The sequence below is a fragment of the Mycolicibacterium gilvum genome (assembly GCF_900454025.1).
Classification (GTDB): Bacteria; Actinomycetota; Actinomycetes; order Mycobacteriales; family Mycobacteriaceae; genus Mycobacterium; species Mycobacterium gilvum.
Window position 1 is genome coordinate 1 of the sequence record NZ_UGQM01000005.1, and the last position, 57,671, is coordinate 57,671.

The following is a 57,671-nucleotide window of genomic DNA, read 5'->3' on the forward strand; positions in this document are numbered from 1 at the left end:
AGTCCGGCCAGGACGCCGCCGACAAGTACCGGGCTGTGGCGCAGCGCTATCTCGACGCGTTGGGCCAGTTCGTGACCCCGGGCCATCTCGGCGACCTCACCGATGTATAGACCCTAGTTTCCGAGGCCGCGCAGCAGCACCATCAGCTTGTCGACGCCGTCGGCGCCGAGGTAGGTACGCAGCGCGTGGGCGAGTTGGTCGGGCTCGGTGTCGAAGTCGGCGAGCGCGGAGGCGATGACGCGGGACCGGCTGGGCGGACGCTGACGGTTTTCCGTCCCGCCGTCGTTGTTGCGGTCGAGGGTGGCTTGCCACCGCGCCACTTGTTCGGCCAGCGGTACCCGCGCGAGTTGTCGTGCGTCGCGGATGGCCAGTTCACCGCGCCGCAAGGCGGTTTGCAGTTCGGGTGCCAGCTTCAACAGTGCCCGCCGCTGCGAGACCCATGCTTCGGTTTTGTGCAGCCGGTTGGCGGCATCGACGGCACGGCCGCACTCGGCGATGAGCGCTTCGACTGCTCGGGCTTCCTCGATGACGTCGAAGTCTTGGCGGTCGACGTTCTCGGCGATGCACGCGGAGATCAGGGTGATGCGATCGCGTGCGACGCCGTCGTTGACGACGATGGCAAGATCACTGCGCCCGTATTTGTGGGCCGCGGCCAAGCGACGGCATCCGTTGATGACGACGTAGCGGGTGGTGATCGGATCGTCTGGATAGAGCTTGAGATAGGCGGCCTTGCTGACCACCAGGGCCGGCTGGAGCTGGATGTCGGTGATCGAGGCGAGGTCGGCGAGGTCGCCGACGTCGTCGCGGGGGTTGCGCGGGTTGGCGGTGAGGTCGGTCAGTGGCACGCTGCGGCCTGCCTCGTCGGGTTTTGGGTGGCTGGTGTCGACCGGCGACTTGTCCCCGACGGCGCCGGCGAGATCGGCGAGGTTGGTGCGTTGCCCCCGGGCCATTAGCGCGCTCCCCCGACGTTGAGTTCCAGGGCGAATTTGTAGAAGTCTTCGCGGGCTTGTAGGGCCACTCGGTTGAGTGGGTATTCGGTGACGACCTGGCCTTCGGCGCTGGCTCGGGCGTGGAGCTTGTAGTGTCGAATCACGGTGTTGGCCAGCGGCCAGCCGTTGGCTTTGACGAAGTTCCTGGTCTGGTTGAGGTCGTAGGTGCCGTCGCGGGGGTCCCAGTTGTTGATGACCACGAGGTAGCGCAGCCCGCGTGGTTCGAGGACCTTGGTGATGGTTCGCGCGGTCGGGTCGAAGCTCAGAGGTTCTGTCTCGATCGGCACAATGACTTGGTCGGCCATGTCCAGTACTGCGCGCAGCACATCGGCGGCGGGCCCGCTGCCCAGCGGGTCGGCGCCGTCGCCGTTGGTGTTCAGGTCGATCCAGCCGGGAGTGTCGACGTAGACATGCTCGATTCCCGGCAGGTTCTTCAGTGCGGCCAGCCCCGCCAGGTCGTCGTGGGCTTGGGCGATGTGAAACGGCAGAGCGTTGATGCGCGACGCCCACCACACTGCCGATCCCTGGGGGTCGACCGACAGCGCGAGGACGGGTGAACTGGCCTCGGGGTCGTCGCCGCGGTTGAGGACATCGGCGGTGACGGCGGCGAGGTTGACCGCGATGGTGCTTTTACCGACGCCGCCCTTTTGATTGAGCACGACATGAATCGCCATGGAATGGCCTTCCGTATGCTTCCCCGGCTGTGCGGAGTACTTCGGATCGGACCCGCCCACCTTACGGCCGCTGGGGTGGCGCCGCCGTCCCGACACGCGGCACCGTGGCGGCACTGACACCGAATCGGCTGGGCGACGGACTCGCAGATGCCACTCCGGGTGGCTGGCGGTCGAGCCCGGCGTGGGGCCCCGGTCCACGGTGCGGCCGGATACGTGGAGTTAACCGCGGTTAAGCTTCCGGCTGTGCGCCCGGCGGCGTCTATCCGGGCGGATGGGTGGCGTGTCCCCGTCGGCATGTCACATCACGCGAACAGACTTAACCGCGGTTAAGTCGGCCGCGGTGTGGCTCCGAGGGCGCCCCTCCCCAACGCCGGGTTGCCGTTCTCGCGGCGCAGTGGCGGCGCGCTCAGCGTGTCAACGGTGGTGCTCGTTCGTCAGTGCTGATGAACCTGGGTGGCGCAGCATGGCCGCGTCGGACTTGATCGGTCGGGCGGCTCGGCCGATCCGAAGCGCGGTTCAGCCCCATCGGGCGGCACCGACCGATTTCGTCACGTGATGGTTCACGACGCTGACGGTGAGCGTCGTTCGGCACTGCCTCGGGGATGATCGCCCACCATTCAAGCGTGCACCGCCGACCGGTACCGGGTGGCTACGGCGTCTCTGCTCGGCGGTGTCGCGCAGCGTCTGTCGGCGTGTCCCCTGGGTATGAAAGGCGCCGCGGGTATCTGTCAGTGAAATACTGACACCATGGCCGCCCGCCCCATGGTCCACCGCGTCGAGGTGGTGCGGGCGATCACCACGATCGCGAAGCGGCGAACGAAAGTCGACGATCGCCATCGTGATCGGTTGCCGGATTCCGAGGACTCCGATCCGCGTGAGGTGCTCGATTACCTGCGCAAATACAGCGCTCCGCCCATTCCGCTGTGGGTGCTACAGGCCGATGTATGTGACGCTCTGACGCTGAACAACTGGCTGTGGTGGGAAGACCGCCGCCGCGAACTGCACTTCCTCAAAGCTGGGCGTGAGCGCGGTCTGTTCCTGTCTCAGCTCGGAGCTCAGGTCGGCGTCGGCAAGCAGGGCGTGATCGACCGCATCGACCGGCTGGAAGCCCTGTTGCGTTATGACCGCCCTGACGAGAAGCTCTCCCGCGCGGCGCGCCAGGCAGCCCGGATGGCCCAGGAGCGTCGGCCGGCTCAGATCCGGTGGATCGAGGAGCATCGCTGCACGCTGATGGGGCTGGCCGCGGCGATCGTGGCGCAGGCCGAGCACTACCAGCTGCCCGACGAGGGCCGGGAATGGATCGATGAGCTGGCTGTCGACGCTGGCGACGCGGCGTGGACGCCGGCGACGATGGCGGTGCTGAGCCTGGCCGCGGCTGAATTGCGCACCGCACCCGCCATCGTTGGTCTCGACAGCCGTCGACCGCACGATGTGCACGTGCTACTCCAGAGGATCGACGAGCTTCGGAGCCGCTTCGCCGCGCTGGGCAACGGCAGCTAGCCCGGACGTTTCCCCGATTTGGCGGTCCCAGCTCCTGGATTCGGCACGTCGCTGCCAGCGTGCCGGGATCCTCCGGTCTGCTCGGGTAGCGCGCGCCGGTTCCGACGTCGCTCCCCCACCTTCGCTGACCGAACCCATCGTCAGCGAGCCCGCGACCGGCCACCCCGCGCCGGCGGCCGCGGGCTCGCCGCGTCTCCGGCGGTCAAGCTGCAGAGCGGTGCGCTGACGCTCGACGCCTCCTCTCGCTGAACCCCGCCGGCTCATGCCTGAACTTGGGTCCAGGTCCGTGCGTCACAGCCGCCGTAGTGTCGGGGTCCTTTAAGGTTGCCGCCGCGGTATCCACCACGGCGGCTTGTCGGTCTTTGACCACGTGAAACGAACCCCCACCCGTGGCCGTGCACCCCGGTGGCCCCACAGCGGACCCGGACAACGGTAACCGGATTCGCGTCGATGGCTGCGGCGACGGCTCGCCATTCGTCACTCCCCCCGTCGGAAAAAAATACGCAGTGACCTGCGATATCCGGGCAACTGACGGATGACCGCACGGCTGGCGGCACGTGCATCTGCCGGCAGTTACTCGGTCGACCTACGGATGACGGACGGGCAGTTACCGCCTGATCGAACGGGCCTGCACCCTGGTGATCGCCGTCCAGACCACGGGTCTTCCCCTGGGACAACAACCGGCTCTCGAACGCACCATCACACGTGGAACGATCCGTCAGTGGGCACCTCCGTGTGCCCGGATGATCTCCCGGGCTCGCATTCGGCTGATTCCTCGCCGGACCGAACGCAGCGCTGCTCGCACGTGAAGTCGATCCGTGCCACGTCCCGGTGTGTGCACCGGCATTGGGGCAGACGATCGGCGGGACTGCCGGAGGTGGCCACGGCCGTGCTGCCGGGCGGTCACCGACACAGGCGCACGTACGTACGCACAACGTCACATTCGTCCCAACAGTCACGCAGGTAACAGTTCGGACTCTTTGGCGTGTGGCGCGTCGGGGGACTGCGCGCACACCCTTACGTTGCACGTATGACGATGAGTGGGGTGGCCCGGGCGATCCTGGTGGCCAATCAAAAGGGTGGGGTGGGAAAGTCGACGACTGTCGCCGCGGTCGCCGAGATGATCGCTGCCGCAGGCAAGCGGGGCCGCCGGGTGCTGGTGGTCGACGGCGACCCGCAAGCCAATGTCACGGTCGAAGACCTCGGCATCGAGGGCGACCGCGGCCAGTCGCTGGCTCAGACGCTGCAGTTCGGTTCTGCGTTGGTGCCGGTGCGCAACGTTCGTCCGAATCTGGACGTGATCGCCGGCGGCCCCCAGTTGGCAGTGGTGGGCGCGGGCGCGCATCTGATGGCCGAGAACGGCATCGACATGGCCGTCAATCTCGAATCGGCGTTGACCGCCCTGTGTGAGGCGCAGGGATACGACCTGGTGCTGATTGATTCGGGACCGGGCGACGTTCCGCTTCTCGACACCTATCTTGCGGTGGCCAACTATCTGCTCATTCCCACCCGTGACGATCAGGCCAGCCTTGGCGGTGTCGAACGGCTGGCGCGGCGATTCGGGCGGGCGCGCAAACTAGGGGCATCCATCCAGCTGCTGGGCGTGTTGCTCTTCGACGTGAACACTCGCGCTGTCAAGCGTAACGAGGAAGTGTTCGCCCAGGTCAGCGAGATGCTTGAGGGGAGCGGCACGACACCGTTTGACATCACGATCCGCTCGGCGCCGGCCGCCGCGGTCGACATGCGCACGCTGCACAGAACGGCCGGCGAGCTGGTGGCGCTGGCCAACGACGACCGCAGGGTGCGGCTGGCGAGTTTGCGGGACAAGCAGAGTCCGACGCGGGCGATGTGGACCAGTGACCCTAGCGGTCTGGCTGCCGATTACCAGGAGCTGGTCCGCCAGATCGTGGCCCGGCTTCGCCGCTACGAGTCCTCGCCGGTAGGGGAGCGAGTCGGATGAGTTCGTCGCGGCAGAAGGCCAAGCCGGTGTTTGACCCCCACGCTCTCGATCAGGATCTCGAGGAACTGTGGCCGCTGCCGCAGTCGCGCACGCCACCACCGGTCGCGGGAACCGACGCGGTGACCGAACCAGCGGCGCCCCCGCCAGCGGATTCGGCGCCGCCGATTGAGCATGCCCCCGCGCGGTCGGCGACCGCGCCGACCGCGTCGCCGACGCCGTCCACCAGCGGTGGACAGGTTGATCGTCGGCGACGCCTGGCGTCGGTGAGCGCCTCATCGAGCCCGGCCCGGAAACGGTTCCGTCCACCTGAGGTGCTGTTGTCGGCCGAGGTCTATGACGAGCTGTACCGGGTGCAGATCGCCGAGAAGAAGGTGCGTCGCGGATTGGCCAGGACCATGGGTGCCATCGTGCTTGACGCGATCGAGGCGCACGCGACCCGGTTGGCGACCACCTGGGCCGACCAGCGGTTCGCCGTGGGGGAGGGGCAGCTCTTTGAGCGCCCGTCGTCCAATGCGGTGCCGCGCCGCCGGCGGCATGCGACTGCCCCGCGCACCGTGGTGCTCTCCGGTGTCAGTGCCGCCAACGGCAAGCGGCTCGACGATTTGGTGCAGGCGTGGAATGCGGGAACGCGAAGCGCGCTTGTCGAGCAGGCGCTGCGTTACGAGTTCGCCGTGCTGCCAGAACATTGACGTGGGCACCCTGTCGTGGCCACTTAACCGCGGTTAAGTGGCCACCGCATGCGGTTCCTGATCCGGGCGGGCGGTGTCGTGGAGTGCGCCGTCAGCGCTGAGCACCATCCGATATCTCTGGCGCCAGAAGAAGGGCGTCACCTCGGTGTCCGCGGGGTTGTCGACCCGATAGCCGAGCCGCCGGGCGATGTGGGGGTCCAGGTCCTGCAGCGTGTCGGCGCAGGGGGCGCACACCGCGAACAACGCGGAGGTGTTCTGTTCTTCGTCGCGATCCGGAATTCGCGAAGAAACAGTGCTGGCAGCCAATCGGCACCCTGTGGACATGATCTCGCAATGCCCGCTGGCACGCGCCCATACCAGCGCAGCGGGCGCTATCGGATCACTCGGCGCGCCGGGCACTCCGCGCGGAATCCCCAGATTTCGTTGCCGAGCAGGCGCTGCCGGTGCAGGTCGGGCGGCGGCGTTAGGCGGGTGGGGGAGTGCGGTGTCAGCGGCGACCGCATCGAAAAAATGCTTGACTGCATCGAATCTGCCCGGGATCCAGATCCCGGCCCACATCCCCCAGCGGGGTTGATATTTCAGTGCACGCTGTGCGCACCACCGCCGGTGCGGGCAGGCGAGGCACTCGGCAAGTGCTGCGGTGCGGGCACCGGAGTCGAACCACTGGTCGGGATCGGTGTGGCAGGCCAGTGGCACCTCGCCGCCGGGCGCCGCTACCGTGTGTGCCGCGGCGCTCACGGCCGACCACCTCCGCGCTGGCGCCGCCGACGGGTGATCTCGTCGAGCACCTCTCGCGCGGCGCGCCGCCCAGGACCCTCGAGCGCGGCACGCCCGGCATCGCGTGCGCGCCGATTGACGTCACGTTCGGCGAGCTGCTCGGCGACGCGTTGGCGGGCGGCGGCCAGCTCGGCCTGTTCACGTGCTTCGTCAAGGGCCGCGGGCCGTTCGGCGGGGTTGCCGTGGGCGGCCAGAATGGCCCCTAGCAGACCGACGGGTCTGTGTGGGGTCTCCGGCACCCAGTGACCGGTACCGACCCAGTCGGTGATCAGTTGATTGATGTCACGAGGTGTCCATCCGTAGTGAGCAACCTGCCCCAACACCCTGGCCCAGGGCGTGGCGGTGCGGTAGCGGCGTGCCCAGGGCGGGCTTTGCTGGTCGTGCATCCAACGGTTTGCCAGGACGAGGGCTCTTGTGTCCGGGCCTGTGCGGCGCGCAGCGCCGCTGCGACCGGCGTTTCGCCGGGTTGGGGTAGTAACAACTGATTTAGGTGAGTTTTTAAGTATTAAGTGAGACCCTTCGGGATGGGGTGACAGTGACTGGATCCGACTGTCGTGCAGTGCCCATACCGATGCCCAGCCGCGGCCGCGGTCTCCGACGCGCCAACTCGCGAAGCGCTCGTCGCGGGTGCGTTGGCGTCCGCGCATCACCTCGGTGGCGACGCCTAACAGTCGCAGGGCGGTGGAGGCACGCTGCACCGTGCGGACCGACAGCTTCGTCATTGCGGCCAGCGTTTCGTTGGTGGGCCGGCAGTCGCGGCCGGTCCGGTGATCTGCGAACGAGGCACGCGCCGCGGCTACCGCGACCACAGATTTGAGGCTGACCGGGTTGCCCGGCATGGCCGGGCGCACATGGGTGTCGTATCGCTGGTGGTAGGCGGTAGGGACGGTGGTCTCTATCCAGCGGGCCGCTCGCCCGCTCCAGCAGGGGATCGCGCCCCAGCTGACCTCGACGTCCAGGGCGATGCGGGGCTGGCGATCAAAGCAGTGCCCGCCCGCGCGGCGTATCCACACCGGGGCGGTGTGGGCGGTGCCGCGTCGGCGGGCACGCGGGCTGGACCCGTGGTAGGGGCGGCTCAGGACGGTGGCGGTATCACGGTGCGCCGCCGGTAGACCGTAAGGCAGGCGTGCGCTACCGTGGAAAGCGTCTTTCATGACGATTCCCTTCAGCAAGGGGGAGAAGCGAGAAAGCAAGCGGGTTCGAGGTGCAACTCGACCCCGACGACCCTCGGCCCTAGGGGCCGGGGGTTTCGCCGTTGGTGCTGCTTCTGAAATGGTTATGTAGTTGTGTCACTTGCGATACGGCAAGCAGTGGTCGGGAGCGGCTATCTCCTCTCGGTCCTCGTCACCTATCCGGTTCGCGGCCTGTGGCGTTCGCCGCGGCTACCGGCCCTGCGTGTGAAGCGACGGATATCCGTCGCTTCAGTCGTCGCCTAGCCTGGGCCCGCGCGACCTAGGGCGTTCGCGACGGGTACCGGATACTGCTATGCGAAGCGACGGATATCCGTCGCCGGGTTTGAGCATGCCCCATGACACAGTTCTACTGGGGATGACACGCCGCACCATCTTTCACAGGAGCCACAGCGGTTCGCGACCAGCATCTATGGCCATGTCGAGAAAGTGGGGTGGCACGTCGGCAGCCCGACGGATGACGTCACCGCGCATCTCGCGTGCGAGAGGGATGTGCAATCCGGCTCACCTCGATGCAGGCAAGGAGCGGTCGGTCCACTCCCTGCACGCGTGACATCAGGTAGTTCAGCTTGCTCTTGTTCCTGCAGAGGCCCGACAGTCCGTTGTCGGCGTACTCTCTCAATCATCGGCCTCGGCGCCGACGTTGAGGCCACCATTGGCGGCTAGTGATCGCAGTTGGCGAAGCGCGAACTTTCGGCCGCGGCCTTCTTTGGGGATGTGCACCCCTGACCACATGCCTTCGGCGCCGGGGGTGTCGAGGGCATCCTTGGCGCACTGCCAGCGCCGCGGGCAACCACGGCACAGTGCCTTCAGCTCCGGATCTTGACCGCCGGCGGCCCACCGATCCGGATCGGAAATGCACGGCTGGGTGCTGTTGCGCACCACTGGTCGTTCGAGTGTCACTGTCACCGTCGCTCCTCCCACTGCGCCATCGAATCACTTGAACTTTAGCACTTGCCTTTAGCGGCGCAATACTTAGGGATGAATTCCGGCGCTGAAGTTTTGCGCGATTGTCTGTTGAGCGCAGCCGATCAGTGTTAGCGCGTACTTCACTGGCATCGGGCCAGGATGTGCCTCGTGATGTTCCGAAACGGTGATAACCGCTGGTTACACTGGCGCGGTGGAGGTCGGTGGTGTAGACGACGGGATTGCCCGTGCGGGTGCCGCTGTCGCAGCTCGCCGACGTGAATTAGGGATTTCCCAGCGTGAGCTGGCACGCCAGAAGATCATCACAGCCCCGGCGCTGATCCACTTTGAGAAAGGCCGGTCCTGGCCCAGGGAGCGCACCAGACACACCCTGGAGGAACTTTTGCAGTGGCCGGCGGGAACGATAGCGCGCATTCGAGCCGGGGGCACGGCTGATGAAGTGGCCGCCCCGCCACCGGATGGGTCCGAGAGCGCTGTGCTGGTGGTGGATGCGCTCAAGTTGGCCCTGGCCCGCTTCGACACTGCGATCGACGATCTGCCTCCGGCTTCGTCGCCGGACTTCACAAAACGCGCGTCGACGATCCTGGCCGACCTGCGCAAGTTAGAGGCTCTTGCCGCGCGGGCGATGCGCCACAGCCAAGGCTCGCCGGCTGAGGTGGTCAAGTCGCTGGGGCTGATTCGGGGCCGCTATGACGACCTCATGCTCAAGACCGCAGCCCATCCGGACGCCTCGTTAGGCCAGCGGCTCTACGCAGCACGACGCCGAGCGAACTTGAGCGCCGGTGAGGCGGCCGCGGTGGGCGGGCTCTCAGCGGAGCTAGTGGAATCTGCCGAAGGGGGAAAGCTGCTGGATCCGGGGAGCGCCGCACGGGTGGAAGCGTTGATCGCCGAACTCGTCGGTTCGTGACGCCACCCAGTTCGAAATTCGTGCAGTTGGGTTTCGGCGTGGGCATGAAAATGGGTGCATAAGAACGCGTTTGGAGACTGCGTTGACGATGGCTGCAGCTGTGGCGGTGCCGCCTGCTTCGGTGTGCGCTGCTCCGGTTGAGGCCGCACCAGCTACGGCGACGGTGCGGCGGGTCATCGACAGTGACACCGTGGACGCCGTCGACGATGTGCGCGGCCGACTGCGAGTGCGTGTTTTGGGCATCGACACCTCGGAGACGAAGCGACCCGGGTTACGCCGAGGCGTGCTGGGGTGGCCAGGCCACCGCGTTCGCCACGACGACCCTGATTAACCATCGGGTCGCAGTGATCGCTGATGCCAGCCAGGATGCGCACGATCGCTACGGCCGCAACGCTGGCCTACATCCAGACTGCGAAGGGAGGTTTCTCGGTGTTGGGCGCGGCCGCGGGTGCCGGGCGCAGCCACATCTTCGACTCATCCGACCCGCGGCGAGCACGCGAGGTCGCCGTTCGCGGAGGACTCAGCCCGCGGGGCCGGTCGCGGCTTGTGGGGTCCACCCTGCTTCGGGGAACAAAGGCGCCCAGCCGCGCTAGCGAGAGTGCAGAATTCGGGTGTTCTCGGGCTGCTCCGGGCCGTGCAGTCCGAGAGCGCCTGTTCGCGCGCCGTCGCGGCAACCGACGCGGAGCCGGCCTGCCGCCAGCAGATTTTGTGTCTGGGTGGTGGGTCTGGGTCGCTGATACTGGTTTCGTGTCGGTTGGCGCGGTGGTGGCTCAGGTCGGTGAGGTGCTGGGCCGCGCGTATTCGCTGTTCGGTGATCCACCGGCCTCCGGGCAAGGCCCGGCTGCGGGCTCGGTCATCAAGCTCTCCGGCGCCAGGGAACTGGTGGGCACGTCGCAGGCGCAGATGGCGCCGTTGTCGGGGCAGCTGGCCACCAACTACTCCACCTTCGCCGGCGGCGCGGGCCCGGCCTTGGACACCCTGGCCGGCAACGACCGGGCACTGAGCACCCAGCTCGACGACGCCGCCCGCTCCGATCGCACCGGCCGCACCAGCTCCGGCGGCGTGGTCAACGGCGCCGCCGCAGACACCAACGGTCTCGCCCCGTTCACCAACACCCCCGCCGGCCAGAAAGCACTACTGGTCGCCCTGCGCCAGCGCGTCGCCCAACAACAACAAGTCGTCCAGGCATACAAAACCCGCGACGCGCGCATGGCGGCCATTCTGCGATCGATGCGGTACGCCGGTGGCGCGGCTGTAGGCGGGGGCTCACCATTTGGCGCCGGCGGAGCCGGGATCGGTACGCCGATGGGCTCCTCGCGAGGCGGTGGCTTTCCGAGCTTCAACCTTCCGCAGCTGGCCAGGGCCGCCAATCTGACCGGGCAGCTTCACTCGGGGCGGCGCCCGCTGGGCGACCGCCATGCCGGGATGCGGCTGCGCCGCAGCGACATTGCCTCGTCGCCAGTTGCGAGCGGGATTGATGCCGCGATTAGCAGAGCGCTCGACATAAAAGGCATTACCGACCCGCGGGCTCGCCGCAATTGGGCAACCGGCATGAAAGTCGTGACAACCCGGGAGTCCGGAAACGACATCAACGCCGTAAATAACTGGGATTCCAACGCTGTTAAGGGAACTCCGTCCCAGGGCGCCTTCCAGTTTATCGAGCCGACCTTTCGGGCCTACCACGAGCCAGGCACCTCGCCGTTCTTGCGTGACCCGGTGGCTCAGGGCGCAGCGTTCGTCAACTACGCAATGGGCCGGTACAACGTCTCGGCCGACGGATCGGATCTCGCGCAGAAAATTCAACAGGCCGACCCAACAAGGCCGCCGAGGGGATACTGAGCGGCTGCCGAAATCAGGGCGGCGGCGGCGCGCGCGGCGTTGCCGAACACGGACTCGTCCCTTCGTGACGACGAAACGGGTTCGGCGGCCGCCGGCGCGAGAGAGTTGCTTAACGCAAAGCCGGAACACACGGAGATTCGACGGTACCATCGGCGAAAACGCCCGTACGGCAACGAATCACCCATCGCAGGGCTAGAGACAGCCCGGCGCCGGCGTCATCCGGGCGGAACCGAGGACAGTCCCGCCGCATCCGTCGATCATGAAACCCCTTCGGCTGTGCCGCCTGATCCGCGAAATCCGCATACTTGCGGTCTTCGATGTGTCAGCTTGTCGGGATTTGTGCGTCGGCGTGTGGATGTTTTTTCACGTATTCGATTTCAATCCGTCGGACGCGGCGTCGTTCTCGACGGAGCCACCCTAGTCCGCCAATGAGAAGTGCCGCGGAGATGGCTGCTGCGGCGATTCCTGTGGTCGGGTAGCCGGTGGCGAAGGCGTAAAGAGAGGTGAAGATTGTGGCTGCTGCCATGCCGATCGCGATGAGGGCGGGCAGCGCCCGGGTGTTTTTCCAGTTTTGGCCCGCATGCTTTCGCGTGGTTCGGGCGTGGTCAACCGGATCGTTGGCTCTATCTCCCATGTTGCCGTTTACCCCTTTCGTAGTAAAACAATTCGTCGGCGCGTCGCTGCCTTGCGGTAGGACGGCTACTCACCTGGTGAGTGGTTAAGTGATTGTGAGGGTGATCCGGGCTCAGGACTTGTTCGTATAACCCTTCGAATTCCACATGGCTGCAGCGGTTTCGGGGAGTGGGCAGCGGTGTCCTTGAACGCTCGAAAGGTCAGGGCTCCAGGGGTATCCGCTGTCGGTGGAGTTGGCGTCACTTCAGGCCACCGTGCCGGGCGTTCCGTCGTCGCGGACGAGTGGGTGGCCGGCTTGGGCCCAGGCCTTCATCCCGCCGTCGAGGTTGACCGCATCAACTCCGGCCTCGACCAAGGTGGCCGCGGCCTTGCTGGATCGGTTCCCTGACCGGCATGTCACGACGACGGTGCCGGCATCGGTGAAGGCGCGCGGATCCAGCTGGCTCAATTGCATATGTTCAGCGGCGGGGGCATGTCCGGCTGCCCATTCGTCGTCCTCGCGGACGTCAAGCAACCTGACGTTCTCGCGGCCCAACATGTCGACCGCGCGGGTGACGTCGACGTTCGGAGCGGCAGTGCTCATGTGGCTTCCTCTCTCAAGATGTCCGGCTCGTGCGCCTCAGCATTCAGCGCAGGTCTTCAAATGTACGTACATCCGGATAGGCGGGCAAGGAGTTCTCGACATTTGCCGATCTACGTAGTAGATACGTAGACATGGATAGTTTGTTCGCTGCCCCTGCGACCGCTCGCCGCTGCGGAAGACGGTCGCTCGGCGGTGTGGGTCGATGGACCCGCGGGGTGGCCCTCGGCTTGCTCACGATGATCGTGATGGCGGTTCCGACCGACGTCATCGATACGCCGTGGTTCAGTCGTGAAGTGCCGGTGCGCTGGTGGGAGTATCCGACGCTCATCGCAATCGGCGCCTTGACGGCCCTGTGTTTCGTGCTCCCGGCTCCCCAGCGCGGCGCGGGAACCGCAGTTGGTGGCGTTACCTTGGCGACGTTCGCGATCGGCTGTCCGGTGTGTAACAAGCTGGTGCTGGCCGCTGTCGGAACGACAGGGGCGCTGGGTCTGTGGGCGCCGGTGCAGCCGTTGTTGGCGGCACTCTCGGTCGCGCTGATGATGGGCTTGGTGCTGTGGCGGTGGCGCAATCGGCCGTGTCGTTCAGAGAGCTGTGAGCCGCTGACGAGCGCCGGAAAATGAGCAACTGCTCACCCTGGCAACGGGAACCGGCGCGCGACCTCTAACTGCAGAGGAGGAGGGCAATCATCGGGCCCGCGCACGTCGCAGCGGCGGCGCTCAGGTAACTGTATGCGCGCCAGGTGGGAGCGGGGATGGGCTGAGTCAGGCGCAGGACTCGCTCGACCACGGCGCTCCCTGCGGCCGCGAGGGACCCCTGAGGGAGGCGGTGACCGGTGCTGAGAAGAACCAAGCTCGCGACCAGTGGTGTGCGGCCGTGGTCACGAATGGCGGCGTCGTCGGCGCACATTTCCAGCAGGGGCGGGACGCACTGCGCGGCGGCGCGCATCAGGGGGAGCCGCGGCAGCGCCGCGGCCAGCGCACTTAGCGCCCCGACGATGAGATGGTGTCGGCCGCGCAGGTGGGCCCGTTCGTGGGCCAGTACTGCGTCCAAGCCGTCGTGGTCGAGTAGTCGTAAGGCCGCCGTGGTCGCGACGATGGCACGTGTACCGCCGCCGGAGACGCAGTACACGGCCGCCTTGTCGGCCTCGATCGACAGCACTCCATGGTGCTGTGTGCGGCGGCCGACCATGTGTACGGCTTCGGCGTGGCGCTGATTGCTCTGCTGGGTGCGCAGCGTGGCACTCACGACACGTCGTGCGGTGTGCGCCGCAACCACGATCGTCAGACTGAGCAACGCGATGGTTAACGTGGTGGCCACCGAGGTCGGCAGGTGGATGGCATCGGTGATGCCGAGGGTTTCGACGCAGAACGTCAACGCCGTACTGGTGATCAACGCATGACCGGCGCCGATTGTCAGTATCACGATGGCCCCGACCCAGGCGCAGATTGCCGTGCCGACGGCAGCCAGCCAGCCGCCTACGGCGAGGCGAGGAGGCACGACAGGCGCTGCGGCCGCGGTCAGGACGGCGGGGGCAAGCCAGCTCAGTGTGACCGCATAGAGCATCAGGAAGGTCACTGCGTTCATGGCGAGCCACCGGCGGTAAGGCGGGCGATGACTTTGCGTAGTTCTGCCGATTCGGTGTTGTCGATCTGTTCGAGAAAAAAGTTGAGGATCAGCGCGCTGTCGCCGCCGGATTCGAAGACGGTGCGCATCAGGTTGGCGGAGTGCTCTTCGCGACTCATCATGGGGCGGTAGTGGTAGGCCAAGCCGACTTTGTCGCGCAGCAGCCAGCCTTTGCGAAATAGGTTGTCCATCGTTGACATCGCGGTGGTGTAGGCGATCTGTCGTGTCGAGATCAGTTCATCGTGCACGCTGCGCACTGTCGCCGGTTCGTCGCGTGACCACAGCACGTCCATGATGACGGCTTCGAGCTCGCCGAACTGCCGGAGCGGTCTGGCCGCAGGCCCGGGGGGCGAATCTTGGCTCTTGTCGGCCACGGCTTTTAACCCTTCCTAGTCCCTGCGGCGGTGACGCCTACGTAGAGCGATAGTAGCTCGATTCACGAGATGCGCTGTGCGTCGGTGCTCTGCGGATTCGCGCGCCGGCTGTCTCCACCGTGGTCGGTCCGGGTTCGCCGCCAAAGGCGATGACCACGCCAGGCCAGCAGCGCCAGCGCGACGGCCAGGGCAATTGCGGGTGCGCTCATTGCGGACGCGAAGCGTTCCAGCCAGATTTGCACGTCGTACGCCGCGCCGACCCCGAAGATCCCGCCCAGGTTGGCGGTGCCGTCGGTGAGCAGGAACAACACGCCGATCGCGATCATGATCATCCCGGACAGCAGCGCCGAGGTGTGCGTGTGCAGGGGTCCCAGGCGCACCGGGCGGCCCCGTAGCCATCCTCGGTGTGCAAGGTCGAAGCGCTCCCAGCAGATGGCGAGGACAAACAGCGGTGCTGCCATGCCGAGGGCGAAGATCGACATCAGCAGTGCCCCATAGAGCGGATTGGCGCCCATCGCGGAGGTGGTGAGTACGGCACCGAGCAGGGGGCCCGCGCAGAATCCGGCCAGTCCGTACACCGCGCCCAGGGCAATCACCGAGAGGGTGCTTGAGATGTTGATGCGCGCTGTCAGCCGTTGTGCGCCAGGGACGCCGAAGCCCTTGCCGAGCAGCGTCATTACGCCGAAGGCAATGATCACCGCCCCGCCAATCATGGTGACTTCGCTGCGATACCGGGTGATGGCGCTGCCCACTGCCCCGACCCCCGCGCCCAACGGCACCAAGACCAGGCACAGTCCCAGCCAGAATGCGACGGTGCGACCGACCAACCGGTGAAGGCGGTCGAATGCGTAGGCGAAGAACGACGGCAGCAGCAGCGCTGAGCACGGACTCAGCAGCGACGCCACGCCGGCCAGGAAGGCGCCGACGAATCCGACGCTGGTCACGACTGCTCGGCCGCAGCTTCGATGGCGCGCTCGAAGTCTTCGGTGGGCTGAGCGCCGAGGATCGGATCGCCGTTGACGATGAACGCCGGTGTGCTCGGGACGCCGAGACTGGTGGCCTGGGTCAGATCGGCGTTGATGGCAGCGTCAAAGGTGGGTCCTCGCATACCGGCGGTGAACTTGTCGAGATCGGGCACTCCGGCCTGCTCGGCGAAACCGATCAGCGCGTCCTCGGTGAGGTCTGCGTGGCCGCGGTCCGGGGCGACAGCGAAGACGGCGTGGTTGAAGTCCCAGAATTTCCCTTGCTCGGCGGCTGCTCGGCCTGCGCGGGCCGCCAGCATCGATTGGTCCCCGAAGATGGGGAAGTCACGCCACTCTAGGCGCAATGTTCCATTGCTGACAAAGCGTTCGACCAGTTGCGGTTCGGTGTCGCGGCTGAACTTCGCGCAGAAAGGGCATCGATAATCGGCGAACATGACCATGACAACCGGCGCATCCACCTCGCCCAGTGCGAGTGGATCGTTGATGGCGCGCCGCTCTACAGACAGCAATGTTGTGTCGCTCGGCGTCGAAGGCGTCAGTTGCGTTGATATTGATGGTGATTCGGCAGTCGGTGCGCCATTGTCGGGGGAGTCCATGATCAGGTACACGATCAGCGCCACGGCGATGACCAGAAGCCCGCCGATGAACGCGACATCTTTGCCGACATTGTTGCGCTGACTCGCCATGAAAAAGCCTCCACCCTGAGATCTACGTATCTGCGTAGTAGGTACGTAGACATGTGTATCACAGCTGGGGAGGCCCTCGCGATAGGCGATCCCGGAGTGAGCGACTCGCGTGGCGGGCGGAGACGTGCCTCCGGCGCATCGCTACGCAGTGCCTCCACGACAGGGTACGGTTCGATCGAAGTTTCCCTTTGTCGAGACCGCGCCGAGTCTCTCGCCGGTTCGCTGTCAGCACCTTCATTTCGTGTTCAGCAAGATCGTTCGGCGAGCTGGGATAGTCGAATCCGGAGAGACAGCGCTGCACAACTCCGCGAAAAGTTAGACGCGCGATTCGTCCAATTAAGTGCCGAGGCCTCCCCAGTTTGGCCTCAAAGGTCTGCCCCCCAAAACATTTCTCCTGGTCTACGGTGGTCAGCCGGGTGGCCGCCGACCGGCATCCGACCAGACTGCTGGCAATGCGCTTACTCTGTCGCTTCAGTCGGCATGGCTAACGTCACCCAGTCGTGCAGTCCTCCCCGATAATAAGCCAATGCTGATGCGGGATAACCACTTTCCAGAAGCTGCCGAATCGCGTCGGCCGATTGTCGGCATTGCGGACCGTTGCAGAACACGATGGTCAATCGATCTGAGTCGAACTCATTGCGATGTTCTTCGATCGCGTCGTGCGGGATGTTAACAGCACCTGGGATGGTAACCCCGTTCCTTGAATCGGGTACCCGAGTGTCGACGAGTGCGGCGCCACCGCGCACCTTCTCGAGTAGTTCGAGCTCACCCACGGTAACGACATTCGGGGCACAGTGCAGTGGCTGCAGTTTTCCCACGTCGTATCGACCGCAACCAGATCGGGCTGTCCATCCACCGGACAAGGCACACCGACGGGATCCTGGGATCGCGTTCTAGTCCGACGCGTCATGGCTTTTGAAAGTTCTGGTGTCACTCCACATATCGTACCCGGCGGATCAGGCGTCCAGTTCGGCGAAAATTAACGCCCACGTGCCGACCTTCGTATTCACTTGACATGCAATACACTTCGGCTTGCGCCCGGAATGTTGGGATCAGATCCAGCGCGACCTCAAACGGATCCAAGCCCAAGGGGCAACGCCTGGTGGTTTCATTGCGGTTTCTGGACATGACTGGCAGATCCGCCCTCGTCGGCACACGCGATTCGCTGTGCTCGCGGTGCGATAGATAGCAGAGCCACACGATGGAGGACGCCAGGATCACCACTCCGACCCCAAGCGGGATGAGGGTCACTGTCAGCGTCTGGACGATTGTCAGCACCGCGACGAGGGGATCAAAGAACCCAGCCGGTGATAGCGGTCCCGGCGTCCGCGCAGCACGGCGACTGCATACACACTGGCGACGGCGAACCCGCCACCAGAAACGTGGCGATGATCATGTGCACGGTCTGCGGCGGCGTGGCGGGATTTAACGTCGCCGCGCACACGTCGACGATGGTGACCCCACCGTTGACGAGGTCGAACCCGCGCGGCCGGGTCGTCCACGCGTTCGCCATCACGACGAAGAACACCGAGGCGATCCCGGCCACCGCGCCGGGGCTTCCGGAGAGCAGGTGGTCGTCGGCGAGAAGCCGGTCCCAGCCGTAGAATAGATTCCCAGAACGAGCCCCCTATTGCCTTGGCCCAGCGGCGCGCCAGCAGCTGGCAATGCACGTCGCCGGTGCGGAAGCCTCGCCACTCGGCGAACAGCACCAACACCGGCATCCGACGCTGAAGCAGGCCAGAGTGACGGCGCGGGAGCCGGCGGAAGCGGCGGCGTGCGCCAACCCAACGACAGCGCCATCTGGTCGTGCGCGGCTACCAGATCCCACGCTGCGGCCAACTCGGTCACCATCGCGAGGAGACAGGCGGCGGCTACGGCGTCGTCATGCGACCGCGGTGACACGTCTACTCAATGAGCATCGGCAGGAACGTCGGCATGAACCCTGGCTGGCTGCGGCTGCTCCGTCAGACGCAGATAGGGCTTGACCGCGCGGTAGCCGGGAAAGCGCGCCGCGGCGTCGTCGTCAGAGACCCCCAGGCCGATGATGACGTCCTGACCGGGCTGCCAGTCCGCGGGCGTCGCGACGGGGTGTGCGGCGGTGAGTTGCAGGCTGTCGATGGCCCGCAGGATCTCGTCGAAGTTGCGTCCCGTCGACATCGGATAGGTCAGGATCAACTGCACGGTTTTGTCGGGAGCGATCACGAACACCGAGCGGACCGTGGCCGCGGCACTGGCATTCGGGTGGATCATCTCGTAGAGCTCGGACACCTTGCGGTCCGCGTCGGCAACCATCGGGAAGTTCACCGCACAGCCTTGGGTTTCGCCGACATCGCCCTCCCACGCCAGATGGGACTCGACCGAGTCCACCGACAGCCCAAGCAACTTGACGTTGCGCTTGTCGAACTCCCCCTTGAGCCGGGCGACCGCGCCCAACTCGGTGGTGCACACCGGGGTGAAGTCGCCGGGGTGGGAGAACAGCATCCCCCACGAGTCGCCCAGCCACTCGTGAAACGAGATGGGGCCTGCGGTGGTGTCAGCGGTGAAGTCAGGGGCGGTATCGCCCAGCTGCAGACTCATGGCGTGTCCTTTCATCGAAGAAATATAATCGATCATCTATGATCCTAGCGTGGAACCCTCGCCCAGTGTTGTGACACTCACCACGCCGTCACCCGCCGCTGACCCGGGGATGCTTCGCATCTCGCTGCCCGATCAGATCAAGGACCTGCTGCTGGGGCAGATTGTGGATGGCTCCTATCCGCCCGGACATCGCTTGGTCGAGACGGCCATCGCCCGCCAGATCGGTGTCAGCCAGGGTCCCGTCCGTGAAGCGCTGCGCCAGCTTGCCGGGATGGGCCTGATCCAGTTCGAAGCCAACCGAGGTTGCCGGGTCAGGCAAGTCGACCAAACAGAGATCGACGAAGTGTCGGAGGTGCGCGCGGCCCTGGAGGAAACCGCCGCCCGACTGGCCGCTGGCAGCCGCCCCGACCTCGTCCCTCTTACCGCCGAGGTGGACGGCATGGCCGCCGCAGCAGCAACTGAGGATCGCCAGGCCTACGTCCGCCATGCGATGCGCTTCCACCGGCTCATCGTGGTGGCGTCCGGTAACCGGGTGCTGCTATCGACCTGGGACTCGCTGGCCATCGAGGGCCGCACCGCTCAACTCGTCCTCGTGCCAGGGTTCGACATGGTCGGTGGCGCCGAGGAACACCGCCAGATCCTCGACGCTGTCGCCGCCGCCGACCCTGCCGCCGCCGCCCAGCTCTCCCGTGAGCACGAAGAGGCTTTTATCCGGAAGGATCCCGGCGGCACCGCTTCCCCCGGATAGCACGACGATCTCTACGGGCGCCACCGGCTCCACTACCGAACGACTTAGTCGCCTGAATCCATGGACAATTGACGAATGAGTGTGGATCTTGATACGAGCGGAAGTGCCGTTTGAGCTGGGACGATTGGATATGCTACCCAACAATTCGGTCCGGTGTAGAAATGGCTTCGCCAGTGATGACAGCCTCCTATTCTATTGGGGCGACAACGCCAACTGATCTTCCGGCTTGGCCGATCTCTGCTTGCCGAGAAGGCGCACATCGCCAATAGAAACCCGTCCGCGATCTCGGGAAGCGCGTGATGCGCCGAAGGGAAGCGTGCGGTAAATCCAGGGTGGCTCAGCAGTGTCGTTTACCGTTCAAGGCCGAGGGTGCCAGATGGCCGCGACCCGAAACCGCACACCGTAGGTCGTGCCGTCGCGAGGCGACGCGCCAGAGGTGGTATGCAGACTGACCGCCGCCTGCGCCTGCGGACTCAGGGTGGTGAACGTCGATCTCCGCTGCACCGCAGTCTTATTCGTCCCAACGCCCGTCGCAGTAAGGGTGTAGGTTTCGCCGTAGTCCAGCGGCACGGCAGGCGTCCACGACTGCCCATCTGAGGCCACAGCACCTGGAATCGGCGCACCCCGGTGATTGACCAGCGATACCTCTCGGAGTACAACTGCGGTGACTGTCGCCGAGACGCCTTCGGTGGGATGCACGCCGGTCGCTCCCGCAGGTGGCGTGATCACCACGGTCGCCGGCGTGGCTGGCATCGTCGCTGTGCTCACGGGTGCAGCACCCTCGCCGACATCGCTGGGCCAAAACATGAATGCGGCCGCAGCGATGGCCGCGACGGCCACTGCTGCGCTTGAAATGTGGCGCCACGTCAAGTGTCGTCGGCGAACGAGAACCACGGGACCCTCCTGAGCGGTCTAGCTGTATCGGCCCGACACCCACAAGCGAATGAGCGCCGTGAGTGCAGGTTTGCGGCGTGTAGCGCGGTCCGACTCCCCGCTTGCGTTAGCGAGTGCGCTCGCGTAGGAATGCTAAGCAAAGCATACGTACCTACTACGTAGATACATAGCTCGGCGTTCCCCCGTCCAAGTTGAAGGAGAGCCTGTGTTGTTACTCAGACGTGTGGTGATGGCGTTCGGCGCCGCGTTGGCGCTGACGGTCAGCGCCGTGCTGGGTCCGTCAGCGGTGGCGTCCGCCTTCTCGCGACCCGGCTTACCCGTCGAATACTTGATGGTGCCGTCGGCGGCGATGGGGCGCGAGGTCAAGGTCCAGTTTCAAAGCGGCGGCGTGAACTCACCGGCGGTGTATCTGCTCGACGGTCTACGCGCCCGCGACGACTTCAGCGGCTGGGACATCGAGACCAACGCTTTCGAGATGTACTACCAGTCGGGCCTGTCGGTGGTCATGCCGGTGGGCGGCCAGTCGAGTTTCTACAGCGATTGGTATCGGCCGGCATGCGGGAGCGCCGGATGCACCACGTACAAGTGGGAATCGTTTCTAACACAGGAGCTTCCAGCATTTCTTTCTCAACAGCGTCAGGTGAAGGCGACGGGAAGCGCCGCGGTGGGTCTGTCGATGTCGGGCTCGGCGGCACTGACGTTGGCGATCCACCATCCCCAGCAGTTTCGGTATGCAGCGTCGCTGTCGGGGTTTCTCAATCTGTCCGAAGGCTGGTGGCCGACACTGGTGGGCGTGTCAATGAAGGACGCGGGCGGTTTCAGCGCCGAAGACATGTGGGGGCCGTCATCCGACCCGGCGTGGCGGCGCAACGATCCGATGGTCAACATCGGCCAACTCGTCGCCAACAACACCCGGATCTGGGTCTTCGCCGGCAACGGCAAGCCTGCTGACCTCGGCGGTGGGGCTCTGGAAGGGGACAACCTGCCGGCGAAGTTCCTCGAAAGCTTCACGCTGAGAACCAACAAGACCTTTCAAGAGACTTATCTGGCCGAAGGCGGCCGCAACGGAGTGTTCAACTTCCCCGACAGTGGCACACACAGCTGGGCCTACTGGTCTGAACAACTCGCACTCATGAAGCCGGATATTCAGCGCACCCTGGGCGCAGCTGCACCGGTGGCCGGCTGATACGCCGGCCCTCTCGACGTCCAGCATTTATGGGCATGCGCCCGACTGCGCACAGCCGCACGCGGTCAACCAGCGCCGCGGCAGCCCAATGCCGGCGTCAGACATCGATGACGCGGGTTACGTTTGGGGTCATTCCGCCGAGGCGGACCGGGGACACCTTCACCGGAACACCGGATTGTTGAGCTTCGACCATCTGACCGTTGCCGAGGTAGAGCGCCTCGTGTTGGCTGCCGCCAGGCCCCCAGAAGAGCAGATCGCCGCGCCGTGCCTGGGCACGGGGCACCTGACGCCCGGCGGTGTACTGGTCGCCCGACCACCGAGGAAGCAGAATTCCGACCCCCGCGAAGGCGAAGCGAGTCAAGCCTGAGCAGTCGAAGCCGACGGTGCCTGCGCCGCTGTCCACACCCGCGCTTGGCCCGTTGACGTCTCCGCCTCCCCAGGAATACGGCACTCCGAGCTGTGAACCTGCCCGTCGCACAACGTATTCGATCGCCATCGGCCCCTTTGCGCGGACGCTTCGCGGTGCGCCCACTGTCGGCAAGGCGGCGCCCATGAGGAAGCTGCGGCCCAATTCGAGCGTGGTCTCGGTGGCGATCCGGGCGGCCTCCAACGACGCGTTGGCGATAGCCACGGGATCCCCGGGCGCACCCGCGCTGGCCCGGCGCGGCAACGTAGGGTCCCACTGCTCAGGCTGTGCCACTGCATGTACCGGAAAAGCGGCCATCGCCCACGGCGTACCGACCACGCATGCCAGGCGGAGAGCATCACGGCGCCGCACAACGGCAACCTCCACGTCGTTATCGAAGTCGAGTTACTGAATTAATACGTACGTAGCTAGACAGTAGGTTTGGTGCGTCACGGATTGGGTTACGGGGCGCCTCATTTCGGCAACTTGCGCCTCCGCCCTGGCTGTCAGGTCTCGGCCGCATGCGGGCGCGAACGCCTGCACTGGGTAAGGCCTCGCGCCGGGGCTGGCGGGTTCAGCGCTTCCCGGAGCCGCCCGATCGCAGAGCGGAAGGGGGCAATGTACGTACATCCGGATAGGCCGTCCGCTGTGTTACCGTGGCGATACCCTACGGGGTATTGAGAGATCCGTTTGAGAAGGGAAATCCATGACAACTCCGAGTGCCGCCTTCCTGATCGACCCGTCCGAGCTTGAGGAGATGTTGGGGTCGCCGACGCCTCCGCGTGTCCTCGATGTGCGCACACCGGGGGAGTTCGAGACCGTTCACATCGGTGGCGCCTACAACGTGCCCTTAGATCTGCTGCGTGAGCATCGAGAGGACATCTCCCGCCACCTCGACCAGGACGTGGTGCTGGTGTGTCGGTCGGGTCAGCGGGCTGCGCAGGCCGAGGAAGCGTTGCGCGGTGTGGGTCTGCCGAATGTGCATGTCCTGGATGGGGGCATGGCGGCGTGGGAGAGCCGCGGCCTGGCGGTCAATAAGGGCCGGACGCGCTGGGATCTTGAGCGCCAGGTGCGGTTGGTGGCCGGTTCTCTTGTGTTGAGCAGTGTGCTCGCCAGCGTGGTTGCCCCCAAGGTCAAGTGGCTTGCTGCCGGGATTGGTGGCGGTTTGACGTTCGCCGCAGTGTCGGACACCTGTGCGATGGGCATGCTGTTGGCCAAGCTTCCTTATAACCGCGGGACCTCGTGTGACGCACAATCGATCGTCGCCGAGTTATCCGCGACGGCGACTCCGCGTTGACGCGGAACACGGCACAGACGCCGCAGTCCGTCAGCTGCTCGGCGACAGGGCGCCCTCGGTGAGGAATCGGTAGCCCTCGGTCGGGGAGAAGCGGGCGCTGACGGTGAAGCGGTCTGCGCGAATTAGCGTGTGGCGCAGTTCGATTGGCTTCTGTTCTACGCAACTGAGCCTGCGGATGGCCAGGGCGGCGCAGCGCTCGTCGAGCGCGAGCAGCTCGGCTTCCGGCGGTTCGGGAACGACTGCGGTGATGTCTTCGCGCCCGCCGGTCAATCGAACGCCGCAACGGGTCTCGAGTTCGATGTAGAGCGCGGTATGGGTGAAGTCCGCCTCCAGGAGCGGTCGGGCGACTTCGGCGGGCAACCAGGCGAAGTCTAGGGCGAGGGGATGATCGCCGGCCATGCGAAGACGCTCCAGGTAGACCAACGACGCGTCGGGTGGCAGTTCCAGTGTTGTGGCCACGGTGGGGTCTGTTCGGACGTCGAGGACGCGTACCACACTGTGCTGGGGCACCCCGGTGGCCTCGACTGCGGCGAACAGGCTGTAGAGCGCACCAAGGGGCTGCTCGATCACCGGCACTTCGGCAAGTCTGGTCGCTCGTCCCCGCTCGGCGATCAATACGCCCGCGTGGCGCAGATGGCGCAGCGCTTCGCGCACAGTGTGACGGCTCACGCCATAGCCGCTGGTCAAGGCATGCTCTCCGGGAAAGCCGGAGGTGAATTCACCGGCCTGGATGCGTGCCAGGAGGTCAGCATGCACTTGCGCCCATAACGGGAGCGCGCTGCTGCGATCGATGCGCGATGCGAGGTCTCCCTGCTGGGCCACGATTACCTCCTCGTCCCTCGGTTTGCTTGGCACCCAGTGTCGCGTGCAGTAGTGCATTTCCGGGACTGACACGCTAGCGTAGTCGGATGTACGTACATCCCTACATCTTGGCGTGGATCTGTTCCGCCGCTGGAGCGCGCTCGGTGAGCAGCGGCTTCGTGCAGGGACGGGCATCCGCCACCAGACTTCAGGAGGTTGAGCAGTGAATGCAGTAGGACATCAGGTCGTCGTCATTGGGGGCGGTAACGCGGGAGTGTCGCTGGCGGCACGCCTTCGGCATGCGGGCATGAACGACGTCGGGATCATCGAGCCCTCGGACACGCACTACTACCAGCCGTTGTGGACGCTGGTCGGCGGGGGCTGTGTGAAGGCGGACGCCAGCGCTCGGCCGCAGGCGTCGGTGATGCCGCAGGGTGTGGGATGGGTCAAGGATCGGGCTTGTGAGATCGATCCGGAGAAGCAGCGCGTCAGCACCGAAGGTGGGGTCACTGTCGGTTACGACCACCTCGTGGTGTGTCCGGGTATCCAGCTCGACTGGACTGCGGTGCCCGGTATGGCCGAATCCTTGGACTCGGCAGCGGTGTCGAGTAACTATCGCTACGACTTGGCGCCCAAGACATGGGAGTTGATCAGGTCGATGCGGTCGGGAACGGCGATTTTCACGATGCCGTCGGGGCCGATCAAGTGTGCGGGTGCGCCGCAGAAGATCGCTTACCTGGCTGCCGATTACTGGCGGCGCCAGGGGGTGCTGTCCAAGATTCGGATCGTCATGGTGTTGCCGACCCCGGGCATGTTCGGTGTGAAGGAGTTCTCCGACGAACTTGAACGCGTCGTGGCCCGCTATGGCATCGAGGTGCGCTTCAACAGTGAAGTCACCACCGTCAATCCCGACACCCGCACGGTGACGATCACAGACAACGCCGCCGACAGCACCTCCGAGGTCGGCTATGACCTGCTGCATGTCGTCCCCCGCCAGTCGGCGCCGGACTGGATCAAATCCAGCCCGCTGCGCGCTGACGACAATCCCGGCGGCTACGTCGATGTGGACAAGAACACTATGCGGCACAATTCCTTTGACAACATCTTTGCTCTCGGCGATGCCGGATCGACACCGAACTCCAAAACCGGTGCCGCGATCCGCAAGCAGGCCCCAGTGGTGGCGGCCAACCTGGCTGACAGCATCGCCGGCCGCCCACTGTCGGCGTCCTACGGCGGATACGCGTCGTGTCCGTTGACCACCGCGCGCGACAAGATGCTGCTCGCCGAGTTCGACTACACGATGCGCCCGGCACCCTCGATCCCGTTCATCGACACTACCCACGAACGGCGCGACATGTGGCTGCTCAAGCGCTACGGGCTTCCCGCGATGTACTGGAACCTGATTCTCAAGGGCCGGGCGTGACTGCGGTAAGAGTGCTGCATGATCGACCCTGATGAGCGACGATTGAATGACGCCGAAGCGGGGTTTGGTTTATACCGGAGGGGGTACGTCATGATCGGCTCCGGTGTGAGGCAAATAAGAGGGTCTAGCGACAGGCCTCATCGCTGGCGACGGAGAAGCTGAGCGGCGCGAGAGTGCCCTGTCGTAGGGGAGACGCATGACCGACACCGTGATCCCGGAGTTGAAGGCGACACGCCCTTTCCCGGCGCGTTATAAGCCTAAAGGCACCCTGATCTACCAGTTGATCACCACGACCGATCACAAGCTGATCGGACAAATGTACTTCGCCGCTACATTTGGGTTTTTTCTCGCCGGCGGTCTGATGGCCCTTTTCATTCGCACCGAGTTGGCCGTACCGGGGCTGCAATTTTTGTCCAACGAGCAGTACAACCAAATGTTCACCATGCACGGCACGTTGATGTTGCTGCTGTTCGCCACCCCGATGGTCTTCGCGTTCGCGAATCTGATTTTGCCGCTGCAGATCGGCGCGCCCGACGTCGCCTTCCCGCGCCTCAACGCCTTCTCGTTCTGGCTGTTTCTGTTCGGTGGTCTGATTGTCCTGGCTGGATTCATCACCCCTGGTGGTGCGGCCGACTTCGGGTGGACGGCGTATGCGCCCCTCAGCGATGCGATCCACTCACCCGGCGCCGGCGGGGATCTGTGGATCATGGGCCTGATCGTCTCCGGACTGGGCACCATCTTGGCTGCGGTCAACATGATCACCACGGTGGTCTGCATGCGCGCCCCGGGCATGACGATGTTCCGGATGCCGGTCTTCACCTGGGACGTGCTAATCACCTGCATCCTCGTTCTGGTCGCTTTCCCAATTCTGACGGCGGCGCTATTCGGACTTGCCGCCGACCGCCACCTCGGCGCCCACGTCTACGACCCGGCCAACGGCGGAGTGCTGCTGTGGCAGCACCTGTTCTGGTTCTTCGGCCACCCCGAGGTCTACATCGTGGCCTTGCCGTTCTTCGGCGTCATCACTGAGATCATCCCAGTATTCTCCCGCAAACCCATCTTCGGCTACACCACCATCGTCTACGCCACCATCGGCATCATGGCGCTGTCGGCGGCAGTATGGGCGCACCACATGTACGCCACCGGCGCCGTGCTACTGCCCTTCTTCGCGTTCATGTCCTACCTGATCGCCGTGCCGACCGGCATCAAGTTCGTCAACTGGATCGGCACCATGTGGAAAGGCCAGATCACGTTCGAAACCCCCATGCTGTGGGCGGTAGGCTTCCTCTTCACCTTCCTGCTCGGCGGCCTCTCGGGGGTCATCCTCGCGAGCCCCCCGCTGGACTTTCATGTCACTGACAGCTACTTCCTCATCGCCCACTTCCACTACGTGCTGTTCGGCACCATCGTGTTCTCCATGTTCGGCGGCTTCTACTTCTGGTTCCCGAAGATCACCGGCCGCCTCATGGATGAGCGACTCGGCAAGCTGCACTTCTGGACGACCTTCATCGGATTCCACACCACCTTCCTGGTCCAGCACTGGCTTGGCGATGAGGGCATGCCGCGCCGCTACGCCGACTACCTGCCCTCCGACGGCTTCACCACACTCAATGTCATCTCCACCATCGGGTCGTTCATCCTGGGGATATCAACCCTGTTCTTCCTGTGGAACGCGTTCAAGAGCTACCGCTATGGCGAACCCGTGACCGTGGACGATCCGTGGGGATACGGCAATTCCCTGGAATGGGCCACCAGCTGCCCGCCGCCGCGGCACAACTTCACCGAACTGCCCCGCATCCGGTCCGAACGGCCGGCTTTCGAACTGCACTATCCGCACATGGTCGAGCGGATGCGGGCCGAGGCGCACATCGGTAAACACGCCACGGCCTTTGAATCGCCTGAGGGTTTCGGGCCCCGGACCGAACCGGACCGCAGCAGCTAGCTCGCCAGACGCGGGAAGGTCATTTGAGTCTACCGTGTTTATAGAGATACCCCCCTGGGTATCTAACCCTGAGGGGTTACAAGGGAAGGATCGGGCATTGGTCAGCGACGAAGAGGCCATGGCATTGGTGCTCAACAGGTTGCGGCGTGCGCAGGGACAACTGGCAGGCGTCGTGGCGATGATCGAAGCGGGCCGCGACTGCAAAGACGTGGTGACCCAACTCGCCGCGGTGTCCAAGGCGCTCGACCGGGCTGGGTTCAAGATCGTCGCCACCGGAATGCGGCAATGCCTGACCGGCGCAATTCCCGAGGGCACGCAGCCAATGACCGAAGCCGAACTGGAGAAGCTGTTCTTGGCCTTGGCATGACCCGACGACCCATTAGAGAGAACAGGGGAACATCATGACGTTGGCCATATCAACCACACTGCAAACGGGGTTCGATGAGGCCGTGCGCCGAACCCGAGAAGCATTGTCCGAACAGGGTTTCGGCGTGCTGACCGAGATCGACGTGAAAGCGACGTTGAAGAAGAAGCTCGATCAGGACATGGAGGACTACTTGATCCTGGGTGCCTGCAACCCGCCGCTGGCACACCAGGCCATCGACGTCGATCGCCAGATCGGCCTGCTGCTGCCCTGCAACGTCGTCGTACGCGCAGACCGTGACGAACCCGGGACGGTGATTGTCGACGCGATGGACCCGCAGATCATGGTTCAGGTCGCTGATCAGGTCGGGCTGCAACCTGTCGCCGACAGCGCGGCCGCCAAATTGCGTGCCGCCATCGAATCGCTGACGTCCGCCGCCGACTCTTCCCGTTAGACGTTCGTCGGTGTCTACGTGTAGTGACGACTCAGCATGACCGTGTCCATCGCTCTGGCCCTGGCGTTCGGCGCCCTCATCGGAGTGCTGCTCGGATTGTTGGGCGGCGGGGGCTCGATCCTGGCGGTACCGGCGCTGGTGTACGCCGTCGGGCTGGACATGCAACAAGCAATCCCGGTGTCACTTCTGGTGATCGGCGTGGCCTCGGCGGTCGGTGCGCTTCCCAAGATCCGGGCCAAGCAGGTGCAATGGCGTCTGGCAGGTGTGTTCGCCGCGGCGGGCATACCCGCGACCTTTGCCGGCGCCGCGATCGGGTCGCACCTTCCGCAGTCGGTGTTGTTACTGGGCTTCGCCGCGGTGATGGTGCTGGCCGGCGCCCGGATGCTCAGCAGCAACGACCACACCGGCACCGCCTGCGACGCCGAGGGCGGCATCGACTGGCGGCGCTGCGCTCCGCGATCCATCCCCGCCGGGTTGGCGGTCGGGCTCCTGACGGGACTGTTCGGCGTCGGCGGCGGATTTCTGATCATCCCCGCCCTGGTGCTGATGCTCGGAGTGGAGATGCCGATCGCGATCGGCACGTCGTTGCTGATCATCGTCGCGAACTCAGTCGCCGGCTTCTTGTCCCACCTGCACGGATTGAGCGTCGACTGGGCCCTCGCGGGGGCATTCGCGGCCACCGCGACCGTCGCCTCGCTCGTCGCGGGCCAGCTGGGCACCCGCCTCAACACCGACCGGCTGCAGCGCTGGTTCGCCTACCTGGTCTTCGTGGTCGCGGCGTTCGTCGTCGTCGACACCATCTTCTTGCGCTGACACAACCTCATACCGCACGACAATCTCGAACAAAGGAGCAAAGCCATGAACGTGACCATCATCGAAACCTCGGGTCTCGGAGACCGTAGCTACCTGGTCAGCGACGGCGACGTCGCCACCGTCATCGACCCGCAGCGCGATATCGACCGGGTCCTCGACCTCGCGCAGGAGAAGAACGTCAGCATCACCCACGTGCTGGAGACCCACATCCACAACGACTACGTCACCGGCGGGCTGGAACTGGCCCGCACCGTGGGAGCGGAATACGTCGTCTCAGCCGAAGACGACGTGGCCTTCGACCGTCGCCCGGTCGCTGACGGCGACATCATCGACGCCGGCCCGTTCCGTTTCCAGGTGCTGCACACCCCAGGCCACACCCACACCCATGTGAGCTATGTCCTACAGAACACTGGCGGCGAGCCGGTCGGCGTTTTCACCGGCGGGTCGATGTTGCACGGCACCACCGGACGCACCGACCTGCTCGGCGATGACCACACCAAGGAGTTGACGCACGCACAGTTCCACTCCGTGCGCCGGCTGGCCGCCGAACTGCCCGACGACGTGCAGGTCTATCCCACCCACGGATTCGGCAGCTTCTGCTCGGCCACCCCATCCAGCGGTGACTCGTCGACCATCGCCGAGCAACGGTCCAACAACCCGGCACTGACCAACGACGAACAGACCTTCGTCGACGAACTCATTGCAGGCTTGTCGGCATACCCCGCCTACTACGCGCACATGGGCGTCATCAACGCCGAAGGCCCACAACCGGTCGACCTGTCCATGCCCGCACCGGTCGACGCCGGCGAGATCCGCCGGCGGATCGATTCGGGTGAATGGGTGGTCGACCTGCGCAACCGAACGGCATTCGCCGCGGGCCACCTCTCAGGCAGCATGGGATTCGAACTGTCCGGCCAGTTCGTCACCTACCTCGGCTGGCTCTACGCCTGGGGTACGCCGCTGACCCTGATCGCTGAGCGGCCCGAGGACATCCTCGAAGCGCGCCGCGAACTGGCCAGGATCGGTGTCGACAACCTCACCGGATCAGCGGTGGGCGACGTGGACACCCTCGCCGACGGTACGGCGCTGAACTCCTACCGGGTCGCCGACTTCGCCGACCTGCGCGAGACGATCGGGGCAGACGGTCTCACGGTCCTCGACGTGCGGCAGACCAACGAATTCGACGAAGCCCACATCCCCGGCGCGCTCAACATCCCCCTGCACGAGCTGCTGTCGCGCCGCGGCGAGGTCCCTGACGGACAGGTGTGGGTCCACTGCGGGTCCGGGTATCGCGCCTCGATCGCCGCCTCGATGCTCGACAAGCCCAGCCGCACAGTCGTGCTCATTGATGATGCGTTCGACAACGCCAAAGAGCAGGAACTGGTCGGCGCCGCATAGGCGGCGCCGCGTCGTCCCGACCGTTGCTCCATCGAACTCTTGTGAGGAACCCCGTCGTGTCAGTCACTCGCCGCTCGCGCGCGCTCCTGGCGGCCGCGGTTGCCATCGTCATAATCGCCGCCGGAGGTGTCGGGGTCTGGGCGTGGACACGCAGCGACACCCCGGTGCCGGTCGCCACTCCGTCTCCGCCGTCGACCACACCGGCGACGGTCACGTTCCGTCCGGCGGCCAACGCCGCCGATGTCGACCCCCTCGGCGACGTCAGGGTCCAGGCCAGCGACGGCACGCTTGCCAGTGTGTCGATGGTCAACGACAGCAACGTCGCGGTTCCTGGCGTGATCACCCCCGATGACCTGCTGTGGAAACCCACCGTTGCGCTCGGTTACGGCCGCACCTACACGGTGACTGTTCAGGCCCGCGGCGTCGGCGGCACACCGGTGACTCGCACGTCGAGATTCACCACGTTGACGCCGAGCAACCAGACCAAGGTGTCCCTGACGACCACCTCCGGGGCGGCGATCACCGCCGGGGGCACGTACGGGGTCGGTACCGTCGTGGTCGCGCACTTCGACGAGCCGATCGCCGATCGCGCCGCGGCGCAGCGCCGCTTGTCTGTCACGACCGCGCCGACGGTTCAGGGCTCGTGGTACTGGATTGACGACCAGAACGCCCATTGGCGCCCGGAGCGTTACTACACCCCCGGCACCACCGTGGGGGTCGCGGCGAACGTGTACGGAGCAGCTCTCGGTGATGGCCTCTACGGCCAGGAAGACACGCGGGTGTCGTTCCGGATTGGTGACTCCCACGTCTCCGTCGCCGATGATGCCACCAAACAGATCAGCGTCTACCAGAACGGTCAGCTGGTCCGCACCATCCCGACCTCGATGGGCATGGGCGGCACTGAATCGGTGGCAGGACAGGAGTTTTCGTTCTGGACCCAACCCGGGGTTTACACCGTGATGGACAAGGCCAATCCCGTGATCATGGACTCCTCCACCTACGGGCTGCCGATCAATTCGCGCCTCGGTTACAAGGAAACCATCCCGTATGCCGTGCGGCTGTCCAACGACGGCATCTACGTCCACCAACTGGAGAGCACGGTGTGGGCACAGGGCAACACCAACGTCTCCCACGGCTGCCTCAACGTCAACGCCGACAACGCTCAGTGGTTCTACGACTTCGCCCAACCCGGAGATGTCTTCGAGGTGCGCAACACCGGCGGGCAACCGTTGCAGGTATGGCAGAACGGGGACTGGAGCCTGCCCTGGGACCAGTGGCTTGCCGGCAGTGCATTGACCTGACACGCGATAGCGATGAAGCGATGGGAAGTGATCGGATGGGCGCGATAACTGTGGGGATCATCCAGGCGGGCCGTCGTGTGGGGTAGTGAGGCGACGCTGCTGCTGTGGGCCGCCGCAGGCGAGCCACCCGGTCTGCTGCCCGCACGCCAACAGATGGCCGTATCACTGGGCTGGCACATTGTGCTGGCCAGCTTCGGGGTGGCATTTCCCACCATCATCTATGTGATGCATCGGCGCGGCATCGTCCGCAACGATCCGGTCGCGCTGGGCTTGGCGCGGCGCTGGGCCAAGGTGTCCGCCGTCCTCTTCGCGATCGGAGCGGTATCGGGCACCGTGCTGAGCTTCGAGATGGGCCTGCTGTGGCCCGGCCTGATGGGCCGTTTCGGCGACGTCCTCGGCCTGCCCTTCGCCTTCGAGGGGTTGTCCTTCTTCGTCGAAGCGATCTTCCTGGGGATCTACCTCTACGGTTGGGATCGCATGCCACCGCGGCGCCACCTGGCCATGCTCATCCCGATGGGCATCTCGGGGGTGGTCGGCACCTTCTGCGTCATCTCGGTCAACGCGTGGATGAACCACCCCGCCGGATTCACCATCCGCGACGGCCACGTCGTCGACGTCAACCCCTGGGCGGCGATGTTCAACAGCGGAGTGTGGCTGCAGTTCCTGCACATGTGGGTGGCGGCCTTCATGGTCGTCGGCCTCACAGTATCCGGGGTGTACGCGTTCGGGCTGCTGCGCGGCCGGACCGATACCCATCACAAGCTCGGATTCACCGTGCCGTTTTCGTTCGCCGCGGTCGCCGCGGTCGCCCAACCGTTCATTGGGCACGTGCTCGGCATGCGGATCCATGACACCCAGCCGGCCAAGCTCGCGGCGTTCGAACTGGCTCAGACCACTGAGGGACCCGCGCCGCTGCGCCTGGGGGGTGTGCTCATCGACGGCGAGGTGCGTTGGGCGCTGACCATCCCCAGACTGGGGTCCCTCATTGCTCGCAACTCCTGGGACGCACCCGTCCCGGGCCTGGAGGACATCCCTCGATCGGAGTGGCCGCCGGTCAACATCACGCACCTGGCGTTCCAGTCGATGGTGGGCATTGGCACCCTCCTGGCCGCTGTGGCGGTGGTGTACTGGCTGGCCCGTTGGCGCGGATACGACTTGCTCGGCAACCGGTGGTTCCTCCGCGTGTCGGTCCTCACCGGGCCGCTGGCCATCGTGGCTGTCGAATCCGGGTGGATCGCCACCGAGGTCGGCCGCCAGCCCTGGACGGTGTGGCAGGTGCTGCGCACCGTCGATGCCGCCAGCCAGAGCAGCGGTCTGTGGTGGAGTTACATCACGGTTTTGGTCGTCTACCTGGGGATGACGGTCGGTGCGGTCGTGGTACTGCGGTCGATGGCCCAACGGTGGCGGGCCGGTGAAGTCGACCTACCCAGCCCGTACGGACCTCCGCGCACGGAGACGGTGCCGTGACGCTGGCCACCGTGGTCGCGATGGCGATGTTCCTCGGCGTGATCATCTACGCGCTGCTGGGGGGTGCTGACTTCGGTTCCGGCTTCTACGACCTGACCGCCGGCAACGCGCGCAGCGGCGCAGAAATTCGCACCCTCGTCGACCACAGCATCGGACCGGTGTGGGAAGCCAACCACGTGTGGCTGATCTACATCTTGGTGATCTGGTGGACGGGGTTTCCCGCGACTTTCGCTGCCGCCACTACCACGTTGTTTATCCCGTTGGCGTTGGCGCTGGCTGGAATCGTGTTGCGAGGGGCTAGTTTTGCGTTCCGGAAGTACTCGGCGACAATGTCGCAGGCCCGGTTGTTCGGTGCGATCTTCGCCGGTTCGTCGCTGATCGCTCCCTTTTTCCTCGGTACGGTCGCCGGGGCGATCGCCTCGGGTCGCGTCCCGGCAGACGGTTACGGCGACCGCGTCGGCTCGTGGCTTAACCCGACGTCGTTGGTTGGGGGGTGTCTGGCCGTCGCCACTTGCGTGTTCCTCGCCGGGGTGTTCCTGACCGCCGACGCCGACCGCGCCGGCCACAGCGATCTGGCCGACAGTCTGCGACTGCGGACCCTCGCCGTGGCCGCTCTCACCGGCGTGATCGTCTTCGCTGGGCTCTACCCCGTCACGCACGACGCTCCCACTCTCGCCGCCGGGCTGCGTAGCCACGCCTTCCCGTTGCTCGTGCTCGCACTTGTCGCAGGGGTGAGCGCGGTGATCCTCGTTTTCCGCCGTCGCTACGCGATCGCCCGGGTAGCCAGCGCAGCGGCAGTCGGGTCAGTGATCACCGGGTGGGGCGTTGGTCAATACCCGTGGCTGCTCGTCGACGAAGTCACGATCGGCGACGCCGCTGGAGCTGACGCCACGCTGGCCGGGTTGCTGGTGGTCGTTGCCCTCGCCGCCGTCATCGTGCTGCCGGCCCTGGGCTACTTGCTCTACCTCACCCAAACCGAAGAGTGGTCGCGCAGCTAAGGCTTTAGAGAGCTCTCCAGCGAGAGCGAAACTGATTACAGCGCCGAACCCGCTACGGGAAGGGTGACGAGGAACAAAGCGAACAGAAACCAGCCCGCACCCTGCCAGATCGGCCACGTTCCTTCAGCACGCCACACCTGATACGTGCGAATGAACGCCCCAAGGCCGCCCACGAACAACACGGCCGGCACCAGGACGCCAGCCGTCACTACCTTGGTAAAGGCGTAGACCATCAGTGCCAAGCCCGCCACAGCGATCACCGAGACGGCGTAGCGGACAGCGGCGCGGAACACGACGGGATCGCGCCAGCGTTTCTCAACGTCGTTGGTCATGCTCTCTGAATGCCCGCATATCGGGAGACGAAAACGGACAGTCCCCTCAGCTACAGCGATTAAGAGAAGCGATGTCGCGCCGCACTCGACCCATTCATCGTCGTGGTCACCCCGTTCGCATTCATTGGACACTCACGAAAACATGTCGCCGCCGACGAAGGGCAACCGGCGTAGCAGCTCACCAACGCCCCGCGCCCACAGAGGTAGGGGCATTGCGTTGACGATTCTTCCGATATCCACTGGTAAACGGGTTTCACGCAGAAACGGTCGAAAATGAAAGCAAGGGCAGATGTTTCGCATCGCAAACGACGAAGCCGTCCAAACACTTAGAAAGGAGTGAATGTGCCGACGTCGAGTACCCGGGCGCCGCGTGGGCACCCGGGGTCGTCAGCGACTAGATTTGCCGTCCCGCCGCCGGGCCCGGAAGTTCGGATAGCCGCCGGGGGCGCACACAGCCAGCGGACAGGCGCCCAACTCGGCCGGGACTCGCACAACCGTCTGGTTCTAGGATTCGACATTTAGATGGCAACACCCGGCCGATATTTCAATGGCAATGCCGCGTCGCACCTGGTCGATGCACGGACAAATGACACGCAATTTGGCAACCTACAGCCGTGTCCGGACGGCCCGGCGAGGTCGCTGATACTGGTTTCGTGTCGGTTGGCGCGGTGGTGGCTCAGGTCGGTGAGGTGCTGGGCCGCGCGCACTCACTGTTCGGCGACCCGCCGGCCTCCGGGCAAGGACCCGCCGCGGGCTCGGTGATGAAGCTCTCGGGCGCCGGGGACCTGGTGCGCTCCGGGCAGGCCCAGATGGCACCACTGTCGGGGCAGCTGGCCACCAACTACTCCACCTTCGCCGGCGGCGCGGGCCCGGCCTTGGACACCCTGGCCGGCAACGACCGGGCACTGAGCACCCAGCTCGACGACGCCGCCCGCTCCGATCGCACCGGCCGCACCAGCTCCGGCGGCGTGGTCAACGGCGCCGCCGCAGACACCAACGGACTGGCCCCGTTCACCAACACCCCCGCCGGCCAGAAAGCACTACTGGTCGCCCTGCGCCAGCGCGTCGCCCAACAACAACAAGTCGTCCAGGCATACAAAACCCGCGACGCGCAGATGGCGGCGATGCTGCGGTCGATGGCCTACGGCGGTGGGGGCGCAGGAAGCGGCTCACCATTCGGCGGCGGCTCAGGCCTGTCGATGCCACAAATGGGGTCGCCGCTGAGTGGACTTCAGGGGCTCTCTGGGTTGTCTGGACTTGGCGGCAGCGGCACCCGCCTGCTGTCGAGCACGCGACCGGGGGGCCGCGGCCCGCTGGGAGCCTTGGATGCCGGAAGCATTGTCGCCAGAGCTATCCAGGGCCAGCTGCCACCAGGCAAGGCTCCCGAGAACGGGCTGCAGAAGTTCTCCGTGCTCACCAATCGCGCTGTCTCGGCGGCGTTTCCGCAGATCCGGGAAATAGGCGGCGTGCGCGCCGACTCGTTGAAGTGGCACCCCAACGGGCTCGCTCTGGATGTGATGATTCCCAATTGGAATACCCCGCAGGGAAAGGCCCTGGGGGATGAAGTGCTGTCGTTTGTGATGGCCAACAAAGAGGCACTCGGCGTCGACCACGCGATCTGGCGGCAAGCGACGTATTACGGCCCCGGGGGCGGTGAACCGATGGGAGGCCGCGGCGGCGCCACCGCGAACCATTTCGATCACGTGCACATCGCGACCAAGGGCGGCGGCTACGTGCGCACGTAACGGGTAGCAGCCTGCGCGGTGCCACCAGCTTCCGGATTTTGTGTCTGGGGGGTTGGTCTGGGTCGCTGATACTGGTTTCGTGTCGGTTGGCGCGGTGGTGGCTCAGGTCGGTGAGGTGCTGGGCCGCGCGTATTCGCTGTTCGGTGATCCACCGGCCTCCGGGCAAGGCCCGGCTGCGGGCTCGGTCATCAAGCTCTCCGGCGCCAGGGAACTGGTGGGCACGTCGCAGGCGCAGATGGCGCCGTTGTCGGGGCAGCTGGCCACCAACTACTCCACCTTCGCCGGCGGCGCGGGCCCGGCCTTGGACACCCTGGCCGGCAACGACCGGGCACTGAGCACCCAGCTCGACGACGCCGCCCGCTCCGATCGCACCGGCCGCACCAGCTCCGGCGGCGTGGTCAACGGCGCCGCCGCAGACACCAACGGACTGGCCCCGTTCACCAACACCCCCGCCGGCCAGAAAGCACTACTGGTCGCCCTGCGCCAGCGCGTCGCCCAACAACAACAAGTCGTCCAGGCATACAAAACCCGCGACGCGCAGATGGCGGCGATGCTGCGGTCGATGGCCTACGGCGGCCGCGGCGGTGGGGGCGCAGGAAGCGGCTCACCATTCGGCGGCGGCTCAGGCCTGTCGATGCCACAAAGCGGTGGTGGATTCGGGGGAATCCCTATGGGCGGGGGCGGGTTTGGTGGTAGCTCCAGAGGTGGCGGATCTGGTGGGCGACGACCGTCGCCCAGGATCGACACGGGCCGCGATATCCCTCCTGGTAGGGGTGGGCAGGCTGTGCAGGCGGCGTTGTCGAAGCTGGGCCGCCCGTATGTGTGGGGAGCCAAGGGCCCTTCAGTCTTTGACTGCTCGGGGCTCACGGGGTGGGCGTGGCGTCAAGCCGGCGTGCAGCTGGGGCCCGACACCTATACGCAAGTGAATCAGGGGGTGGCCGTGCCTCCTGGTGAGGTCCGCGCCGGTGATCTGATCTTTCCCAAGGCGTCCTATGACGGCCGCGGCCCGGGTCATGTCATGTTGGCGATCTCGTCGACACAGGTAGTGCACGCCCCTCAGACCGGTGATGTGGTGCGTATCGCGCCGATGCCGCCAGGGTTTATCGCGCGCCGCCCGGTGGCCACCTAGCCCGGAAAATCGTGCACGGAGGGGGATCGGCGCGGCTTTAGGCTCGTAGTTGTTCCGCCCGAGGAAAGGATGTGGCCGTGGAGTCTGGGTTGCAGCAACAAGCCAGTCAAATCTTGGATCTCGCTACGCGGGCGAAGAAAGTCTTCGGCGGTGACTCCACCCCGCAGCGGCCACCGGAGTTCGCAGCGCCGCGCGATCTCGAAGAGACGATCTCCCGTGATCACTTCTGATTTCAGTACCGCGCCAGGCACGCCATCGTCAATGCTGTTAATGCTGTTAATGCTGTTAATGCAGAAGAGGTTACGATGACCGACGCTCGCAAGTTCGATGAGCTGGTGTCCTGGCATGCCAAGCCGGTCGCAGGGGTCGGTATGGGCTGGGATCCGGGTTGGCGTGCCGACGGGGGAGCGTTTGCCCCCAACATCAGCCCCTCGGACCCGTACTGGAACACGGTGTTGGACAAGGCCCAAGCCGCCTATGGCGATCCTGGTATGCGGTTCAACACCTCTGACCCGAGCGCCGACCGCTATCTCGTCTTCAGCGACGGCACGCGGGTACCGACCGATGGCTCGTTGGCCTATCGCGACAACGGCAACACTTACGTGATGAACAGCGATGGCTCGGTGTCGCTCCTCGGTGGCGACGGCAAGGCCGGTCAGCCGTTCTTCCCGGAGTTCCGGCGCAACGAGGCCGGCCAGTATGTGCCGGTCAACGCTCAAGGCCAGCAGGTCGCCCCGCTGGCCTCCTCCTACGTGGACGATCCAGCAACAGGCAAGCGCACCTACTACAACGCCAACGGAGACGTCGTGGGATCTGAGCGGCGGCCCGCCACACCGCCTCCGGGCAGCCAGCCCGGCGTGGCGACCGATGAGCAGCAGTCGGGGCGCACCGCTGACGCGGTACGCAAGCTGCACGACGAGATGAAGGACCGCTACAGCCAACTCAGCGAGGCTGAGGGCAAGTTGACCGAGGCGATGCTGAGCGCCCGGACCACGACCGCTGAGGGCCAGCAGAAGCTCAACGACATCCAGCAGAAGATCGTCGAGGCGGTCAACAACCCGGCGATGTCTCTGGACACTCCGGCGGGCGAGCAGGCGTTCTTGAAGTTCCTGCGCAGTCAGGTCGCCGCGATCGGCGAGGTACTGCAGTCGGGGACTTTGACTGCCGAGGATCAGGCCAAGGCGGCGTCGGCGCTGGCCGCCCTCTACGACATGGACGGCGCCTCCCCGGACACCGGGAGCGAGACTCCCACTGACCCCAACGCCCAACCGGGACCTGCGACTCCGGCTCCTGCGCCCCCGGTCAGCGATCCCGCTCTTGCCGATCCCGCGCTCACGGATGCGGGGCTGGGGCCGATGGAGCCGATGCCCGATCCGATGTTGTCGGATTTGGGGATGGGCGGGCCAATGGGCGCTGACCCGCTGGCGGGGCTGGCCTCCGCGTTGCCGGCCGCGATGGGGGCTTTCCCTCCGGGAGGCGGATTAGGTGGCGGCAGCCCTCTCGATGCTCTCACCGGAGCCGCTGCGCCACTGGCCGGTCTGGCTTCCCAGCTGGGCGAGCAAGCCCGCCGTGAGGAACCCGACCCCAGCGCCGAGTCGGACAAGGAGAAGGACCAAGACGACGAGCTCGACGAGGACAAGGACGAGCACGACCACGCACCCGAGCCCGTGCCCGGGGAAACCCCGTCCACGACGCCGCAATCGGGCACCCCGCCGGAGCCGGTGCCCGCGGGCACGCCCGGGGAGGGCGCCCCACCGGCTGCACCGGGCCCGCCCCCTCCGCCGCCGACGGCAATCACGCTGCCGGACGGCTCGACCGCCAATGCACGCACCCCAGAGCTGGCCCAGGCCGTCAAGGCCCACCTCGACGGCAAGCCACTCGAGGAGGCCTATCGCGAACAGCACCTCGAGCTGCCCCCGCCGGGCACTCCGGTGACCGCTCCGGTCGATCCGTCGCGCCTGTCAGCCGGCATGCTCGCGGTGTTCAACGACCATTACGCGGTCGCGCTGAGCTCGGTGAAGGCGCTCCAAGATGGCCAGGTTGTGCCGGCGTCGATGATTGCCTCCAGCCCGGGCTTCCTGGGCTGGCTCGATCCCAGCGCAGTCGGCGCACCAGCACCCACCCCGGCTCCCACGCCAGTGCCCATCCCACCGGCCTCCCCGGCCACCGACCCGGCTAACCCCGCGCCGCTGGCCAGCGCACCGGTGCCCACCCCCATCGGATAGCGGCTGACGTATGACGCGGCGGCAAAAAATCGCGACAATATCTAGATCGAAGGAGCTATGAGATGACCGACCCGATTCATATCGACCCTCAGGTGATGCGCACCGTCGCCAACCAGCACGACGATGTCGCCGACCAGATCGCGCCCGCCCGTGAGGCCAGCGCCGAGATCCTGGCCGCGGTCAACACCTTCGGCCCGATCATGCACCAGTTCAAGTCGGCGGTGTCGGACTTGATGATCAACCGCGACGCCGCGCTGCTCCACCACGAACACACCCACCGCAGCGCCGCGATCGGGTTGCGCCGCGAAGCGGCCAACTTCGTCACCCGCGACGAAATCAACGCAGAAAACCTCCGAGTTGACCAGCAATGACAACCTGCCGCTGAGCGAGCAGGCGTTCCTAGCCAGGACCCCCGACGATGCGGTCCTGGTCAGAAATGCCGTCAAGGGGCACATCCTGGGCGTTCAGCTCGAACCCAAAGCCATGCTCGACACCATGTATGAGTTATCTCAGCGAATCGTGGCCTGTGCCGACGTGGCGTATCTTCAGGGGCAGGTGGCACTGCGCGAGCAGATGGAGGACGCCAAGCTCGATCCCGTCTGCTACGCAGATTTCCCCACCCAAAGGGACCTGGCCGCCGCCCGTGACCGACTGAGGAATCTCTAGACCGATGGTTTCTGTTGACCCGAGTGGACTGGTCTCGGCAGCACAACGGATCACCGCCGCGCTGTCGGAGCTGACAACAGCCAACCCCGAGCATCCTCCACTGGCCGCTGATCCGGCGTCGGTCGGCGCTGCGGGCAGGCTGACCACTGCGGGCAGCACCTTGGCCAGCGTCCTGGTCGAACAGGCGGCAGGGCTAGCCGCCACCGCCGAGCAGCTGGCCAACGTCGCGGCGGGTTTCACCGCCAAAGACGCGGCCAATGCGACCAAAATCTCCAGCCTCAACACCGCCAGTGAGGGCGCCGCCGTGTCGGGTTGGGCGCCCCCGTCGCCGCCGGTCCCTCCCGACGCGCGTCCAGTGCTGGCCGCGCCACCTGCGGCGCCCGCCGAGATCATCTCCAATGCGGTGCACTCCGGTGACCCCGCCAGCGGTGAAGCGTTCATCTCTGGATGGCGCCAGGTCGCCGGCTCGGCCCGCGACGCCTCAGCCGCGGTACGGTCGGTCGCCGATAGTCTCCCCGACAATTGGGATAGCCCGGTGGCCACCGACGTGGTGCGCGGGCACCTGATCAAATACGCCAATGCGTTGGAAACCTCCGGCCAGCGCGCCGAGACGGTCGCCGAGCAGGCCAATCGCCATGCTCAAGAGGTCGCTCAGGCCCGCAGCGACATTCCGAGTCCGGACGCGTTTCAAGCGATGAACCACCAGCTGCAGACGTTGGCGCAGGCTAACGCGCAGACCGGCGGCATGTACGCGGTGCCGCTGGCCAACGCGGTGGAGCAGAAAGCTCAGATGGAGGCCCAAACCGCGCAAGGCTTCGGCGGCTACTACGCCACCACAGAGGCCACCACCGCCGGTGAGGTTGATCTGGACGGTGACGGTATCCCCGACGTTCCCGCCGACGAGGCGGCTGCCGCGGCGGCAGCGGGGGAAGGAACGGGTCTGCCGGGCGAAGCGACGCCGGGAGAGCCCGGGTCACAGGATATGGCCGGTCAGCTGGCCTCGATGCTTCCCAGCATGATCCCCACGGTTCTCGGGGCGGCCGGGGGACTGTTGGGCGGCGCGATGTCATCGGTGATGAAGGCGCCCGAATCGCTGATTCAGGCCGGAACGCAGGCGATGGGTGCGGCTACTCAAGGGCTGTCGGGGTTGATGCAACCCGAGCTCGACGACATCGGCACCGAGGACCTGGGCCTAGATGATGCGCCGCTCGATGACATGAGCGGCTTCGGCGGCGGTGGCGGCGGGATGACGTCGCCGGCCTCCGGCGGGGCACCGTCGACGCCGCCGGTGATGCCCTCCACGGGCCCCAACCCCACCCCGCCAACCTTGCCCACCGGTGGATCGCTGCCTCCACCGGTGAGCCCCACGATGGGCCCGGGCGGCGGCATGATGCCGATGGGAGGCATGCCGATGGCCGGCATGCCAGGGGGTGCGGGCCAGGGCGGCGGGGCCGACGAACGCAATGCAAAGCCCAAACAGGTTGTGGGCAAGGATCTTCCGCACACAGAATCGGTGACCGGCAAGGTGACTGCTGACAGGATCGCAGTGTCGTCAACCGCACCGGATCGCAAGGATGATGACCCTCCGCCCAACGACGACGCACCTCAGCGCAGTAGCGCTCCGCTGATCCGCCGTATCACGACCGTCGCACCGAAGGACGGCGCCTAGTGTTGGGCGGCGGGGGGTTCGACGACCTCGGCGACGAGGAAAAGGTCAAGTTTTCCGAAGCGGAACAGGCCGCGACCCTGGAGCGTCTCGACAAGATGATCGCCCAGCTCGGGGCGTTGCGCACCGAGGTCGAAGACCCCGATGGCTATGTGCGGTTCACCCTGGGTGACGACGGCCGGCTCCTCGAACTGTTCATCCACGAGGCTGCCCGCACATCGCTGACCAACTTGGCGTTGGAAAAGAAGCTCAACGATCTGTTCGCCGCTGCTAACGAGGCAATGATGCTGTCCCGCAAAGAGTTCTGGGACCACTACAGCATTACCGACATCTGATCCGCCGGTCTAGCTCCGAAAAGCGCTGAGCCAGAACCGATGTTTTCAGATCGGCCTTGGCGAGCCTATGGCCCAAAACCCCGCGCCGATTGACTAACGCACGGGGCACGGCCCGGGCAAACAGACTGACTGTGATCGCGAGAAGCGTTGGCAAGAAATGCCGTTCGAAAGTTTTAAGTGGAAGGGCCCGACCAAAGGTGGGAGGAGTCGGGCCCTTCCGGTTCCGACCTCGGGGGGCGCGATCGGACCACCACGAACGCTACCGCAGCGCCCACGCCCCTCCGTGCACAAAATTCGGCGGCGCGATGCTGCGCCATCGCTGCGGCTCGTTGAGGTGCCGCGCGGGCCCGCTACAGATCCGGGGTAGCTGTAGGCAGCCAACCTGTGAAAGGCCGCGAACATGTGTTGACGGGGAGGTGCCGAGCGGATCGGGCCTAATTTGGCGGTGCCAGACCCCACCGGGGCCGTTTACCCTGGAGGTATGACAGCGGGCGGGAAAACCCAAGCATATGTGCAGCCGCCGAACGGTGGCCCCTATGGGCCGCCTCCTGGCCCCGGCCCATCCGGCTACGGCCCGCCGGCGCCTCCGCCGGAGTTGCAGCGGCCCCCACGCCCGGGACGCCTGCGGACGGCACTCGCCGCCGCGGGCATCATCCTCGCCGTGGTTCTGGCGGCATCCGCGCTGGTAGTAGCCCTAACGACCCGCTCCAGCAGCTCCAACACTGCCGCACCTTCGGCCGGCAACCCCGCCGCATCATCCAACCCGGCGTCCACTGAACAGGCCGACCGCGCACTCTGCACCGCAATCGCTCCCTTGATGGTTGAACAGAACAAAGTCTCCAACGATTGGTTTCGCCTGGGGGAACCCGGCTCGACGGCGAGGGACGCTGGGCTACCAAAGTTTATTGACGACACAGAAAATTGGGTCGGTCGAGCCGAAGCTGTGCTCGCGGAGCACCCCGGCGTCCAGCCGCGACTGGAACGAACAATGAACCGTTATGTCGATGACTTATGGCTTTTCGTGAATAACATCGCGCCCGGCCCTTCGGAGGACTACGACAAGGCAGCTTGGATTGACAGCATGATCGCCTACGGCGGGCCCCAAACAATTTGCGACGACCTCGGCGCCGGCTGGTAGTTGGATGGGGGGGACTCGCTGATGCCGGCTTCAGCGGCGGTTGCCGCTGGCCAAGGGATGCCGACCCGGCCATACTCAATGCGCATTCTCGGCGGCTCCTGGCCAGCGACGTCACCGGAGTCGTGGTCGGACACCGCGAGCGCGCTGAGCAAGAAAAGTGCTGACCTGAGCACGTCGGCAGCGGCGATCCGCCGCGCAGCCGACGACCTCGGCGGATCCAATTCAGGCCAGATGATCGACGCGATGTGTGAGCGCTCGTATCGCACGGCACAGACGGTGATCAATCACTCGGACCTCTACGGCGACATGGCCAAGGCGGTCAAGGAAACGGCTGAGCTGATCTGGCATGCCCGCGGCCGGCTCGAAGAGATCGACCGCAAAGCCCATGAGGAGATCGAACGGCTCAAGCAACAACTTCAAGCGTTGGCGGCCTCGCCGTTAGGCGCGGGTGCGGCGACGGCCGCCATCTACGCAGCAATAGAAGCCGTCATCACCGCAGCGCAAGGGGAAGCGCTGGCTGTAGGGACTGACACCGCCGCGTCTATCGCAGAGCAAGCCGCCAACATCGGCGGCACCCCCTCAAGCCAAATGCCCGGTGGCGGCCAGATCACCCCTGCCGACCACACCACCCAAACCGGCGGCAACGGAGACAACATCCAGGCACTCGACAACCCGCATGGTTCACCACCACCGTCACGTCCGACCAGCGACCTACCCAAGTGGAACGAATCAGGCCACCCTCGCGACGACCTACCTAGTGATGGCGCAACTGATTCCGGCAGCGAAACGCCCGGTGCCTCAGAACCGGGAAAGACTCCCGGCGAAACGGGTACGGGTTCGGGTGAGCCTGGAGAAACCCCAGGCGGAAACGCGGACACCACCGACGCGCTGAAGGGTACTCCAGCTGAAGCTAACAATTTGCCTCGATGGGAGTCGAACACTCCGGCGATGACTCCGCCGATGACGCCTGTGTCGTCTGGAGGCAGCGGTGACGCTTCGTCGCTGGGCTCGGTGGGGAGTGGGTTCAAGCCGCCGTCTGCGAGCGGGTTGTCGTCGGCGGGGACCGGTGGTCTGTCGCCTAGTTCGTTGTCTTCCAATGCGGGGCTGTCGTCGTCGCTGCCGTCTTCTGTGTCGCCGGCGGCGGGCGGTCTTCCGTCTGCAGCTGCGGGTGGTGGTGGCGCACCGGGGGCGGCTACCTCGTCTGACTTTTCCCGCGGGTTCAATGCGGGCTTAGGTACGGGCTCGGTGTTGCCGCCGCCTGTTGCTCCTCCTCCGGCGCAGCCCCTGAGTTCGACTACGGGTGCGTCGAGTACGCCGGTCTCGGCCGGTCCCGCGCCGGTGTCGGCGGCTGGCGGGCCTGCGCACGTCGCGTCGCCAGGGTCGGCGGCGAGTGTTCCGGCCGGCCACATGGGGTCGATGGGTGCGCCGATGATGCCGCCAGCGGCCGCTCCGGCTGGCCCGCTGCCTCCGTTCAACTCTGATTTGCAGCCCAGGCAGGTCGCGCCAGCTGCGGCGGGCGCACCGCCGCCCGCGCCGCCGCCAGCTCCACCTGCCAGCCCGGGCCAGGGGACAGCGCTTCCGCCGGGTGTGGTCGCCTCGGGTGTCGGCGCCACAGCGGCGGGCGCGATCGCAGGGGCGCAGTCTGGGGCGCCTGACCCGTTGCTCGATAAGGCCTCGGAGCTGGTCTACGAGCTGATGCACGCCTCGCGGGTTTATGGGTGCATCGACTGGTGCGTCGGGATGTTCAAGACGCCGTCAGGGCCGCAGGCATGGGTGTTGAGCAGTGAGGGCAGCGGGTTCATCCCGCCGGGGGTGTTTCTGCCCAGCTCCGCGCGGCTAGTTTTTTCAGATCCTGGTTTGGACAAGGATTTTCACGCCCGCTGGTTCGGCTGGGTCAACCCAGCCCAGACGATGACCGCGTACGGGCAGATGTGCATGGCGAGCAACCCGAACGTCGAGTTGTGGGCGCTGGCGGTGTCGACGGACTATGGCGGCAACGCCGCTGTGGCGCGGGATACCGGTGTACGGCATATCGAGAATTGCGCGTTGACCACGTCACCGATCAAGGCCGACTCAGCACCGCCGGCGCTGGATGAAACTCGTATTCATCGGCTGGAGACCATTGACCGCCCCGAGTACGCGCGCCTGACCACCGGCGGGGTGGTTGATCGTTCCCAGCTATGGGCGTTGACGGTTGCCGCAGTGCGCACGGTCCTCTCTCGCGCCTCTGAGCTGCTGGGCTTCCAGGTTCCTCCGGCCATTCGCCAGGTCGCTATGGCGATCGAGAATGGTGAGCCGGTGATCGAAGAGTTGTGGGCCGATCTTGACGTGGCGATGCGCGCAGCGATCCTCGACAGCGCGGGCCAGCGGCCAGGTCGGGTGGCTGGCGACGTGGGCCCGTCTGCCTATGCGCGGTGTTTCCACAACGTGGCCCGCGCCGCGGAGCTGCTGTCGTGGTGGCGCAGCACGACACCGGATTATGTCGAGATCGCCTACACGGCAAGGCATATCGCGAAGGAAGCTGAACTATGGCCCACGATGGCCGCATGAGGGGAGTTGTGTAGATGCCTGCAGTATCTGGGGGCGCGAAGCCGATCGAGGTGTTGCCCGCGGCGGTCACGGGCACTGCCCAGTCGATCGCTGGGGAGGTGAGCCGGTCGGCCCAGCCTGGCCCGGTTCCGATGCCTGCGGGGGGTATTTCGCCGATCGATGTCGCCGCCAACGCCGTGGCCGTCGCGGTGGCCGAGAATGTCGCGCACTGCTCGGCGACGCTGGCGCCGGAGCCCATCGAAGGGGTTCAGAAGGCCGAGACCGCCACGACCGAGCTTCGGGGGCAGGACACTGAGAGCGCCGCCGACATCAGGTCGGTCGCTCAGACTATGCAGCCGATGCCGCCGCCGGGGGCCAGCGGCGGCGGGGGCGCACCGAGCATCCGCCCGGTCAGCAATACCGGCGCGGATAGTTGGCATTGGGAATATGACCACAACGGGCTGATGGTCAGGGTCGATGACGTCGAGCCAATTGATCCGGGCGGCGCGGCCGGGGGTGGTTTCGGCGGGCTTGCCCCGGTGGGCCCCTGACAGTTCGGTCACCGCTTGTTGCGTGAAGGGGGTCGCAGCATCGTGGGTTGTCTGATTATCGGGCGCTCTGAAATTGGCGCCGATATAGCCCCCTGGACGGGGTTAGGGTCGGATACGTGACCACTCAACAGTTCAGGCGGCCCGGCCCGATTGCACGCCCGCCGGCGACGGCGGGCGGCAAGATCGCGATTGATCCGCCGATTCCGGCGCCGATCCCGCCGCCACGCAGCGTGTGGGGGATTGTGCTGCCGATCGTTCTGATTGTCGGTGTGATCGGGTTTATCGTCGCGATGTACATGTCCGGAATGCGAAGCTTCGCATCGGGTTTCGGCATTTTCGGGATCATGATGCTGATCGGCATGGCGGGCATGCTGTTCCGCGGCCGCGGAGCCGCGCAGAAGATGTCCTGGGGTGAGCTGCGGCAGTACCGGGCCAACTACTTCGCCCGCCAGGACGATGTGCGCGATGAGATCGAGGTGCAGCGCCGCGCCCAGTTCGACCATCGCGAGCATTTCCATTGGGACCCAGCCAAACTCGTGGCCGCGGTCGGAACCGAACGCATGTGGGAACGCTCACCGAGTTCGGATGAATTCGGCGAGGTCCGGGTCGGGGTCGGCAAGGTCAAGCTCGCCATGACGATCGAGAAGCCGAAGATTCCCGAGGCATCACAGATCGAACCGGCCACCGGTCACGCCCTGCGCAAGTTTCTGCTGGAGCAGGAATACATCGACGACATGGCCAAGGTGATTTGGCTGCAACGCTTCGCGGGCGTCTCGTTCATCGGGGATATGGACGAGGCACGCGCTCTGCTGCGGGCGATGGTGTGCCAGCTGGCGGCATTCCACAGCCCCGCCGACCTCCAGATTCTGGTGGTCAGCGACGCCCCGTCGGTGTGGGACTGGACGAAGTGGCTGCCACATATGCAGCATCACAGCAAGCGCGACGGCTGCGGTGAGCGCCGGCTGCTGTTTTCCTCCCCGGCTCAGCTGGAGGAGTTTTTCGACGAGGCGGAGCTTCCGCGTAGCGAGTGGACACCCCCGGCCAGCGGATTGCACGGCGCGGGGAACACCGTTCTGCCGTTCCGGGTGATCATCGACGACAACTGCGGAACCCCCGAGGACTGGGCCGGCCTGACTGGCAGCGCCGGGTATGCCGGCACCTGCTTTGTGCGCCTGGCGCCGTCGGTGCCGCCGCCCTCGCCGCATGATGCGTTCGGGACGAAGAGTTGGATCGGGTTTTCCCCGGAGACCACGTACCGCCTCGTGGGCGGTGCGCTGCGCAAGCGACTGCCCGCCGAGGACCTCACACCGTTTAGCGGTGTGCAGCACCCGTCCTCCGACGAGCTCGACGACGCCTTCTACGCCAAGGCCGACCAGCTGTCGATCACCGCGGCGGAGCGGTTCGCTCGGGCGATGGCCCGCTTCCGCGCCTCCGGCGGGGTCACCACGGTCACCGATTCCGGCCACCAGCAGCGCACGCTGCTCGACGCGGTGGGGGTGCGCGACCCCCGCAACCTCGACGTGGACCGCCTGTGGTCCCCGCGCCGCAGCCAGGGCCCGGAGTGGATGCGCTTCCCGGTCGGTCTTGATGAGAGCGGCCAGGTCGTCGACCTGGATCTCAAAGAGGGCAGCCAGCAGGGCATGGGCATGCATTCGCTGTTCATCGGCACGACCGGCGCGGGCAAGTCCGAGGGCATCATCACCGAGGTCGCCTCGATGGCGTTGACCCATTCGCCGGAGGTCGCCAATGTGGTGTTCTTCGATTTCAAGCTGAAATCAGCAGCCGGCGTGCTCGAACAGTTCCCGCATGTGGTGGCCAGTGTCAGCAACCTCGGCGATGAGCGCCACCTTGTCGGCCGCATGTATGAGGCGCTGGAAGGCGAGCTTGATCGTCGCGGCGCGCTGTGCAACGCCGCCGGCCCGGACGTGGTGGATCTGACGGTCTACAACCAGCGGCGGCTCACTGATCCCTCGCTGCCGCCGGTGCCGGTGCTGTGGGTCATCGCCGACGAGTATCAGGAGCTGCTCAGCGACCGTGACTGGGGCGATAAGTTCCGCAGCTTGTTCTGGCGGATCATGCGCCAGGGCCGCGCCTATCACATGTTTTTGCAGCTGGTCGGCCAGACCGTCGACACCCAGAAGCTGCGCGACATCCGCAAGCTGCTCGGGTTCACCATCGCCGGCCGTACCGGCACCGAGGAAGATTCCCGCGAGGCCCTCGGTGTGGGGATCGCCGCCAAGATCGACGAGAAAGGCGCGGAGGGAACTGCGTTCCTGCGGGTGGCGCAGCGCCAGCCACGCCAGTTCCGATTCTTCTACTCCTCGGCTGATTTCGTTCCGCAGACCGGGCCCGACGACAGCCGTCCACTGGAGGCCGGCACCTGGTTCGAGCCTCGTGCTTTCACGGCCGAAGAGGCCGCCGACATCGATGGCCTGCTGGCCGAGCCGGTGGAACGCGACGCTGCCCCGGCGCCGGTCCCGGAGGCCGCCAGCGTGAAGATCATCGACGCGGTGATTGGTTCCCTGCAGGCCACGGGGGCCGCCCCGCCACGCCAGCTGTGGCTGCCCCCACTGGGCGCTCCGCCGGCCGCCGATGATCTGGTGGCTCGACTGCGCGGCAAGCCGTGGGATGTCGACTACGGCCAGAACCCGGGCCTGGTGTTGCCGGTGGCGCTGGAGGATCGCCCACGTCAGCACCGCCAGGATGTCTGCTACCTGAACATGCTGGAGAGTAGCGCGCTCATCGTCGGCGCCCCCCGTATGGGCCATACCAACGCGGTCATGACCATGATCACCGCGGGTGCGTTGATGTACCGGCCGGAGCGGGTGCAGTTCTACTGCATTGCTGCCAGCGGCCCGCAATTGGCAGCGCTGAATGATCTTCCGCATGTGGCGGCGGTGGCGGCTTTGCACGACACCGAGGGCGTCACCCGCTTGTTGGCCACCGTGCGCGGCATCGTCGAGGAGCGTGAACGGCTTTTCGCCACCCGCGGCCTGGATATGGAGCAGGTGCGGGAGGCGAAGTTCGGCCCGAACCCGACCGATATCGGCGTCTCCGGCGGTGATGTGGTGCTGGTCATCGACGGCTGGGGCAACTTCAACGACGCCAACCAGAAATGGGTTGACCAGGTGATGTCGCTGATGCGCGCGGGCAACTACGGGGTGCGCACGATCGTCACCCACACCAGCTATCTGTCGAAGATCAACACCCAGGTCAAGAACCTGTCCACGGAGCGCATCGAGTTGCGGATGACCGATGAGCGGGAATCCGAGCTGGGCCGGCGCGACCCCACGGTCAACCGGGGCAAGGAGGTTCCGAATAAGCCAGGACACGGCCTTAGCGCCGCCGGGTTCCACATCATGATCGGCGAGCCGGTGCTGGCTAATGATCCGTCGGGCCACATCGACGCTCGCGGTGTCGGCGCAGTGGTGCGCCGGGTGGCCGGAGTGGAGAAATTCGCCGAGGTGAAGCGCCTGCCGGAGATGGTGCCGCTTTCTGATGTGTTGGCGCGGGTCAACGGCGGCGCGCAGCGCGACCTGGTTCCGTTCGGTCTGTCGGAGTCCGATCTGGGCCCGGCCTACGTCGACTTCGCCGAGAACCCCCACGCGGTGGTCGTGGGCCGCGCGCAATCGGGACGCTCGGCGTTCCTGCGCACGATGATGCACAGCGTCATGGCCCACTACAGTCCCGATGAGGCCACCATTGTGTTGATTGATCCGCGCCGCCGCCACATGGGCGTGGTGCCGGAGGAGACGTGGCTGTCGCGCTACGCCTACACCCTCAACGACATCAAGAAGGCTGCGGGGGAGTTGAAGGAGCTGTTCGACAAGCGCACCCCGCCGCCGGGCACCAGTCCCTCGGAGATGCTGAAACGCCAGTTCTGGACCGGCCGCAAGATCTTCGTGTTCGCCGATGACGTCACGTCGTGGAACTCGGCGCAGAATCCGCTGATGGAGTTGGCCGACTACGTGGAAACGGCCGACCAGCTGGGCATGCACATCATCGCGGCGGCCGATATCAAGCTGTGGAGTTTTCAGGCGTCGGGCAACAGCATGCTCGGCCGACTGGCCGGCGCCCTGCAACCGACGATCATTCTGGACGGCCGCCGAGAACACGGCCCGATCATCAGCGGTGTCTACGCCGAACCTCAGCGTCAAGGTAAGGGCATCTACGTGCATCCTGGCGGCACCACCGATGGTGTGCTGGTGGCCTGGACACCCGAACCGGTGCGCTCGACACCTCCTCGGCATTCCTCCCCGATGGGCCAGAGCTAATGCGATCACCAATGACTCAAGCGGGCGATTGGGCTACGGAATTAGTGGCCCAAGCACCGGAATCAGAGATTTTGAGCTTTCTCAACGGCCATTCATCGAGGTCATCGGTGGTGATGCGTGCCGTGCGGAATTTAGCGCAGGTAGCCCCCTAACACTGGGCTTAAACTGAGTTCAGATCACCCCCACGAAGGGAGAGGCAAACAAATGTCCGTTCCAATCATTGGTGTCGAGCCGGCGCTTGTCGGAATGCTGTCGGCTGCCGAGAGCGCGGGCGCGGCGACCATGGCCGCCGGGACGTCCGGGGCTGCCCCGGTGATGACGACGGTGCTGCCCCCGGGTAGCGATCCAGCGTCGATGGCGGTGGCGGCGGCGCTCAACGCGCGCGGCGCGGCAGCGGTCGCCGCGCTGACGCAGCTGACGATGACGCGGGCCATGTTCGCCGGCAACGTCGGGGTCAACGGCACCAGCTACGCAGCCATGGATGTGCTGCAGCAGAGCGCTCTGGCGATCTAGAACCGCTTTCGGGCAATGCCAGGCTTCGGGGATTCGGCGCTCAATCCGCCGCAGGTGAACTACTACCAGTTGGTCACCGGCGATGAGGCGGCGACCGCGGCGGCAGCCGCAGCGGCTCATCAGGCGACCGCGGCGATGCTGACCGCCGAGATTGCCACCATGACCACCAGTACGACCAGCACGGCCGCGGTCGGCTGGCAGGGCGCCGGTGGTGCGGCGATGACGATGACCGCTCAAGCGTTCGCGGGAATCTTGGGCATGGCGGTGGCCTGGTTTGAGGAAGCTGTCGTGCAGGCGACGGCCATCGTGGATGCCTATCACCTGGCCAAAACCACCATGGTGCCTGGACCGGTGTCGGATCAGAACCTCGTCGACACTGAGGCGCTGGTCGCCACGAATTTCATCGGGCAGAACAGTCCGGCGATCGCGGCCCTGGTCGCCGAGTATGAGCGGCAGTGGATTCAGAACGCCACGATCATGTCGAGTTATCAAGGTGTGGTCACCGCGGCGCTGGGCGTGCTGGCGACGCCGCCGCCGTTCGCACCGATGGCACCCAATCCGGCCGCAGCATTGGCCGCCCTGGGCAACGCCGGGGCACAAGCCGGTGTGCAGGGCGCATTGCAGGCCAGCTCACAAAGCATGCAGCAGGCCAGCACCGCGGCCGTGCCGGCCGCTGAAGCGGTCTCGGCACCCGCCGATGCAATGTCGGCGATGGGCGGGCCGATGGGGATGATGGGGCAGCTCTCGTCGGTCACCGGCATGATGGGCCAGGCTCCGCAGATGCTGGGCCAGGCCCCGCAGATGCTCAGCCAGTTCATGCAGATGCCCATGGGCATGCTCGGCCCGCTGTCGTCGAGCATGGGCGGTCTCGGTGGCGCCCCGGGGGCCGCGTCAGCGGCTCCGCTGACCGGTACACCGGTGGCGACGCCGGGGTTGGCCAGTGCGCTCAGCGGCGGCGGCGGTGGTGGCGGCGGCATCGGTGCCGGCGGCAGCGGGGTCGTTCCCACCAGTTCCTACACCCGCCCGGTGGGGAGTTTCAGCACCCCGAATGCCCCCAAACTGCCCGGCGGATTCGGAGGTGCCATCGAACCGGTTGCCACCGGACCGAGCCCGTCAGGGGGTGCAGGCACTGGTGGTCTGTACGGCGCTCCGGCCTCGGCGATGGGGCGCGACGGCGGGGCAGCGACCGAGCAGCGGCAGGGACGCACGATGCAGGTCACGCTTGCCCGATCGGCTGCTGACAGGGGGGACAGGTAACAAAAAATTAGCGCACGGCGGGGTGTGTAGACGCCCATAGACTTTGTCTAGAACCAAACACCTTCCAGAACAGGAGTTTCCATGGCACAGCAAGTTGTTGGTGCGGCGCAGATTCAGTCCACCGCCGACCAGCTCGACGATCTCAAGATGCGGGCCCTCGACGTGCTCAGCCGCTACCAGCAGCATTCGACCGAACTGCAGGCCTCCGGCGGCCTCGACGGCCAGGCCGGTGTCGCCAACGTGGCTACGGCAGAAGAGATCTCGCAGGCACAGCGTGAGATGAACATGCGGTGGGAGTCGCTGATCGCGGCGCTGCGTAACAGCGCACCGGACTTCACCAACATCGACACCCAGAGCGCCCAGCAGATCCAGTCGGTCGCCGGCGGCCTGCGCTTCACCTGACCCTTCCACCACCACAGACAGTCGAAAGGATTCCACCACAATGGACGGAATGATCAAGGTCAATCCCGGCGCGATCGTCGATTACAACGCCGCCCTGGGAACGTTCAGCGGCGAGCTGGACAACATCGCCTCCGAGGCGCAGAACCTGCTCGGCGGCATCGCCGAGTACTTCACCACCGATCAGGCGTCGGTCACCTACGCCCAGGCGCAGCAGATGATCATCGACGCCACCAACGAGGGCAAGGAAGTCATCCACCGCCACGGCCAGGCCGCCGACCAGGCTGGTGTGGACTTCGTGTCCCAGGACGGGGCCTCTGCCCAGACGTTCATGGTCTAGGACGGCCCACCAGGGGTGCTGTAGCGACAATGCCGAAAGGGGGGCCAACTGAAGTTGGCCCCCCTTTTTGCTGCTCGAAAGAATAGATAGAAGGGATAGGACATGGCGCTGACGACAACCGTCGGGGGCGTATGGGTACTGCAGGCGCTGCTGGGTGTGGAATCCATGCCAACAGCGTTGCGGCTCAAGCCATTTATTCCGTCAGTGCATCACGAACTGATTGTTGAGACCACAGCAGGGCCGGTCCCGATCGCTGAAACCGCCGAGTATCTGAGCCTGGTGCAGGCCGGCGCTATTTCCCCCAGTGGCGCGGTCGACGACCCGGTGCGCGACTGGATGACCGTGCTGGGCCGCCCTGATCGTCAGGCCGTCCTGACCATACGGCGACCGTCAGGGCAGGCCGTCCACAACGGTGAGCTCCCGACGGTGGAGGAGCGGGTGGTCGTGGTGTGCCGGTACCGCCGGTGGCTGGCGATGGCTGCCCGCGACGGCAACGAGATGGTCGTTGACGCGGTGGGGGAGACCGATGACCCCGCAGTTCAGGCGGACTTGATGTGCCAAACCTTGATGCCGGCGCTGGGTGTGGCCGCACCCGCTGATATCGACGGCGTCAACATCCCCGCCGACCTGATGCAATCGACGCTGGAAGCCGCTGTCCCGCAAGGGCGAGACGCCACGATCGCCGCGATGAGCCGGCTGGGACTGCAACCCCAGCAGGCCGAGGTCCTGGCTGCGGCGACACGCTTGGACGACTCGGCCATGGCCGTCGCCATGGTGATTGACCACGACATCGCCCAGCATGTCCATCCCCGGGTGGTCACGGTGGCCGACACCGAGTTTGGCCGCGTGAGCATCACCACGAGCACGTCGGCAGACGGTAAGCAGTGGCTGAGCTTGTGGTCGGCCACCACCGACGCCGTGCGCGAGGACCTCTACGGGCTGCTTTCCGCGCCACGGGCGGCCGCGTAAAACGCCATGCGTACATATGTCGGGGGGCATGAAATTGGTGCCGATTTAGGGTCATTGTCCCTAGTAGGGTGGGCAATATGGCGCTGAATTTGACGTCGCGGCTGCAGGTGACGGCCCACTATTTCTGGAACCGCCGCAACGCCGCGGCACTGAGCCATCACGGCGTTCGGCTCGAATACGACCCCGAACAGCGCCGCAGCGCTGCCCTCATCCTCGGGGTCATGTTCACACTGCTGGCCATGGCGCTGATGTTCGTGCTGTCGTGGTTCAAGCCGGCCGGCCAGGTCGGCCAGTCGGCCATTTTGGCCGACCGCGACACCGGCGCGGTCTACGTGATGGTCGACGGTCGACTACACCCGGCGCTGAACCTGATGAGCGCCCGGCTGATCGCCGGCCAGCCGAATAATCCGACGTTCGTCAAGGCCGCAGAGCTGGAGAAATACCCGCAAGGGCCGCTGGTGGGCATCGTGGGCGCTCCCGCGGCGATGCCCATCCGTACGGCGTCGTCCTCGGACTGGACCGTGTGCGACACCGCACCGACACCGACGTCGACGACCTCGGCCGCCTCGGAACCTGTGGTCACGGCGATCGCCGGCCAGCTGACGCTAGGCCAGCGCTCAGCGCCGCTGCAGATGCCCGATGCCATCTTGGGCCGCTACGGCGATCGGACCTATGTGATCTGGGAGGGACACCGCTCCGAGATTGACCTCAGCAATAAGGCGGTCGCTTTAGCCTTGGGCGTCGATTCGACTGCGCCGGAACCGATTCCGTTGTCCCGACCGCTTTTTGACGCCCTTCCGGCGACCGACCCGCTGGTGAGCCCGGCCATCCCGGGGGCCGGGGAACCGTCACGATGGAATGTCGCCGACGGCGCGGTGATCGGGTCAGTGCTGACCGTGCGCGACCTCGGCCAGCCCAACGCTGCCGAATCGCTGTACGTGCTGTTACGTGATGGTGTGCAACGGGTTTCGCCGTTCGTCGCCTCACTCCTGCGATCGGCGAACTCGTTCGGTGATGTGGCCCCGATTCAGGTGGCCCCCGACAAACTCGCTCCGATACCGGTGGTGGATAAGCTGCCGGTGTCGTTCTACCCGGCCACTCGGCTGCGCCTGGTGGACACTGCCGTCAACGCCACCACCTGCCTGGCGTGGTCGAAGGGCGCTACAGACCGCGCTGCCGAAGTCACGATCTTGTCGGGGCAAGGGTTGCCGATCCCGCTCGGCTCCGCCGATAACCGCCTGGTCAAACTCCCGAAGGGCGTGCGCGATCCCGAATCGGTGGAGGCTGACCAGGTGTACATCGGCCCCGGTGCCACGAACTTGGTCATGACGACCAGTGCGGCCCCAGCGGCGTCCTCGCGCGAAGCGATGTGGTGGATTTCAGATCAAGGGGTCCGCTACGGCATCGAGTTGTCCGACGACGCGTTCACGGCCCTCGGGGTGTCCCCGGATCGGTCGCAGCAGGCACCGTGGCCGCTGATCCGGGCATTTGCGCCAGGGCCAGCACTCACCCGCGCCGACGCACTGGTCCAGCACGACTCGCTCGCTCCCGTCGGGGGCGCCGAAGCGCTCCCCACCAGGTCGCCGGGAAGCTAGTTGTTAAAAATCGAGGGTTGAAAAACTAGTGCCGATATACGACATACACGCTGATAGGATCAGATTGTGACTGACCGCGATCTCCCCCCTGAGCAGACGGGCTACCCTTCGAGCGAGGGCGACACCCGCGACACCGGTGCGCACGCCGCAGAGCCGCCGGCACCGCCGGCGGTGCCGGGCTGGCCCCCACTACCGGCGAGCGGTGGGGAATCCGCGGGCGCTCACGCCCAATCCTCAGTGCCGCCCCCACCCCCGCCGTGGCCGGGCCGCACCCCGGATGTGCCCAGTCCAGCATCGCGATCCGACGCAGCTCCGCCGTGGGGTCAGCACGCACAACCCAGCGAGTCGGAGGTTGTGGAGTCGACCACGGAGCAACCCGCGGCGGCCCCGCAAGATCCTGACCCGGGCGCGCCGTACCGCCCGTCGGATGTTGAGACCACAACGTTTTTCGACCGCCGCGACTTCCCGCCCCCGCCGCTACGCGAAAGCCCCTCCCGCGGCGGCAGTTTCGGCGACACCGGTGCGGGCCAGCAGGCGGTGCCGCCCACCTCCTCTCAGTGGGGTGGCGAGCCTCCACGGCATCAGGCCCCACCGTTTCCGCAGCAATCCGGCCCGCAGCGTCCCCCGTCGCCCGCCCAAGGCTGGCCCGGCGAGCGTTCTGCGCCTCCTGCCGGTGACCCGCGCCAGTGGGGCGAGCCCGCCCCGGCAGCCACGGGGCCGGCGAACTACTCCTACGTCGACTCGATTCGGCCTACTGAACTCGTGCCGACCCGCAAGATTCCCCCCGGCAAGGGGTGGCGGAAAGTGCTGTACAAGAGCACCTTCGGGCTGCTGAACTTCGGGCAGTCACCCGATGAACGGCATTTGGCGGAGCTGGAGGCCAAGATCCGCTCCCTACTGCGGGGCCGCTACAAGATCGGGGTGCTCGGCAAAGGCGGCGTCGGCAAGACCACGATTGCCGCCGGGGTGGGGTCGATCTTCGCCGAGCTCCGCCAGGATGACCGGGTAGTGGCCATCGACGCCGATACCGCGTTCGGCAAGCTGGGCCTGCGCGTGGACCCCAACGCCAAGGGTTCCTATTGGGAGCTCGCCGCCGATCAGGACTTGCGCACCTTCGCCGACGTGCGTTCCCGCGTGGGTAACAACACCGCCGGCCTGTTCGTGCTGGCCGGCGAATCTGCCACCGCCCGCCGCCGAATACTCGAGCCGAACATCTACCGTGAGGCGACCGGCCGGCTGGACAACCACTTCACGCTGTCGATCATCGACTGTGGCTCCACGATGGATTCCCCGGTGACCCGGGAGGTCCTGCGCGATCTTGACGCACTGATCGTGGTGTCCTCGATGTGGGTGGACGGGGCCTCCGCGGCGGCACAGACCATGGAGCTGCTCGCCAACACCGGCCATACCGGGCTGCTGCATCGCACGGTGGTCGTGCTCAACGACGGTGACGGGCACGCCGACAAGCGCACCCGCGAGGTGCTTCATGAGCAGTTCAGCCAGCGCGGCCAGCGCGTGGTGGAAGTGCCGTTCGATCGACATCTGCGGCCCGGCGGTGTGATTGACGTGCAGAACGAAATCGACAAGGTGACGCGTCGACGGTTC

General features: G+C 65.8%; 54 protein-coding genes and 1 pseudogene (1 of these 55 running past the window's edge). 37 read left to right on the forward strand and 18 right to left on the reverse strand.

The genetic code is table 11. From position 1 onward, the window contains the following. Positions 1-113: 113 nt before the first annotated feature. Positions 114-950: a ParB/RepB/Spo0J family partition protein gene (locus tag DYE23_RS29340; RefSeq protein WP_115329203.1), complete on the reverse strand. Its 837-nt coding sequence runs from the start codon at positions 948-950 to the stop codon at positions 114-116. Further along, on the reverse strand, positions 950-1,663 hold the full coding sequence (locus DYE23_RS29345; protein ID WP_011767788.1) for a nucleotide-binding protein: 714 nt from the start codon (positions 1,661-1,663) through the stop codon (positions 950-952). Before DYE23_RS29345 ends, DYE23_RS29340 begins: the two co-directional genes overlap by 1 nt. A 747-nt stretch (positions 1,664-2,410) precedes the next feature. On the opposite strand from DYE23_RS29345, the gene DYE23_RS29350 reads away from it, so the two are divergent. The 3 genes from DYE23_RS29350 to DYE23_RS29360 all read left to right on the forward strand — a co-directional run bounded on the left by DYE23_RS29350 (position 2,411) and on the right by DYE23_RS29360 (position 5,812). Continuing rightward, the gene (locus tag DYE23_RS29350) at positions 2,411-3,163 is read left to right on the forward strand and encodes a hypothetical protein (RefSeq protein ID WP_115329204.1); all 753 of its coding nucleotides are present in this window, start codon (positions 2,411-2,413) and stop codon (positions 3,161-3,163) included. Positions 3,164-4,193: 1,030 nt separating this feature from the next. Continuing rightward, a complete protein-coding gene (locus DYE23_RS29355) occupies positions 4,194-5,123 on the forward strand; it encodes a ParA family protein (protein WP_115329205.1) in 930 nt (309 codons plus the stop codon). Then, a complete protein-coding gene (locus DYE23_RS29360) occupies positions 5,120-5,812 on the forward strand; it encodes a hypothetical protein (protein ID WP_115329206.1) in 693 nt (230 codons plus the stop codon). Before DYE23_RS29355 ends, DYE23_RS29360 begins: the two co-directional genes overlap by 4 nt. Before the next feature lie 33 nt (positions 5,813-5,845). On the opposite strand, the gene DYE23_RS29365 is transcribed toward DYE23_RS29360, so the two are convergent. The 3 genes from DYE23_RS29365 to DYE23_RS29375 form a co-directional block, all read right to left on the reverse strand. Further along, entirely contained in the window at positions 5,846-6,550 is a 705-nt protein-coding gene (locus DYE23_RS29365; protein ID WP_115329207.1) for a WhiB family transcriptional regulator, read from the reverse strand. Next, positions 6,547-7,743 (reverse strand): helix-turn-helix domain-containing protein, encoded by a 1,197-nt coding sequence (locus tag DYE23_RS29370; RefSeq protein WP_115329244.1) that lies wholly within the window; start codon positions 7,741-7,743, stop codon positions 6,547-6,549. The genes DYE23_RS29365 and DYE23_RS29370 overlap by 4 nt, the downstream gene beginning before the upstream one ends. 654 nt (positions 7,744-8,397) lie before the next feature. Beyond that, positions 8,398-8,688 carry a WhiB family transcriptional regulator gene (locus DYE23_RS29375; RefSeq protein WP_115329208.1) on the reverse strand — a complete coding sequence of 97 codons (291 nt, stop codon included), beginning with the start codon at positions 8,686-8,688 and terminating at the stop codon, positions 8,398-8,400. A 211-nt stretch (positions 8,689-8,899) separates the two neighbouring features. Here DYE23_RS29375 and DYE23_RS29380 point away from each other — a divergent pair, with 211 nt between their 5' ends. Together DYE23_RS29380 and DYE23_RS29390 are read left to right on the forward strand one after the other, a co-directional pair. Continuing rightward, positions 8,900-9,613 carry a transcriptional regulator gene (locus DYE23_RS29380; RefSeq protein ID WP_115329209.1) on the forward strand — a complete coding sequence of 238 codons (714 nt, stop codon included), beginning with the start codon at positions 8,900-8,902 and terminating at the stop codon, positions 9,611-9,613. Positions 9,614-10,321: 708 nt separating this feature from the next. Next, positions 10,322-11,452, forward strand: a complete 1,131-nt coding sequence (locus DYE23_RS29390) for a lysozyme family protein (protein ID WP_115329210.1) — start codon at positions 10,322-10,324, stop codon at positions 11,450-11,452. 322 nt (positions 11,453-11,774) lie between these two features. On the opposite strand, the gene DYE23_RS30690 is transcribed toward DYE23_RS29390, so the two are convergent. Together DYE23_RS30690 and DYE23_RS29395 are read right to left on the reverse strand one after the other, a co-directional pair. Next, positions 11,775-12,086 carry a UsfY protein gene (locus tag DYE23_RS30690; RefSeq protein ID WP_147292308.1) on the reverse strand — a complete coding sequence of 104 codons (312 nt, stop codon included), beginning with the start codon at positions 12,084-12,086 and terminating at the stop codon, positions 11,775-11,777. Between the two features lie 243 nt (positions 12,087-12,329). Beyond that, positions 12,330-12,668, reverse strand: a complete 339-nt coding sequence (locus tag DYE23_RS29395) for a rhodanese-like domain-containing protein (protein WP_115329211.1) — start codon at positions 12,666-12,668, stop codon at positions 12,330-12,332. A gap of 236 nt (positions 12,669-12,904) precedes the next feature. Here DYE23_RS29395 and DYE23_RS29400 point away from each other — a divergent pair, with 236 nt between their 5' ends. Next, positions 12,905-13,288: a hypothetical protein gene (locus DYE23_RS29400; protein ID WP_235660677.1), complete on the forward strand. Its 384-nt coding sequence runs from the start codon at positions 12,905-12,907 to the stop codon at positions 13,286-13,288. Positions 13,289-13,328: 40 nt separating this feature from the next. On the opposite strand, the gene DYE23_RS29405 is transcribed toward DYE23_RS29400, so the two are convergent. The 7 genes and pseudogenes from DYE23_RS29405 to DYE23_RS29440 form a co-directional block, all read right to left on the reverse strand. Beyond that, positions 13,329-14,252 carry a M56 family metallopeptidase gene (locus DYE23_RS29405; protein WP_115329213.1) on the reverse strand — a complete coding sequence of 308 codons (924 nt, stop codon included), beginning with the start codon at positions 14,250-14,252 and terminating at the stop codon, positions 13,329-13,331. Continuing rightward, the gene (locus DYE23_RS29410) at positions 14,249-14,665 is read right to left on the reverse strand and encodes a BlaI/MecI/CopY family transcriptional regulator (RefSeq protein ID WP_264033052.1); all 417 of its coding nucleotides are present in this window, start codon (positions 14,663-14,665) and stop codon (positions 14,249-14,251) included. Before DYE23_RS29410 ends, DYE23_RS29405 begins: the two co-directional genes overlap by 4 nt. A 62-nt stretch (positions 14,666-14,727) precedes the next feature. Then, positions 14,728-15,609 (reverse strand): cytochrome c biogenesis CcdA family protein, encoded by an 882-nt coding sequence (locus DYE23_RS29415; protein ID WP_115329214.1) that lies wholly within the window; start codon positions 15,607-15,609, stop codon positions 14,728-14,730. Then, positions 15,606-16,334: a DsbA family protein gene (locus DYE23_RS29420; protein WP_115329215.1), complete on the reverse strand. Its 729-nt coding sequence runs from the start codon at positions 16,332-16,334 to the stop codon at positions 15,606-15,608. The genes DYE23_RS29415 and DYE23_RS29420 overlap by 4 nt, the downstream gene beginning before the upstream one ends. Before the next feature lie 458 nt (positions 16,335-16,792). Continuing rightward, on the reverse strand, positions 16,793-17,107 hold the full coding sequence (locus DYE23_RS29425; RefSeq protein ID WP_308207164.1) for a rhodanese-like domain-containing protein: 315 nt from the start codon (positions 17,105-17,107) through the stop codon (positions 16,793-16,795). A gap of 518 nt (positions 17,108-17,625) precedes the next feature. Continuing rightward, positions 17,626-17,934 (reverse strand): annotated as a pseudogene (locus tag DYE23_RS31140) (cytochrome ubiquinol oxidase subunit I); the annotation flags it as partial. Between the two features lie 308 nt (positions 17,935-18,242). Continuing rightward, a complete protein-coding gene (locus tag DYE23_RS29440) occupies positions 18,243-18,911 on the reverse strand; it encodes a peroxiredoxin (protein WP_115329217.1) in 669 nt (222 codons plus the stop codon). Between the two features lie 49 nt (positions 18,912-18,960). Between DYE23_RS29440 and DYE23_RS29445 the strand changes: the two genes are divergently transcribed. Then, positions 18,961-19,659: a GntR family transcriptional regulator gene (locus DYE23_RS29445; RefSeq protein ID WP_172527967.1), complete on the forward strand. Its 699-nt coding sequence runs from the start codon at positions 18,961-18,963 to the stop codon at positions 19,657-19,659. A gap of 357 nt (positions 19,660-20,016) precedes the next feature. Here DYE23_RS29445 and DYE23_RS31030 read toward each other — a convergent pair whose 3' ends face one another. Next, complete coding sequence (locus DYE23_RS31030; protein ID WP_172527970.1) at positions 20,017-20,466, reverse strand: Ig-like domain-containing protein; 450 nt, start codon at positions 20,464-20,466, stop codon at positions 20,017-20,019. Between the two features lie 316 nt (positions 20,467-20,782). On the opposite strand from DYE23_RS31030, the gene DYE23_RS29450 reads away from it, so the two are divergent. Then, positions 20,783-21,739, forward strand: a complete 957-nt coding sequence (locus DYE23_RS29450) for an esterase family protein (protein WP_115329246.1) — start codon at positions 20,783-20,785, stop codon at positions 21,737-21,739. Between the two features lie 97 nt (positions 21,740-21,836). Here the strand turns inward: DYE23_RS29450 and DYE23_RS29455 are convergent, their stop codons facing one another. Continuing rightward, entirely contained in the window at positions 21,837-22,463 is a 627-nt protein-coding gene (locus DYE23_RS29455; protein ID WP_115329247.1) for an NlpC/P60 family protein, read from the reverse strand. A gap of 388 nt (positions 22,464-22,851) precedes the next feature. On the opposite strand from DYE23_RS29455, the gene DYE23_RS29460 reads away from it, so the two are divergent. Beyond that, complete coding sequence (locus DYE23_RS29460) at positions 22,852-23,442, forward strand: rhodanese-like domain-containing protein (RefSeq protein WP_115329219.1); 591 nt, start codon at positions 22,852-22,854, stop codon at positions 23,440-23,442. A 30-nt stretch (positions 23,443-23,472) separates the two neighbouring features. Here DYE23_RS29460 and DYE23_RS29465 read toward each other — a convergent pair whose 3' ends face one another. Next, positions 23,473-24,264 (reverse strand): GntR family transcriptional regulator, encoded by a 792-nt coding sequence (locus DYE23_RS29465; protein ID WP_235660671.1) that lies wholly within the window; start codon positions 24,262-24,264, stop codon positions 23,473-23,475. Between the two features lie 202 nt (positions 24,265-24,466). On the opposite strand from DYE23_RS29465, the gene DYE23_RS29470 reads away from it, so the two are divergent. The 9 genes from DYE23_RS29470 (at position 24,467) to DYE23_RS29510 (ending at position 34,403) form a co-directional block, all read left to right on the forward strand. Then, positions 24,467-25,666, forward strand: a complete 1,200-nt coding sequence (locus DYE23_RS29470) for an NAD(P)/FAD-dependent oxidoreductase (protein ID WP_115329221.1) — start codon at positions 24,467-24,469, stop codon at positions 25,664-25,666. 196 nt (positions 25,667-25,862) lie between these two features. Continuing rightward, on the forward strand, positions 25,863-27,608 hold the full coding sequence (gene ctaD / locus DYE23_RS29475; RefSeq protein WP_115329222.1) for an aa3-type cytochrome oxidase subunit I: 1,746 nt from the start codon (positions 25,863-25,865) through the stop codon (positions 27,606-27,608). Positions 27,609-27,705: 97 nt separating this feature from the next. Further along, the gene (locus DYE23_RS29480) at positions 27,706-27,975 is read left to right on the forward strand and encodes a metal-sensitive transcriptional regulator (protein ID WP_115329223.1); all 270 of its coding nucleotides are present in this window, start codon (positions 27,706-27,708) and stop codon (positions 27,973-27,975) included. A 34-nt stretch (positions 27,976-28,009) separates the two neighbouring features. Next, positions 28,010-28,426: a DUF302 domain-containing protein gene (locus tag DYE23_RS29485; protein WP_115329224.1), complete on the forward strand. Its 417-nt coding sequence runs from the start codon at positions 28,010-28,012 to the stop codon at positions 28,424-28,426. Positions 28,427-28,468: 42 nt separating this feature from the next. Further along, a complete protein-coding gene (locus DYE23_RS29490) occupies positions 28,469-29,239 on the forward strand; it encodes a sulfite exporter TauE/SafE family protein (RefSeq protein WP_115329248.1) in 771 nt (256 codons plus the stop codon). 45 nt (positions 29,240-29,284) lie between these two features. Beyond that, positions 29,285-30,637 carry an MBL fold metallo-hydrolase gene (locus tag DYE23_RS29495; protein ID WP_115329225.1) on the forward strand — a complete coding sequence of 451 codons (1,353 nt, stop codon included), beginning with the start codon at positions 29,285-29,287 and terminating at the stop codon, positions 30,635-30,637. A 164-nt stretch (positions 30,638-30,801) separates the two neighbouring features. Next, positions 30,802-31,938 carry a L,D-transpeptidase gene (locus DYE23_RS29500; RefSeq protein ID WP_235660682.1) on the forward strand — a complete coding sequence of 379 codons (1,137 nt, stop codon included), beginning with the start codon at positions 30,802-30,804 and terminating at the stop codon, positions 31,936-31,938. A gap of 75 nt (positions 31,939-32,013) precedes the next feature. Next, positions 32,014-33,405: a cytochrome ubiquinol oxidase subunit I gene (locus tag DYE23_RS29505; RefSeq protein ID WP_235660672.1), complete on the forward strand. Its 1,392-nt coding sequence runs from the start codon at positions 32,014-32,016 to the stop codon at positions 33,403-33,405. Beyond that, positions 33,402-34,403: a cytochrome d ubiquinol oxidase subunit II gene (locus DYE23_RS29510; protein ID WP_115329227.1), complete on the forward strand. Its 1,002-nt coding sequence runs from the start codon at positions 33,402-33,404 to the stop codon at positions 34,401-34,403. Before DYE23_RS29505 ends, DYE23_RS29510 begins: the two co-directional genes overlap by 4 nt. A gap of 35 nt (positions 34,404-34,438) precedes the next feature. On the opposite strand, the gene DYE23_RS29515 is transcribed toward DYE23_RS29510, so the two are convergent. Continuing rightward, the gene (locus DYE23_RS29515; RefSeq protein WP_115329228.1) at positions 34,439-34,735 is read right to left on the reverse strand and encodes a hypothetical protein; all 297 of its coding nucleotides are present in this window, start codon (positions 34,733-34,735) and stop codon (positions 34,439-34,441) included. Between the two features lie 614 nt (positions 34,736-35,349). Here DYE23_RS29515 and DYE23_RS29520 point away from each other — a divergent pair. From DYE23_RS29520 to DYE23_RS29605, 19 genes are all read left to right on the forward strand, one after another. After that, complete coding sequence (locus tag DYE23_RS29520; RefSeq protein WP_235682692.1) at positions 35,350-36,480, forward strand: VldE C-terminal domain-containing protein; 1,131 nt, start codon at positions 35,350-35,352, stop codon at positions 36,478-36,480. Positions 36,481-36,520: 40 nt separating this feature from the next. Further along, positions 36,521-37,609, forward strand: a complete 1,089-nt coding sequence (locus DYE23_RS29525; protein ID WP_115329229.1) for a C40 family peptidase — start codon at positions 36,521-36,523, stop codon at positions 37,607-37,609. 71 nt (positions 37,610-37,680) lie between these two features. Next, on the forward strand, positions 37,681-37,839 hold the full coding sequence (locus tag DYE23_RS31035; protein ID WP_164481798.1) for a hypothetical protein: 159 nt from the start codon (positions 37,681-37,683) through the stop codon (positions 37,837-37,839). Positions 37,840-37,914: 75 nt separating this feature from the next. Further along, positions 37,915-39,834: a DUF4226 domain-containing protein gene (locus tag DYE23_RS31810; protein WP_115329230.1), complete on the forward strand. Its 1,920-nt coding sequence runs from the start codon at positions 37,915-37,917 to the stop codon at positions 39,832-39,834. A gap of 62 nt (positions 39,835-39,896) precedes the next feature. Continuing rightward, positions 39,897-40,205: a type VII secretion target gene (locus DYE23_RS29535; RefSeq protein ID WP_115329231.1), complete on the forward strand. Its 309-nt coding sequence runs from the start codon at positions 39,897-39,899 to the stop codon at positions 40,203-40,205. Beyond that, positions 40,192-40,500, forward strand: coding sequence for a DUF2694 family protein (locus DYE23_RS29540; RefSeq protein WP_115329232.1), 309 nt, complete (start codon positions 40,192-40,194; stop codon positions 40,498-40,500). The genes DYE23_RS29535 and DYE23_RS29540 overlap by 14 nt, the downstream gene beginning before the upstream one ends. Before the next feature lie 4 nt (positions 40,501-40,504). Next, on the forward strand, positions 40,505-42,169 hold the full coding sequence (locus DYE23_RS29545) for a PPE domain-containing protein (protein WP_115329233.1): 1,665 nt from the start codon (positions 40,505-40,507) through the stop codon (positions 42,167-42,169). Further along, positions 42,169-42,501, forward strand: coding sequence for a hypothetical protein (locus DYE23_RS29550; protein ID WP_115329234.1), 333 nt, complete (start codon positions 42,169-42,171; stop codon positions 42,499-42,501). The genes DYE23_RS29545 and DYE23_RS29550 overlap by 1 nt, the downstream gene beginning before the upstream one ends. 661 nt (positions 42,502-43,162) lie before the next feature. Further along, positions 43,163-43,639: a hypothetical protein gene (locus DYE23_RS29555; RefSeq protein ID WP_235660673.1), complete on the forward strand. Its 477-nt coding sequence runs from the start codon at positions 43,163-43,165 to the stop codon at positions 43,637-43,639. Between the two features lie 21 nt (positions 43,640-43,660). Continuing rightward, complete coding sequence (locus DYE23_RS29560) at positions 43,661-46,189, forward strand: EspK C-terminal domain-containing protein (protein ID WP_115329251.1); 2,529 nt, start codon at positions 43,661-43,663, stop codon at positions 46,187-46,189. 14 nt (positions 46,190-46,203) lie between these two features. Continuing rightward, complete coding sequence (locus tag DYE23_RS29565; RefSeq protein ID WP_011767961.1) at positions 46,204-46,719, forward strand: hypothetical protein; 516 nt, start codon at positions 46,204-46,206, stop codon at positions 46,717-46,719. 116 nt (positions 46,720-46,835) lie between these two features. Next, positions 46,836-50,993, forward strand: coding sequence for a type VII secretion protein EccCa (eccCa, locus tag DYE23_RS29570; RefSeq protein ID WP_115329236.1), 4,158 nt, complete (start codon positions 46,836-46,838; stop codon positions 50,991-50,993). 204 nt (positions 50,994-51,197) lie between these two features. Next, entirely contained in the window at positions 51,198-51,506 is a 309-nt protein-coding gene (locus tag DYE23_RS29575; RefSeq protein WP_011767963.1) for a PE domain-containing protein, read from the forward strand. Between the two features lie 15 nt (positions 51,507-51,521). Then, positions 51,522-52,763: a PPE domain-containing protein gene (locus DYE23_RS29580; protein WP_115329237.1), complete on the forward strand. Its 1,242-nt coding sequence runs from the start codon at positions 51,522-51,524 to the stop codon at positions 52,761-52,763. Positions 52,764-52,844: 81 nt separating this feature from the next. Continuing rightward, on the forward strand, positions 52,845-53,165 hold the full coding sequence (locus DYE23_RS29585) for a hypothetical protein (RefSeq protein ID WP_011767965.1): 321 nt from the start codon (positions 52,845-52,847) through the stop codon (positions 53,163-53,165). A 49-nt stretch (positions 53,166-53,214) separates the two neighbouring features. Then, positions 53,215-53,502 carry a WXG100 family type VII secretion target gene (locus tag DYE23_RS29590; protein ID WP_235660675.1) on the forward strand — a complete coding sequence of 96 codons (288 nt, stop codon included), beginning with the start codon at positions 53,215-53,217 and terminating at the stop codon, positions 53,500-53,502. Between the two features lie 102 nt (positions 53,503-53,604). Further along, positions 53,605-54,471 carry an ESX secretion-associated protein EspG gene (locus DYE23_RS29595; protein WP_115329238.1) on the forward strand — a complete coding sequence of 289 codons (867 nt, stop codon included), beginning with the start codon at positions 53,605-53,607 and terminating at the stop codon, positions 54,469-54,471. A 77-nt stretch (positions 54,472-54,548) separates the two neighbouring features. Next, positions 54,549-56,066, forward strand: coding sequence for a type VII secretion protein EccB (eccB, locus tag DYE23_RS29600; protein WP_083741723.1), 1,518 nt, complete (start codon positions 54,549-54,551; stop codon positions 56,064-56,066). Between the two features lie 66 nt (positions 56,067-56,132). Beyond that, a protein-coding gene (locus DYE23_RS29605) for a MinD/ParA family ATP-binding protein (RefSeq protein WP_115329239.1) crosses the window boundary here: on the forward strand, positions 56,133-57,671 show its 5' portion. The gene runs 69 nt beyond the window's last position; the window shows 1,539 of its 1,608 coding nt (coding positions 1-1,539); the start codon lies at positions 56,133-56,135; the stop codon falls past the right edge of the window.

What these genes read in the sequence shown, in the direction of transcription:
- DYE23_RS29405 (WP_115329213.1), bottom strand. Translation starts at nt 14,252, where the DNA reads ATGAACGCAGTGACCTTCCTGATGCTCTATGCGGTCACACTGAGCTGG.
- DYE23_RS29565 (WP_011767961.1), top strand. Translation starts at nt 46,204, where the DNA reads ATGCCTGCAGTATCTGGGGGCGCGAAGCCGATCGAGGTGTTGCCCGCG.
- DYE23_RS29595 (WP_115329238.1), top strand. Translation starts at nt 53,605, where the DNA reads ATGGCGCTGACGACAACCGTCGGGGGCGTATGGGTACTGCAGGCGCTG.
- DYE23_RS31810 (WP_115329230.1), top strand. Translation starts at nt 37,915, where the DNA reads ATGACCGACGCTCGCAAGTTCGATGAGCTGGTGTCCTGGCATGCCAAG.
- DYE23_RS29590 (WP_235660675.1), top strand. Translation starts at nt 53,215, where the DNA reads ATGATCAAGGTCAATCCCGGCGCGATCGTCGATTACAACGCCGCCCTG.
- DYE23_RS29395 (WP_115329211.1), bottom strand. Translation starts at nt 12,668, where the DNA reads ATGAGCACTGCCGCTCCGAACGTCGACGTCACCCGCGCGGTCGACATG.
- DYE23_RS29350 (WP_115329204.1), top strand. Translation starts at nt 2,411, where the DNA reads ATGGCCGCCCGCCCCATGGTCCACCGCGTCGAGGTGGTGCGGGCGATC.
- DYE23_RS29340 (WP_115329203.1), bottom strand. Translation starts at nt 950, where the DNA reads ATGGCCCGGGGGCAACGCACCAACCTCGCCGATCTCGCCGGCGCCGTC.
- eccB (WP_083741723.1), top strand. Translation starts at nt 54,549, where the DNA reads ATGGCGCTGAATTTGACGTCGCGGCTGCAGGTGACGGCCCACTATTTC.
- DYE23_RS29575 (WP_011767963.1), top strand. Translation starts at nt 51,198, where the DNA reads ATGTCCGTTCCAATCATTGGTGTCGAGCCGGCGCTTGTCGGAATGCTG.
- DYE23_RS29345 (WP_011767788.1), bottom strand. Translation starts at nt 1,663, where the DNA reads ATGGCGATTCATGTCGTGCTCAATCAAAAGGGCGGCGTCGGTAAAAGC.
- DYE23_RS29585 (WP_011767965.1), top strand. Translation starts at nt 52,845, where the DNA reads ATGGCACAGCAAGTTGTTGGTGCGGCGCAGATTCAGTCCACCGCCGAC.
- DYE23_RS29485 (WP_115329224.1), top strand. Translation starts at nt 28,010, where the DNA reads ATGACGTTGGCCATATCAACCACACTGCAAACGGGGTTCGATGAGGCC.
- DYE23_RS29450 (WP_115329246.1), top strand. Translation starts at nt 20,783, where the DNA reads ATGGCGTTCGGCGCCGCGTTGGCGCTGACGGTCAGCGCCGTGCTGGGT.
- DYE23_RS30690 (WP_147292308.1), bottom strand. Translation starts at nt 12,086, where the DNA reads ATGGGAGATAGAGCCAACGATCCGGTTGACCACGCCCGAACCACGCGA.
- DYE23_RS29495 (WP_115329225.1), top strand. Translation starts at nt 29,285, where the DNA reads ATGAACGTGACCATCATCGAAACCTCGGGTCTCGGAGACCGTAGCTAC.
- DYE23_RS29420 (WP_115329215.1), bottom strand. Translation starts at nt 16,334, where the DNA reads ATGGCGAGTCAGCGCAACAATGTCGGCAAAGATGTCGCGTTCATCGGC.
- DYE23_RS29355 (WP_115329205.1), top strand. Translation starts at nt 4,194, where the DNA reads ATGACGATGAGTGGGGTGGCCCGGGCGATCCTGGTGGCCAATCAAAAG.
- DYE23_RS29535 (WP_115329231.1), top strand. Translation starts at nt 39,897, where the DNA reads ATGACCGACCCGATTCATATCGACCCTCAGGTGATGCGCACCGTCGCC.
- DYE23_RS31030 (WP_172527970.1), bottom strand. Translation starts at nt 20,466, where the DNA reads ATGTTTTGGCCCAGCGATGTCGGCGAGGGTGCTGCACCCGTGAGCACA.
- DYE23_RS29360 (WP_115329206.1), top strand. Translation starts at nt 5,120, where the DNA reads ATGAGTTCGTCGCGGCAGAAGGCCAAGCCGGTGTTTGACCCCCACGCT.
- DYE23_RS29400 (WP_235660677.1), top strand. Translation starts at nt 12,905, where the DNA reads ATGATCGTGATGGCGGTTCCGACCGACGTCATCGATACGCCGTGGTTC.
- DYE23_RS29455 (WP_115329247.1), bottom strand. Translation starts at nt 22,463, where the DNA reads ATGGCCGCTTTTCCGGTACATGCAGTGGCACAGCCTGAGCAGTGGGAC.
- DYE23_RS29370 (WP_115329244.1), bottom strand. Translation starts at nt 7,743, where the DNA reads ATGAAAGACGCTTTCCACGGTAGCGCACGCCTGCCTTACGGTCTACCG.
- DYE23_RS29545 (WP_115329233.1), top strand. Translation starts at nt 40,505, where the DNA reads ATGGTTTCTGTTGACCCGAGTGGACTGGTCTCGGCAGCACAACGGATC.
- ctaD (WP_115329222.1), top strand. Translation starts at nt 25,863, where the DNA reads ATGACCGACACCGTGATCCCGGAGTTGAAGGCGACACGCCCTTTCCCG.
- DYE23_RS29460 (WP_115329219.1), top strand. Translation starts at nt 22,852, where the DNA reads ATGACAACTCCGAGTGCCGCCTTCCTGATCGACCCGTCCGAGCTTGAG.
- DYE23_RS29440 (WP_115329217.1), bottom strand. Translation starts at nt 18,911, where the DNA reads ATGAGTCTGCAGCTGGGCGATACCGCCCCTGACTTCACCGCTGACACC.
- DYE23_RS29560 (WP_115329251.1), top strand. Translation starts at nt 43,661, where the DNA reads ATGCCGGCTTCAGCGGCGGTTGCCGCTGGCCAAGGGATGCCGACCCGG.
- DYE23_RS29515 (WP_115329228.1), bottom strand. Translation starts at nt 34,735, where the DNA reads ATGACCAACGACGTTGAGAAACGCTGGCGCGATCCCGTCGTGTTCCGC.
- DYE23_RS29580 (WP_115329237.1), top strand. Translation starts at nt 51,522, where the DNA reads ATGCCAGGCTTCGGGGATTCGGCGCTCAATCCGCCGCAGGTGAACTAC.